Annotated in this window: 58 protein-coding genes (2 of these 58 only partly in view); 35 read left to right on the forward strand and 23 right to left on the reverse strand. The window is 68.6% G+C overall.

Annotation, left to right across the window (positions count from 1 at the left end; translation table 11 throughout):
* Both BLQ77_RS10790 and BLQ77_RS10795 read right to left on the reverse strand, forming a co-directional pair.
* On the reverse strand, window positions 1–52 hold the start of the coding sequence (locus BLQ77_RS10790; RefSeq protein ID WP_089958786.1) for a pseudouridine synthase. 488 nt of this gene lie to the left of the window's left edge; the window shows 52 of its 540 coding nt (coding positions 1–52); it begins with the start codon at window positions 50–52; its stop codon lies off the left edge, out of view.
* Window position 53: 1 nt separating this feature from the next.
* Complete coding sequence (locus tag BLQ77_RS10795; RefSeq protein WP_089958789.1) at window positions 54–503, reverse strand: nucleoside deaminase; 450 nt, start codon at window positions 501–503, stop codon at window positions 54–56.
* Window positions 504–580: 77 nt separating this feature from the next.
* On the opposite strand from BLQ77_RS10795, the gene BLQ77_RS10800 reads away from it, so the two are divergent.
* From BLQ77_RS10800 to BLQ77_RS10835, 8 genes are all read left to right on the forward strand, one after another.
* On the forward strand, window positions 581–1,531 hold the full coding sequence (locus BLQ77_RS10800; protein WP_089958793.1) for a pseudouridine synthase: 951 nt from the start codon (window positions 581–583) through the stop codon (window positions 1,529–1,531).
* An 88-nt stretch (window positions 1,532–1,619) separates the two neighbouring features.
* Window positions 1,620–1,817, forward strand: a complete 198-nt coding sequence (locus BLQ77_RS10805; RefSeq protein WP_242661684.1) for a hypothetical protein — start codon at window positions 1,620–1,622, stop codon at window positions 1,815–1,817.
* 25 nt (window positions 1,818–1,842) lie between these two features.
* Window positions 1,843–2,700, forward strand: coding sequence for a hypothetical protein (locus tag BLQ77_RS10810; protein WP_089958800.1), 858 nt, complete (start codon window positions 1,843–1,845; stop codon window positions 2,698–2,700).
* Window positions 2,701–2,872: 172 nt separating this feature from the next.
* Entirely contained in the window at window positions 2,873–3,778 is a 906-nt protein-coding gene (locus BLQ77_RS10815; RefSeq protein ID WP_089958803.1) for a 5-bromo-4-chloroindolyl phosphate hydrolysis family protein, read from the forward strand.
* 39 nt (window positions 3,779–3,817) lie between these two features.
* The gene (locus tag BLQ77_RS10820; RefSeq protein ID WP_089958806.1) at window positions 3,818–5,020 is read left to right on the forward strand and encodes a toxic anion resistance protein; all 1,203 of its coding nucleotides are present in this window, start codon (window positions 3,818–3,820) and stop codon (window positions 5,018–5,020) included.
* Between the two features lie 4 nt (window positions 5,021–5,024).
* Window positions 5,025–5,999, forward strand: coding sequence for a DUF2927 domain-containing protein (locus tag BLQ77_RS10825; protein ID WP_008883332.1), 975 nt, complete (start codon window positions 5,025–5,027; stop codon window positions 5,997–5,999).
* A gap of 72 nt (window positions 6,000–6,071) precedes the next feature.
* On the forward strand, window positions 6,072–6,506 hold the full coding sequence (locus BLQ77_RS10830; RefSeq protein WP_089958809.1) for a globin domain-containing protein: 435 nt from the start codon (window positions 6,072–6,074) through the stop codon (window positions 6,504–6,506).
* Between the two features lie 520 nt (window positions 6,507–7,026).
* Entirely contained in the window at window positions 7,027–8,148 is a 1,122-nt protein-coding gene (locus tag BLQ77_RS10835; RefSeq protein ID WP_089958813.1) for an SPFH domain-containing protein, read from the forward strand.
* Window positions 8,149–8,155: 7 nt separating this feature from the next.
* On the opposite strand, the gene BLQ77_RS10840 is transcribed toward BLQ77_RS10835, so the two are convergent.
* Both BLQ77_RS10840 and BLQ77_RS10845 read right to left on the reverse strand, forming a co-directional pair.
* Window positions 8,156–8,455 carry a cupin domain-containing protein gene (locus BLQ77_RS10840; RefSeq protein WP_008883088.1) on the reverse strand — a complete coding sequence of 100 codons (300 nt, stop codon included), beginning with the start codon at window positions 8,453–8,455 and terminating at the stop codon, window positions 8,156–8,158.
* Complete coding sequence (locus tag BLQ77_RS10845; protein WP_089958816.1) at window positions 8,433–9,038, reverse strand: hypothetical protein; 606 nt, start codon at window positions 9,036–9,038, stop codon at window positions 8,433–8,435. Before BLQ77_RS10845 ends, BLQ77_RS10840 begins: the two co-directional genes overlap by 23 nt.
* Window positions 9,039–9,224: 186 nt before the next feature.
* On the opposite strand from BLQ77_RS10845, the gene BLQ77_RS10850 reads away from it, so the two are divergent.
* Window positions 9,225–10,310, forward strand: coding sequence for a TFIIB-type zinc ribbon-containing protein (locus tag BLQ77_RS10850; RefSeq protein ID WP_089958819.1), 1,086 nt, complete (start codon window positions 9,225–9,227; stop codon window positions 10,308–10,310).
* Between the two features lie 53 nt (window positions 10,311–10,363).
* Here the strand turns inward: BLQ77_RS10850 and BLQ77_RS10855 are convergent, their stop codons facing one another.
* A complete protein-coding gene (locus BLQ77_RS10855) occupies window positions 10,364–10,684 on the reverse strand; it encodes a hypothetical protein (protein WP_131822007.1) in 321 nt (106 codons plus the stop codon).
* Between the two features lie 281 nt (window positions 10,685–10,965).
* On the opposite strand from BLQ77_RS10855, the gene BLQ77_RS10860 reads away from it, so the two are divergent.
* Together BLQ77_RS10860 and dtd are read left to right on the forward strand one after the other, a co-directional pair.
* Window positions 10,966–11,880, forward strand: coding sequence for a carbohydrate kinase family protein (locus BLQ77_RS10860; RefSeq protein ID WP_089958826.1), 915 nt, complete (start codon window positions 10,966–10,968; stop codon window positions 11,878–11,880).
* Window positions 11,877–12,317 carry a D-aminoacyl-tRNA deacylase gene (gene dtd, locus BLQ77_RS10865; RefSeq protein WP_089958829.1) on the forward strand — a complete coding sequence of 147 codons (441 nt, stop codon included), beginning with the start codon at window positions 11,877–11,879 and terminating at the stop codon, window positions 12,315–12,317. Before BLQ77_RS10860 ends, dtd begins: the two co-directional genes overlap by 4 nt.
* Before the next feature lie 63 nt (window positions 12,318–12,380).
* Here the strand turns inward: dtd and BLQ77_RS10870 are convergent, their stop codons facing one another.
* From BLQ77_RS10870 to BLQ77_RS10900, 7 genes are all read right to left on the reverse strand, one after another.
* The gene (locus BLQ77_RS10870; protein ID WP_089958832.1) at window positions 12,381–13,340 is read right to left on the reverse strand and encodes a 2-hydroxyacid dehydrogenase; all 960 of its coding nucleotides are present in this window, start codon (window positions 13,338–13,340) and stop codon (window positions 12,381–12,383) included.
* Window positions 13,337–13,675 carry a tRNA-binding protein gene (locus tag BLQ77_RS10875; protein WP_089958835.1) on the reverse strand — a complete coding sequence of 113 codons (339 nt, stop codon included), beginning with the start codon at window positions 13,673–13,675 and terminating at the stop codon, window positions 13,337–13,339. The genes BLQ77_RS10870 and BLQ77_RS10875 overlap by 4 nt, the downstream gene beginning before the upstream one ends.
* Window positions 13,668–14,483, reverse strand: coding sequence for a pyrroline-5-carboxylate reductase (gene proC / locus BLQ77_RS10880; protein ID WP_089958838.1), 816 nt, complete (start codon window positions 14,481–14,483; stop codon window positions 13,668–13,670). Before proC ends, BLQ77_RS10875 begins: the two co-directional genes overlap by 8 nt.
* Window positions 14,484–14,676: 193 nt before the next feature.
* Window positions 14,677–16,104, reverse strand: coding sequence for a tannase/feruloyl esterase family alpha/beta hydrolase (locus tag BLQ77_RS10885; protein ID WP_089958841.1), 1,428 nt, complete (start codon window positions 16,102–16,104; stop codon window positions 14,677–14,679).
* Window positions 16,105–16,206: 102 nt separating this feature from the next.
* Window positions 16,207–16,707 (reverse strand): type III secretion system chaperone family protein, encoded by a 501-nt coding sequence (locus tag BLQ77_RS10890; RefSeq protein WP_089958845.1) that lies wholly within the window; start codon window positions 16,705–16,707, stop codon window positions 16,207–16,209.
* A gap of 245 nt (window positions 16,708–16,952) precedes the next feature.
* Window positions 16,953–17,504 carry a DUF3859 domain-containing protein gene (locus BLQ77_RS10895; protein ID WP_242661685.1) on the reverse strand — a complete coding sequence of 184 codons (552 nt, stop codon included), beginning with the start codon at window positions 17,502–17,504 and terminating at the stop codon, window positions 16,953–16,955.
* A gap of 141 nt (window positions 17,505–17,645) precedes the next feature.
* A complete protein-coding gene (locus tag BLQ77_RS10900) occupies window positions 17,646–19,244 on the reverse strand; it encodes a phosphoenolpyruvate carboxykinase (RefSeq protein WP_089958849.1) in 1,599 nt (532 codons plus the stop codon).
* A 366-nt stretch (window positions 19,245–19,610) separates the two neighbouring features.
* Here BLQ77_RS10900 and BLQ77_RS10905 point away from each other — a divergent pair, with 366 nt between their 5' ends.
* Genes BLQ77_RS10905 through BLQ77_RS10930 form a run of 6 tightly spaced genes read left to right on the forward strand, consistent with a single transcriptional unit; the run spans window position 19,611 to window position 25,062 of the window.
* Window positions 19,611–20,312, forward strand: a complete 702-nt coding sequence (locus tag BLQ77_RS10905; protein WP_008883524.1) for a response regulator transcription factor — start codon at window positions 19,611–19,613, stop codon at window positions 20,310–20,312.
* Between the two features lie 3 nt (window positions 20,313–20,315).
* A complete protein-coding gene (locus BLQ77_RS10910; RefSeq protein WP_008883400.1) occupies window positions 20,316–22,046 on the forward strand; it encodes a sensor histidine kinase in 1,731 nt (576 codons plus the stop codon).
* 15 nt (window positions 22,047–22,061) lie between these two features.
* Window positions 22,062–23,423, forward strand: a complete 1,362-nt coding sequence (rapZ, locus tag BLQ77_RS10915; RefSeq protein ID WP_089958852.1) for an RNase adapter RapZ — start codon at window positions 22,062–22,064, stop codon at window positions 23,421–23,423.
* Window positions 23,420–23,818: a PTS sugar transporter subunit IIA gene (locus tag BLQ77_RS10920; RefSeq protein WP_008883132.1), complete on the forward strand. Its 399-nt coding sequence runs from the start codon at window positions 23,420–23,422 to the stop codon at window positions 23,816–23,818. Before rapZ ends, BLQ77_RS10920 begins: the two co-directional genes overlap by 4 nt.
* A gap of 30 nt (window positions 23,819–23,848) precedes the next feature.
* Entirely contained in the window at window positions 23,849–24,127 is a 279-nt protein-coding gene (locus BLQ77_RS10925; protein ID WP_008883355.1) for an HPr family phosphocarrier protein, read from the forward strand.
* A 47-nt stretch (window positions 24,128–24,174) separates the two neighbouring features.
* Window positions 24,175–25,062, forward strand: a complete 888-nt coding sequence (locus BLQ77_RS10930) for a lysophospholipid acyltransferase family protein (protein WP_089958856.1) — start codon at window positions 24,175–24,177, stop codon at window positions 25,060–25,062.
* A gap of 234 nt (window positions 25,063–25,296) precedes the next feature.
* Here BLQ77_RS10930 and BLQ77_RS10935 read toward each other — a convergent pair whose 3' ends face one another.
* A complete protein-coding gene (locus BLQ77_RS10935; RefSeq protein ID WP_089958860.1) occupies window positions 25,297–26,172 on the reverse strand; it encodes a 3-hydroxybutyryl-CoA dehydrogenase in 876 nt (291 codons plus the stop codon).
* 156 nt (window positions 26,173–26,328) lie between these two features.
* On the opposite strand from BLQ77_RS10935, the gene BLQ77_RS10940 reads away from it, so the two are divergent.
* The 6 genes from BLQ77_RS10940 (at window position 26,329) to scpC (ending at window position 34,052) form a co-directional block, all read left to right on the forward strand.
* Window positions 26,329–27,156: a DUF6473 family protein gene (locus BLQ77_RS10940; RefSeq protein ID WP_089958863.1), complete on the forward strand. Its 828-nt coding sequence runs from the start codon at window positions 26,329–26,331 to the stop codon at window positions 27,154–27,156.
* Window positions 27,157–27,339: 183 nt separating this feature from the next.
* On the forward strand, window positions 27,340–28,731 hold the full coding sequence (locus tag BLQ77_RS10945; protein ID WP_008883188.1) for a bifunctional enoyl-CoA hydratase/phosphate acetyltransferase: 1,392 nt from the start codon (window positions 27,340–27,342) through the stop codon (window positions 28,729–28,731).
* Between the two features lie 348 nt (window positions 28,732–29,079).
* Window positions 29,080–29,928, forward strand: a complete 849-nt coding sequence (locus BLQ77_RS10950; RefSeq protein WP_089958865.1) for an arsenate reductase/protein-tyrosine-phosphatase family protein — start codon at window positions 29,080–29,082, stop codon at window positions 29,926–29,928.
* Window positions 29,925–30,923: an ArsJ-associated glyceraldehyde-3-phosphate dehydrogenase gene (locus tag BLQ77_RS10955; RefSeq protein WP_089958868.1), complete on the forward strand. Its 999-nt coding sequence runs from the start codon at window positions 29,925–29,927 to the stop codon at window positions 30,921–30,923. Before BLQ77_RS10950 ends, BLQ77_RS10955 begins: the two co-directional genes overlap by 4 nt.
* Window positions 30,924–30,979: 56 nt before the next feature.
* Complete coding sequence (gene arsJ / locus BLQ77_RS10960) at window positions 30,980–32,257, forward strand: organoarsenical effux MFS transporter ArsJ (protein WP_089958871.1); 1,278 nt, start codon at window positions 30,980–30,982, stop codon at window positions 32,255–32,257.
* Window positions 32,258–32,537: 280 nt separating this feature from the next.
* Window positions 32,538–34,052, forward strand: coding sequence for a succinyl-CoA:acetate CoA-transferase ScpC (gene scpC, locus BLQ77_RS10965; RefSeq protein WP_207545835.1), 1,515 nt, complete (start codon window positions 32,538–32,540; stop codon window positions 34,050–34,052).
* A 641-nt stretch (window positions 34,053–34,693) separates the two neighbouring features.
* Here the strand turns inward: scpC and BLQ77_RS10970 are convergent.
* Window positions 34,694–35,734: an aldo/keto reductase gene (locus tag BLQ77_RS10970; RefSeq protein ID WP_089958872.1), complete on the reverse strand. Its 1,041-nt coding sequence runs from the start codon at window positions 35,732–35,734 to the stop codon at window positions 34,694–34,696.
* Window positions 35,735–35,870: 136 nt separating this feature from the next.
* Between BLQ77_RS10970 and metG the strand changes: the two genes are divergently transcribed.
* Entirely contained in the window at window positions 35,871–37,583 is a 1,713-nt protein-coding gene (gene metG, locus BLQ77_RS10975; RefSeq protein WP_089958874.1) for a methionine--tRNA ligase, read from the forward strand.
* A gap of 218 nt (window positions 37,584–37,801) precedes the next feature.
* A complete protein-coding gene (gene truB, locus BLQ77_RS10980; protein ID WP_089958877.1) occupies window positions 37,802–38,716 on the forward strand; it encodes a tRNA pseudouridine(55) synthase TruB in 915 nt (304 codons plus the stop codon).
* Between the two features lie 51 nt (window positions 38,717–38,767).
* On the opposite strand, the gene BLQ77_RS10985 is transcribed toward truB, so the two are convergent.
* Window positions 38,768–39,589 carry an alpha/beta fold hydrolase gene (locus BLQ77_RS10985; RefSeq protein ID WP_089958879.1) on the reverse strand — a complete coding sequence of 274 codons (822 nt, stop codon included), beginning with the start codon at window positions 39,587–39,589 and terminating at the stop codon, window positions 38,768–38,770.
* Window positions 39,589–40,266, reverse strand: a complete 678-nt coding sequence (locus BLQ77_RS10990) for a haloacid dehalogenase type II (protein WP_089958883.1) — start codon at window positions 40,264–40,266, stop codon at window positions 39,589–39,591. Before BLQ77_RS10990 ends, BLQ77_RS10985 begins: the two co-directional genes overlap by 1 nt.
* Window positions 40,267–40,469: 203 nt before the next feature.
* On the opposite strand from BLQ77_RS10990, the gene BLQ77_RS10995 reads away from it, so the two are divergent.
* From BLQ77_RS10995 to BLQ77_RS11015, 5 genes are all read left to right on the forward strand, one after another.
* Window positions 40,470–40,898, forward strand: a complete 429-nt coding sequence (locus BLQ77_RS10995) for an FKBP-type peptidyl-prolyl cis-trans isomerase (RefSeq protein WP_008883105.1) — start codon at window positions 40,470–40,472, stop codon at window positions 40,896–40,898.
* Between the two features lie 190 nt (window positions 40,899–41,088).
* Window positions 41,089–41,880: a 3-oxoadipate enol-lactonase gene (pcaD, locus tag BLQ77_RS11000; RefSeq protein WP_089958886.1), complete on the forward strand. Its 792-nt coding sequence runs from the start codon at window positions 41,089–41,091 to the stop codon at window positions 41,878–41,880.
* Window positions 41,880–42,581: an alpha/beta fold hydrolase gene (locus BLQ77_RS11005; RefSeq protein ID WP_089958889.1), complete on the forward strand. Its 702-nt coding sequence runs from the start codon at window positions 41,880–41,882 to the stop codon at window positions 42,579–42,581. Before pcaD ends, BLQ77_RS11005 begins: the two co-directional genes overlap by 1 nt.
* 78 nt (window positions 42,582–42,659) lie before the next feature.
* Window positions 42,660–43,604: a lyase family protein gene (locus tag BLQ77_RS11010; protein WP_089958893.1), complete on the forward strand. Its 945-nt coding sequence runs from the start codon at window positions 42,660–42,662 to the stop codon at window positions 43,602–43,604.
* A 286-nt stretch (window positions 43,605–43,890) separates the two neighbouring features.
* Window positions 43,891–44,172: an ArsR/SmtB family transcription factor gene (locus tag BLQ77_RS11015; RefSeq protein ID WP_050782236.1), complete on the forward strand. Its 282-nt coding sequence runs from the start codon at window positions 43,891–43,893 to the stop codon at window positions 44,170–44,172.
* A gap of 104 nt (window positions 44,173–44,276) precedes the next feature.
* Here BLQ77_RS11015 and BLQ77_RS11020 read toward each other — a convergent pair whose 3' ends face one another.
* The 5 genes from BLQ77_RS11020 to BLQ77_RS11040 form a co-directional block, all read right to left on the reverse strand.
* Window positions 44,277–46,181: an acyl-CoA synthetase gene (locus BLQ77_RS11020; protein WP_089958897.1), complete on the reverse strand. Its 1,905-nt coding sequence runs from the start codon at window positions 46,179–46,181 to the stop codon at window positions 44,277–44,279.
* Between the two features lie 142 nt (window positions 46,182–46,323).
* Window positions 46,324–47,538, reverse strand: coding sequence for a class I SAM-dependent methyltransferase (locus BLQ77_RS11025; protein WP_089958901.1), 1,215 nt, complete (start codon window positions 47,536–47,538; stop codon window positions 46,324–46,326).
* A 59-nt stretch (window positions 47,539–47,597) separates the two neighbouring features.
* Window positions 47,598–47,900 (reverse strand): DnaJ family domain-containing protein, encoded by a 303-nt coding sequence (locus BLQ77_RS11030; protein WP_089958904.1) that lies wholly within the window; start codon window positions 47,898–47,900, stop codon window positions 47,598–47,600.
* 4 nt (window positions 47,901–47,904) lie between these two features.
* Window positions 47,905–48,393, reverse strand: a complete 489-nt coding sequence (locus tag BLQ77_RS11035) for a GFA family protein (RefSeq protein WP_008883054.1) — start codon at window positions 48,391–48,393, stop codon at window positions 47,905–47,907.
* Window positions 48,394–48,563: 170 nt separating this feature from the next.
* Window positions 48,564–48,995 carry a MarR family winged helix-turn-helix transcriptional regulator gene (locus BLQ77_RS11040; protein ID WP_089958908.1) on the reverse strand — a complete coding sequence of 144 codons (432 nt, stop codon included), beginning with the start codon at window positions 48,993–48,995 and terminating at the stop codon, window positions 48,564–48,566.
* Window positions 48,996–49,070: 75 nt separating this feature from the next.
* Here BLQ77_RS11040 and BLQ77_RS11045 point away from each other — a divergent pair, with 75 nt between their 5' ends.
* Window positions 49,071–49,526, forward strand: a complete 456-nt coding sequence (locus BLQ77_RS11045) for a hypothetical protein (RefSeq protein ID WP_089958912.1) — start codon at window positions 49,071–49,073, stop codon at window positions 49,524–49,526.
* Window positions 49,527–49,651: 125 nt separating this feature from the next.
* On the opposite strand, the gene BLQ77_RS11050 is transcribed toward BLQ77_RS11045, so the two are convergent.
* Complete coding sequence (locus BLQ77_RS11050) at window positions 49,652–51,211, reverse strand: bifunctional metallophosphatase/5'-nucleotidase (protein ID WP_089958915.1); 1,560 nt, start codon at window positions 51,209–51,211, stop codon at window positions 49,652–49,654.
* Between the two features lie 150 nt (window positions 51,212–51,361).
* Window positions 51,362–51,934 (reverse strand): TetR/AcrR family transcriptional regulator, encoded by a 573-nt coding sequence (locus tag BLQ77_RS11055; protein ID WP_089958919.1) that lies wholly within the window; start codon window positions 51,932–51,934, stop codon window positions 51,362–51,364.
* Window positions 51,935–52,034: 100 nt separating this feature from the next.
* On the opposite strand from BLQ77_RS11055, the gene BLQ77_RS11060 reads away from it, so the two are divergent.
* The 4 genes in view from BLQ77_RS11060 to arsC are tightly spaced (at most 57 nt apart) and all read left to right on the forward strand, a layout consistent with a single transcriptional unit that may run on beyond the window.
* Window positions 52,035–52,253 carry a putative antibiotic biosynthesis monooxygenase gene (locus BLQ77_RS11060; RefSeq protein WP_089959123.1) on the forward strand — a complete coding sequence of 73 codons (219 nt, stop codon included), beginning with the start codon at window positions 52,035–52,037 and terminating at the stop codon, window positions 52,251–52,253.
* Between the two features lie 57 nt (window positions 52,254–52,310).
* The gene (locus BLQ77_RS11065) at window positions 52,311–52,649 is read left to right on the forward strand and encodes a DUF952 domain-containing protein (protein WP_008883452.1); all 339 of its coding nucleotides are present in this window, start codon (window positions 52,311–52,313) and stop codon (window positions 52,647–52,649) included.
* Window positions 52,646–53,704, forward strand: a complete 1,059-nt coding sequence (locus tag BLQ77_RS11070; RefSeq protein WP_089958923.1) for a quinone-dependent dihydroorotate dehydrogenase — start codon at window positions 52,646–52,648, stop codon at window positions 53,702–53,704. Before BLQ77_RS11065 ends, BLQ77_RS11070 begins: the two co-directional genes overlap by 4 nt.
* On the forward strand, window positions 53,701–54,009 hold the 5' portion of the coding sequence (gene arsC / locus BLQ77_RS11075; RefSeq protein WP_089958927.1) for an arsenate reductase (glutaredoxin). It continues 30 nt past the right edge of the window; the window shows 309 of its 339 coding nt (coding positions 1–309); the start codon lies at window positions 53,701–53,703; its stop codon lies off the right edge, out of view. Before BLQ77_RS11070 ends, arsC begins: the two co-directional genes overlap by 4 nt.

A 54,009-nucleotide genomic window follows, 5' to 3' on the forward strand; every position in this document is an offset into this window, starting at 1 on the left:
TGTCGGTGAATTGCGACAGCACCCCGTAGGGCTTGTTGAGCAGGATCAGCATGTCAGCGGCGCTCCGCGAAAAAACCGCGCAGGAGGGTCTCGGCCTCCGCCGCGGCGATGCCATCGTAGACCTCGGGCACGTGGTGGCACTGCGGGTGCGCGTAGACCCGCGCGCCCTGCGCGACACCGCCGGACTTGGGGTCGGCGGCACCGTAGTAGAGCCGGGCGACGCGGGCGAAGGAGATCGCCGCGGCGCACATCGGACAGGGCTCGAGCGTGACGTAGAGATCGTGCCCCGGCAGGCGCTCGGAGCCCGCATCGGCGCAGGCGGCGCGCAGGGCGAGGATCTCGGCATGGGCGGTCGGATCGTTGAGCTCGCGCGTGCGGTTGCCCGCCGCCGCCACGACGCGGCCGTCGGGGGCGACCACGACGGCCCCCACGGGCACCTCGCCGCGCGCGGCGGCGGCCCGCGCCTCGGTCAGCGCCTGTGCCATGTGACTGCGAAAGCTCATGGGGCAGGCTCATATCCGGTCGCCGCGGCTTTGGCGAGGCGCTTCCCCCGGGCGCGGTCCTGCTGTATGGCAGGCGCATGACAAAACCGCCCGCCCGCCGCAGCCCGGCACGCCCCTCTCCTGCCGCCGGTCCCAAGTCGGGACCGAAGACCGGCGCCAAGCCCGGAGCAAAAGCCGGTGCCAAGCCCGGCACCCCGTCCGGGGCGCCATCGGGCGCGCCCGCCGGCACGCCTGCCGGCGACCGCATCGCCAAGGTGCTTGCCCGCGCCGGCGTCGCCAGCCGTCGCGAGGCGGAGAAGATGATCGAGATGGGCCGCGTGGCGGTCAACGGCGAGATCATCACCCGCGCCGCGCTCAACGTGACCGACAAGGACAAGGTCACCGTCGACGGCAAGCCCGTCGACGCCCCCGAGGATCCGCGCATCTGGCTCTACCACAAGCCCGCCGGGCTGGTGACCACGACCAAGGACGAGCAGGGCCGCCCGACGATCTACGACGACCTTCCCGAGGAACTCCCCCGGGTGATGAGCGTTGGCCGGCTCGACCTCAATTCCGAGGGGCTGCTGCTGCTCACCAACGACGGCGGCATCAAGCGCAGGCTCGAGCTGCCCTCGACCGGCTGGCTGCGCAAGTACCGGGTGCGGGTGAACGGCAAGCCCAGCGACGACATGCTGGCCCCCCTGCGCGCCGGCATCGTCATCGATGGGCAGGCCTTCCAGCCGATGGAGGTCACGCTCGACCGCCAGCAGGGCGCCAACGCCTGGCTCACCATCGGCCTGCGCGAGGGCAAGAACCGCGAGATCCGCCGCGCCATGACCGACATCGGGCTCACGGTGAACCGGCTGATCCGTGTCTCCTACGGGCCCTTCCAGCTTGGCCAGCTCAAGCAGGGCGAGGTGCAGGAAGTGCGCAGCAGGGTCGTGCGCGACCAGCTGGGGCTCGAGGGCGCGAAATCCAACCGCCCGCAGCCGACGCGCCGCCGCAAGCCGGCGCCGGACGGCGCCAAGGAATCGCCAAAAAGGCGATAACCCCCTGTTAACCTTCGTGAAATAATCGTGGATTTTCCCGCGATATGCCGCTTTTTCGCCCGGTTTCGCCGTCATCTCAGGTTTCATGATGACGACGATCCTGGCCTTTGCGATTCTCCTGGTGACAACGCTGCTGGTTCTCGGGAACCTGCGCACGGTCGCGCATGACACGTTCGAAGCGCTGTCCTCGGCGGTGCTCCGGCTGCGCCACAGCGGCAACCCGGGCGCGAAGCTCGCCTTTGCGGCGCTCTGGGTCCTGATTTTCGCCCTCAGCTACCTTCTGTGACCGATGGAACCGGGGGGACATCGACATGGCCAAGACCACTGAGACACGCGGCGCGGACAACGGCATGGGCCCGCTCGACTCGGGTCTCGGGCTGCTGTTCCTCGCGGCCTTCCCGCTGATCCTGCTGCTGTTCCAGGGCCACGCGAGCTCGGCCTTTGCCGCGGTCTTACAGCTGGCAATGCTGCTGTCCGCGCTGCGGCTGATCCACCGCGGCCAGCAGATCCAGAACGCCTATGACGCCGCGACCACCGCCCGCGCGCCCCGCTTTCCGCGCAAGATCGCGGGCGCGTTGGTGATCGGGCTGATGGTGCTGATCCTTGCCGGGCATCACTTCGCCAACCTCCTCGTGCCGCTGGTCTTCGGCATCGTCGCCACCGGGCTCAGCCTCGCCGCCTTCGGCTTCGACCCGCTGACGCCCAAGGGCTGCATTTGCGGCACCGGGAACGCCTGCGAGGAAGACACGACCGGCCCCGATCCCCTGGCGCTCGAGGCGCTGGAGCGGATCAATGCCAAGCTCGACGAGATGGTCTACGAGGTCGCCAACCTCGGCGATACCGAGCTGACCCGCCAGGTCGAGGCGCTGAAGAACGGCATCATGGGGCTGATCCGCACGCTGGGCGAGGATCCGGGCGGGATCAGGCGCCTGCGCAGGCCCGTTGTCCGCTTCGTGGAACTGTTCCGCCGCGAGAACGACCAGCTCGTCGCGGCCTGGGATACGGTCGACCGCGTCCGGGCGCGCCGGCGCTACGTCGCCCGCGTCACCGCGCTGGGTGACACCTTCGAGGACCGCGCCCGCAAGGCCGGTGCAAGGACCGGGCGTGACGCCTTCGAACTGGAGGCCGACCTCCTGTGGAACCGCATGGCACACAACCGCGCTGCCTGAGCGAAACCGCGCCGACTCCCCTAGCAAGTTCCCGCCTTTGCCCCTAAGTTTTCCACGAACCGCGGAAATACTGGAGGCGGCATGTCTGGTTCTGCACTGCAGAGAACGGCTTATGTTCTTCTGATCGTGCTCCTTTTCGGGGTCACTTCGGGATGGCTCGGAGGGCTCTGACATGGCGCAGCGCTACGGCGGCAAGTACAGCCCCGACTCCCCCGAGGGCGACGCCCCCGAGGCGGTAGAACGCATCCGCCCCAGCCACTACAAGGGCGCGCGGGTCGATCCGGTCGGCGCCCGTTCCAACGTGCTCTTCGCGCCGCCCATCGTGCTGGCCGCAACCTCGCTCGGCGGCGGCGCGGCGCAGCTCGCCACCGGCCTGGCCGGCGCCGGTGTGCTGCTTCTGGGCGCGTGGCTCCTGCGCGAGGGGCTGCGGGCCGAGGCCGCCTTCGCGGAACGCCGCGTGGCGCGCCGTCCGGCGATTCCGCGCAAGATCTTCGCGGCCGGGCTCGCCGGGCTCGGCGTCGCCATCGCGGTCGTGAGCAAGACCGATTCCATGCAATTCGCCGCCCCCCTGCTCTACGGGCTCAGCGCCGCCGCGCTGCATCTTGCCGCCTTCGGCATCGACCCGCTCCGGAGCAAGGGCATGGAGGGCGTCGACACCTTCCAGCAGGACCGCGTCGCCCGCGCCGTGCAGGAGGCCGAGACCTACCTGACCGAGATGGAGGACGCCGTCCGCCGCGCCGGAGACCGCCAGGTCGAGGCACGGGTGGAGCGATTCCATGCCAAGGTGTCGGAACTGATCCGCACGGTCGAGGAAGACCCCCGCGACCTCACCGCCGCCCGCCGTTACCTCGGCGTCTACCTGATGGGCGCACGCGATGCTGCCGTCAAATTCGCCGACATCTACAGCCGGACGCAGGATCGTGGGGCAAAGAGCGATTTCATGATGCTTCTGACCGACCTCGAGGAGAGTTTCGGTCAAAAAACTGAGAAGCTTCTGCTGGACAACAATGCCGACCTCTCGGTCGAAATCGAAGTTCTCCGGGATCGGTTGCAACGCGAAGGCGTTCGACCGAGTTGAGCCCCGGGGCGGAACGCCACGCAAGTCAGGGAATGTCCGATGTCTGAAAAAGTGAAAGCAGAGGCCACGATGACCGAGGCCATGGTCGAGGAAGTGAACGCGGTGGTCCTGCCCGAGCCCGGTGACGCGCGGGCGGTGATCTCGCTTCAGGACGCCACGCCCGAGGTCAGCGAGGAGATCCGCTCTCGCATGGCCGAGATCGACATGGGCGACACCAATTCCATCGTCTCCTTCGGCGCCGGTGCCCAGACCGAGCTGCAGGAAATCAGCCAGGCGATGCTCGACGGCGTCCGCAACAAGGACGTGGGCCCCGCCGGCGACGGGCTGCGCGACATCGTCACCACCATCCGCGGCTTCTCGGTCTCCGAGCTCGACGTGCGCCGCGATCGCAGCTGGTGGGAAAAGCTGCTCGGCCGTACCGCACCCTTCGCCAAGTTCACCGCCCGCTACGAGGAAGTGCAGGGCCAGATCGACCGCATCACCGACAACCTGCTGAAGCACGAGCACGTGCTGCTGAAGGACATCAAGTCGCTCGACCTGCTCTACGACAAGACCCTGAACTTCTACGACGAGCTGGCACTCTACATCGCCGCCGGCGAGGAAAAGCTGCGGGAGCTCGACACCGTCACCATCCCCGCCAAGGAGGCCGAGGTTCAGGCCGCCGCCGAGAACGACCAGGTGATGAAGGCGCAGGAGCTGCGCGACCTGCGGGCTTCCCGCGACGATCTCGAGCGGCGGGTTCACGACCTCAAGCTCACCCGCCAGGTGACGATGCAATCCCTGCCCTCGATCCGCCTGGTGCAGGAGAACGACAAGTCGCTTGTCACCAAGATCAACTCGACCCTCGTGAACACCGTGCCGCTGTGGGAGACGCAGCTCGCGCAGGCGGTCACCATCCAGCGCTCGGCCGAAGCCGCGGGCGCCGTGCGCGAGGCGACGGACCTGACCAACGAGCTGCTCACCGCCAATGCCGCCAACCTGCGCGACAGCAACAAGGTCATCCGGCAGGAGATGGAGCGCGGCGTCTTCGACATCGAGGCCGTCAAGCAGGCCAATTCCGACCTGATCGCGACGATCCAGGAAAGCCTGCAGATCGCCGACGAGGGCAAGGCGCGCCGTGCCGCCGCCGAGGAGGAGCTCAAGAAGATGGAGCACGAATTGCGCGACACGCTGGCCTCGGCCAAGGCGCGCCGTGATGGGATCGGCGACAACGCGGGCACCTCTGTGCCGAAGGGCGCCTGACCGAATGCGTGCGGGCCTGCGCCGCATCGGCTTTGCCCTTGGAGTGCTCGCGGGCCTCGCGGCCTGCGAAACCTCGCAGCTTGCGCCCCGCGAGACCGGGGTACCGCCCCATGCCCGCCCCGACGGACTGAAGCCCGTCCCCTCCGCAGAGGCCCCGCCGCGTCGCCGGTCGCTGGCAAGCAAGGATCTCGAGACCTACTATTCCCGCGTGCAGGCCGACCTCCTCACGCAGGGGCTGCTGCGCACCGATGGCGGCGGCCCCGACACGCCCTTCACCGACACCATGCTGGTGCGCAACTTCGAACGCATCGCGCTGGCCGAGGAATACGAGCGCGGCGCCGGCCTGCGCCCCTCGCGCGGCGAGCTCAGCAGGGTAAAGAAGTGGCTCCAGCCGGTGCGCGTGACGATCGAGTTCGGCGCGCTCGTGCCCGAGGACCAGCGCGTTCCCGACACCAACATGGTGACCCAGTACGTCAACCGCCTGTCGCGGATCACCGGGCATCCGATGTCGATGAATGCCGACAACGCGAATTTCCACGTGCTGTTCATGTCCGAGGACGACAAGGCCGAGATCGCCCCCCGCATCCGCCAGCTCGTGCCAAACGTCAGCCCTTCGGCGCTCGAGCTCTTCGACCGGCTGCCACGCTCGATCCATTGCCTCGTGCTGGCCTTCTCCGAGGATCCCGGCGGCTATGCCTATGGCGAGGCGATCGCGGTGATCCGCTCCGAGCATCCCGATCTGCTGCGCCGCTCCTGTATCCACGAGGAGATGGCGCAGGGCATGGGGCTGGGCAACGACTCGCCCAGCGCCCGGCCGTCGATCTTCAACGACGACGACGAGTTCGCGCTGCTGACCACCCATGACGAGATGCTGCTGAAGATCCTCTACGACCCGCGCATCTCGCCCGGCATGGACGCCGACACCGTGCGCCCCGTCGTCACCCAGATCGCCGGCGCCCTGCTCGGGGGCGAGTCCTGAAGCCCTCCGCGGCTTAAGCGGATGTTCACCCGGAGCCTCTACTCCCGTCGCGACGGACGACGGGACGGGACGATGTTTGACGACAAGCTCAAGGATCAGGTTCTTTCAAGCGCCCTGCGGCTGCGCACCGCCAGCAGCGCGCTGACGCGTGATTTCTACGAGCGGCTCTTCGCTGCCTCCCCCGGCATCCGCATCATGTTCCCCGAGGACATGGGGGTGCAGGCGGACAAGCTCTTCGACATGGTGCTGGTGCTGGTGCAGTCGCTCGACCACCTGCAGATGCTGGTGACCGAGATCGAGGCGCTCGGCGCGCGCCACGTGGACTACGGCGTGACCGACGACCAGTACCCGCTGGTCGCCGAGATCCTGCTCGCGACGCTGGCCGATCACATCGCCGACTGGTCCGAGGCCGATCACGACGCCTGGGCGCAGCTCATCGACTACGTGAGCGACCTGATGATCACCGGCGCCCGCGCCGCCACGCCCAAGGCGCCGCCCGCCGCGTGACTGGCGGCGCCTGTTTCGGGGGGGCCTGTTTCGGGGGCGATAGGAGTTGGGCGGGGCCGGTCGGAGGCATCGGCGGCACATGCGCCCCCTCTGAGGCGCTTCGAGGTCGGAACGTGGCATGACATCGGGCTCGACGATGCAGGCGGTGGTACTCTGGCAAGGGTAGCGGCGCCCGACACCTGATCAACGCAGGCACACGTCTCGCTGTCAGCAGCAACGCTGCGGGGCCCACAGCCCCACCCCCAAAGAGCGCGGGCCGCCGCTGCCCAAGCGATCCCACCGGCTGCCCGGACAGCATCGACCGCTGTCCTGATGGAACCGCCCCTGCTCAAACGGCGCCGACCACCACGCCCTGCGCCCCTGACACCGAAAACCCGGATCAGGCACGCCCCACCGCCCGACCCGCATTCTCACGCCCACCGCGCCCGGGACCCTTCGGAACAAATGCCCCCTGCCCGCTTGTGTCGCGACCTTCCGGGGTTAAATTGCTCTCAGAAGCAGCAACGCGGGAGTAGCAGCCATGGGCATTCTGGATTTCCTCTCCGGCCAGTTCATCGACGTCATTCACTGGGTGGACAATACCCGCGACACCATGGTCTGGCGGTTCGAGCGCTACGGCCACGAGATCAAGTATGGCGCCAAGCTCACCGTGCGTGAGGGGCAGTCTGCGGTCTTTGTCCACGAGGGCCAGCTCGCCGACGTGTTCAGCCCCGGTCTCTACATGCTCGAGACCAACAACATGCCGATCATGACCTCGCTGCAGCACTGGGATCACGGCTTCCGCTCGCCCTTCAAGTCCGAGATCTACTTCGTCAACACGACGCGGTTCAACGGGCTCAAGTGGGGCACCAAGAACCCGATCATCTGCCGCGACCCAGAGTTCGGCCCGGTCCGCCTGCGCGCCTTCGGCACCTATTCCGTGCGGGTGAGCGACCCGGCGCGCTTCCTGACAGAGATCGTCGGCACCGACGGCGAGTTCACCTCGGACGAGATCAGCTTCCAGATCCGCAACATCATCGTGCAGGAGTTCTCGCGCCTGATCGCGGGCTCGGGGATCCCGGTGCTCGACATGGCGGCGAACACGCAGGAGCTGGGCAAGATGCTGGCGGACGGCATCACCTCCACCATTGCCGAGTACGGGCTGTCCCTGCCCGAGCTCTACATCGAGAACATCTCGCTGCCGCCGGCGGTCGAGAAGGCGCTCGACAAGCGCACCTCGATGGGGGTGATCGGCAACCTCGACGCCTACACCAAGTTCCAGGCAGCCGAGGCGCTGGGACAGGAGGGCTCAGCCGCCGGGCAGGCCATGGGCACGGGCTTCGGCGCCGGGCTCGGCATGTCGATGGGCGCGCAGATGAGCGCCGCGCAGGGTGGTGGCCAGGCCGGCCCGTGGGGCGCCCGCCCCGCCGCCTCGGCCCCGCCGCCTCCGCCGCCGGTCGAGCATGTCTGGCACCTCGCCGAGAACGGCGCCACCAGTGGCCCCTTCTCGAAGGCGCGGCTCGGGCGGATGGTCACCGAGGGAGGCCTGACCCGCGACACCTTTGTCTGGACGCAGGGTCAGGACGGCTGGAAGCGGGCCGAGGACGTGGCAGAGCTTGCGCAGCTCTTCACCGTGATGCCCCCGCCCCCGCCGGGCGCCTGAGCGGGGCTCAGGCCACGAATTCGATCTCGACGAAGCTCATCGGCGTGTCGCCGCCGTTGATGACGTTGTGCTCGGTGCCCGCGTCGCGGCGATAGGCCTGTCCTGCGGGCGTGGTCACGTCGCGCACCTCGCCGCCGGGAAGCTGCAGCCGCATGGTGAGATCGGTCAGCGCCACGATCACGTAGTCATATTCGTGCACGTGCCAGCCGGTCTCGGCGCCGGGCGCGAAGTCGAACCGCGTCACGCGGGTCTTGTCGTCCGAGATGAGGGTCGTGGCGGCGGCTTCATTGCAGGTGTCTTTGCACACGGGGGTCGTCCTTTGCGTTCAAGTTCCAGCCTGCCTGCCCGGACAACCCGCTCATCAGCATCGGCCCCATGCAGGCATCGGCGGGAAAAGTCATGGCATCGTCCCGCGTCACTGGGAAGCTCCTATCGGGCGCCACCTGCGAAAGCACCACCAGCCGGCCGTCGATGCACAGATCCTGCGCCGCGTTGCCGATGTTGAACCCGAAACCGCCCTCGCCGCAGTTGGTGCCGAAGCCGTCCATGTTCCACGCCTGCGGCATCGGCTGGTCGGGGCCCCAGACCGCGAAGGCCTGCTCCTGCGGCCGGAAGGTGAGAACCCAGCTGGTCTCTTCGTCGAGCATCGACAGCGCCCAGCGGCCCCCCGGCGCGCCATCGCGGCGGCCCTCGATGAAGAAGCAGCTGAGATCCTGCGCGCCGACCTCGCTGCGCCCGAGAAAGCCCGCGTCGAAGGACATGCCGCCGCGCATGGAATAGCCGCCCGCGCCCTGCCATTCGAACCGGTAGCTGACGTTCTCCGCCGTCGCCGCGCTGCCTGCCAGCGTCAGCCCGAAGGCCGCAACCCCTGCCCGCACCACGTTTTTCATGCGTCTCGCTCTCATTCGCACGACCTCGTGTCCCCCGCATTCGCCGACACCCTAACGGCTTTCGCCGGGACCCTGAATCGCTTTTCCGCGACCGCGCCCGCGGCATCCCACGGGGCTGGGCAAAACCGGGTTCCATCCCGCCCGCAACCGACCTAGGGTCGCGCTGCCGGAACCAAGGGGGCCCCGATGACCGAGGAACACCGCTTTCCCTGCGAACAGTGCGGTGCGGATTACCGCTACGATCCTGCCAGGGCCGAGCTCGTCTGCGATCACTGCGGCGACGTCCGGGCGATCACCGATCCCGGGCCATGGAAGGCGGACATCCGCGAGCTGGATTACCGCGCCGCCGTCGACAACCTCCTGCCGCTGCAGGAGATGGAAGAGCTGCAGGTCAGCAAGTGCCCCAACTGCGGCGCCGAGGTCGAGTTCGAGCCCGACACCCATGCCACCGAATGCCCGTTCTGCGCCACCCCGGTGGTCACCGGCACCGGCGCGCACCGGCAGATCAAGCCGCGCGGGCTGCTGCCCTTCGCGCTCGACGAGAAGGCCGCCCACGACGCCATGAACGGCTGGCTCGGGCGGCTCTGGTTCGCGCCGAACGGGCTGAAGGAATATGCCCGCAAGGGCCGCAAGATGCAGGGCATCTACGTGCCCTACTGGACCTTCGACGCCCGCACCCGCTCGGATTACAGCGGCGAGCGCGGCACGGTGTACTACGAGACGCGACAGGTGATGCGCGACGGCAAGATGCAGACCGTGCGGGTGGCCAAAGTGCGCTGGCGGGGCGTTTCGGGCCGGGTGGCGCGGTTCTTCGACGACGTGCTGGTGCTGGCCTCGCGCTCGCTGCCGAAGCGCTTCACCGACGCGCTCGAGCCCTGGGACCTGTCGCGGCTCGAGCCCTACCAGCCCGAGTTCCTCGCAGGGTTCCGGGCCGAGGGCTACCAGGTCGATCTGGCCGACGGGTTCGTCGAGGCGCGCCAGCTCATGGACCGCCAGATCGAGCGCGACGTGAAGTTCGACATCGGCGGCGACCGGCAGCGCATCCACCGGGTCGATACGCAAGTCTCGGAGGTCACCTTCAAGCACATCCTGCTGCCGGTGTGGCTTGCTGCTTACAAGTACCGGGGCGAGACCTACCGGTTCGTGGTCAACGGCACCACCGGCCGTGTGCAGGGCGAGCGGCCGTGGTCTACGTGGAAGATCGCGCTGGCGGTGATTGTCGGGCTGGTCGTGGCGGGCGCCATAGGCTACGTCATGGCACAGAGCCAGTAACAGCCTCGCGCGGCGGTATGAGAAATGGGGGCAGGCATCGCTGCCCACCCCCGTCACGGACGACAGGAACCAGACTCGGGGAGGACGGGACGGGGATCACCGTCCAGAATTGCCTGGCCCCTGCCGACCGTGAACCTCTGGCCGCGCAGGGCGTTTTCGGCCCGTCGCGGCGTGGTCCAAAGAACGCCGTCCTTCATTCGGGCGCTTGCCGACGTGGCATCGGTGACGGGCGGCAACCGGGATAACCCGCGGAATGCGCCGTCGTGCGTATCACTGGCGAGCCAAGTCTCACCCTGCGCCTTGCGGCACGTCTTGTCGCGGGTGGGCATGGTGACGCTCTCGGGCACACTGTGCGAGATCACCTCTTCCGGCATGCCCGGCATCACCACCGCGAATCGTCAGGTGCCGTCGTCCAAGGGGGCGTCCAATGCCGTCGCCAGCCGCCCGGGCAACCCGGCCCCGAGACCTCGAAGCGGGGCGCAGAGAGACGGTCAAGGCCCGGTCCGAGGCGCCTCGCCCATGCGAACGACCTCCTTCCTCTTGCCGGAAGTGTCGCATGAAACCGGGTCCTGCGCCATGATCCTGAACAAATCCCGCCCTTGTGCCCCGCCGCGTCCCGGGGCAACTTGCGGCGCTAACAGATGGGAGGACCGACATGATCCTGTGCTGCGGCGAATCGCTGATCGACATGCTGCCGAGAACCGCCTCGACCGGCGAACCCGCCTTTGCGCCCGTCGCGGGCGGTGCGGTCTTCAACACCGCCATCGCCCTCGGGCGGCTCGGCGCCCCGGCCGGGTATTTCGGCGGGCTGTCCACCGATCTCTTCGGCGCGGTGCTCGAGACGGCGCTGACCGCCTCGCGGGTGGACTTCACGCTCTCGGTCCGGTCGCAGCGGCCCACGACACTGGCCTTCGTGACGCTCACCGACGGGCACGCGCAATACGCGTTCTACGACGAGAACACCGCCGGGCGCAGCCTGACCGAGGCCGACCTGCCGCACCTCGGCGACGAGACCGAGGCGCTGTTCTTCGGCGGCATCAGCCTCGTGTCGGAACCGGCGGCCGACACCTATGCCGCGCTCTGCGCGCAGGCTGGCGAGCGGCTGGTGATGATGGATCCCAACATCCGCCCGAGCTTCATCACCGACCCCGAGCGTTACCGCGCCCGGCTGGCGCAGATGCTGGCGCGGGCCGACGTGGTCAAGATCTCGGACGAGGACATGGCCTGGCTCGGCACCACCCCCGCCGAGCTGATCGCCGGCGGCGCGGCACTGGTGCTCGAGACCCGCGGCGCCGCGGGCGTGCTCGCGGTGAGCGCCGGGGGCGAGCTTGCGGTGGCCGCCGGGAAGGCCACCGTGGTCGATACCGTGGGCGCCGGCGACACCTTCAACGCGGGCTTCCTTGCCGGGCTCTGGCGCGACGGAGTGCTGTCGCGCGCCTCGCTGCGTGCCGCTCCGCTCGAGGCGCTGCAACCGGCGATCGCGCTCGGGGCCAAGGCCGCCGCCGTCACCGTCAGCCGTGCCGGGGCCAACCCGCCGTGGGACACCGAGCTTGCCGAGGACGGCCAGTGAGGGCGCTGATCCAGCGCGTCACGGAGGCGCGGGTGTCGGTCGGCGGCGCGGTCCTGGGAGAGGTCGGGCCCGGGCTTCTGGTGCTGGTCTGCGCCATGCAGGGCGATGGCGACGCGCAGGCCGGGAAGCTGGCCGCCAAGGTCGCGAAGCTGCGCATCTTCAAGGACGACGAGGGCCGCATGAACCGCTCGGTGCGGGACGTGGACGGGGCCGCGCTGGTGGTGAGCCAGTTCACGCTGGCCGCCGAGACCCGCGGCAACCGCCCCGGCTTTTCGACCGCCGCCGCCCCCGACGAGGGCCGGCGTCTCTACGAGCTCTTCGCGGCGAAGCTGCAGGGCGAGGGCGTGCCCGTCGCCACCGGCCGCTTCGGCGCCGACATGCAGGTGGCGCTGGTCAACGACGGACCGGTGACGATCTGGCTCGACACAGACGCCTGAGCGCAGGACCTGTAGCCCGCCGCCGACCGCAGGGGCGGCGACAGGCAATTCCTTGGCGCGACGTCACACCGTGACGCGGTTCGGCACCTCTTCGCCCGCGAAGAAGGCACGCAGGTTCTCGACCGCCATGGCGCCCATGTCTTCGCGCACCTCAAGAGTCGCGGTGCCGAGATGCGGCAGCAGCACGGCATTCTCGAGCCGGCGCAACGCCTCGGGCAGCTCGGGCTCGAACTCGTAGACGTCGAGCCCCGCCCCCGCGATCTCGGCCTTCTCGAGCGCCGCGATCAGCGCCGCCTCGTCGACGATGTCGCCGCGCGCGATGTTCACGAGATGCGCCGTGGGCTTCATCGCCGCCAGCACGCCCGCGTTCACCATGTGGTGGGTCGCGGGGCTTGCAGGCAGCGCCACCACGAGAATGTCAACCTCGGCCGCAAGCGCCTCGGCTGTGGTGTAGCGCGTGGCGGGGAAGTCGAGTTCCTTCTCCGAGCGGCTGGCATAGGCCACGGACATGCCGAAGCCGAAATGGCAGCGCCGCGCGATGGCCTGCCCGATCCGCCCCATCCCGAGGATGCCGACCCGCTTGCCGCTGACGTGAAGCCCCAGCATCTGCACCGGGTGCCAGCCCTCCCACGCGCCGGAGCGCACCAGCCGCTCGCCCTCGCCGGCGCGGCGGCAGGTCATCAGCAGCAGCGTCATGGCGACATCGGCGGTGGCGTCGGTGACCGCGCCGGGGGTGTTGGTGACCACGAGCCCCGCGGCCTCGGCAGCGGCCACGTCGATGTGGTTGAAGCCCACCCCGAAGTTGGCAAGGATCTTCGCCCGGGGCGTGCCCGCGGCCTCGAAGACGCCGGCGTCGTAGCGGTCGCCCAGCGTCATCAGCACCCCATCGTAGTCCTGCAACGCCGTGACCATCTCGTCACGGCTCAGCGGATGGGGGCTGTCGCGGTAGCTGACGTCGAAGTGCCCGCGCGCGGTCTCGACCACGCTCTCCGGCAGGTTCCGCCCGATCAGGACCCGGCTCAATGCAACCGCGCCCCGACAGGGACCGGGCCACCGGGTTCCGCCAGCACGATGGCGCCATCCTCGTCCGCGAAGCCGAGCGTCAGGCATTCCGACATGAACGGCCCGATCTGGCGCGGCGGGAAGTTCACCACCGCCATCACCTTCCGCCCGACAATGGACTCGGGGTCGTAATGCACGGTGATCTGCGCCGAGGATTTCTTGGTGCCGATCTCGGGGCCGAAGTCGATCCAGAGCTTGATCGCGGGCTTGCGCGCCTCGGGGAAGGGTTCGGCGCGGATGACCTCGCCCACGCGGATGTCGACCTTGAGGAAGTCGTCGAAGGTGATCTCAGCCATTGGCAAGCTCCCGTGAGCGGTTGGTGGCGGCGGCGACGGTGGCGGCGACCAGCGGCGGCAGGCCGTTTTCGCTGTCCATCAGCACCTCGAGCCCCGCCTGCGTGGTGCCGTTGGGCGAGGTCACGTTGCGGCGCAGTTGGGCGGGATCCTCGGAGGCCTGCATCGCCAGCGCTCCGGCCCCGGCCACGGTGGCCTTGGCCAGCGTCATGGCGAGCGCCGGGTCGAGCCCCTGCGCCTCACCCGCGGCGGCGAGGCATTCGATCATGTGGAAGACATAGGCCGGGCCCGAGCCGCTGACCCCGGTCACCGCGTCCATCTGCGCCTCGGTCTCGAGTCGCACCACGCCGCCCACCGCAGAGAGCAGTTCTTCGGCCTGGTCGATCTGCGTCGCGCTGGCGTGGTCGTTGCCGACGATCGCGGTGATGCCCTGCCCCACGGCAGCGGGCGTGTTGGGCATGGCGCGCACCACCGGGGTGCGGTCGCCCAGCATCGCCTCGTAGGTGGCGATCAGCGTGCCCGCCGCCACCGAGACGAAGAGCGTGCTGCCGTTGCCATAGGTCACGAGGGTGGGCAGCGCCTCGGTCATCATCTGCGGCTTCACCGCCACCAGCACGATGGCGGGATCCTGCGGCAGCTCCTCGTTCAGGTGCACGCCCTGCGCCTGCAGCCAGTCCGAGGGGTGTGGGTCCATCACCCAGACCGATGTGCTGGGCAGCCCGCGCGCCAGCCAGCCCTCGAGCATTGCCGATCCCATCTTGCCGCAGCCGAGCAGCACCAGGCCGCGACGCGCGATTTCTCCGTTCTGCATAGTCGTCTCTCTCCAGCATTCGGGGCCAATCTGTCCCGGCGCCGGGCCGGTTGCAAGCCGGGGCGCGCCGCCGGGACCGCCAGTGGGGCGCCAGAGGGGGCGCTGCCCCCGTCGCGCCTTGCGCGACTCCCCCGGGATATTTCAGGCCACTGGAAGCCACGGGGCTTCGCCTGCGACCCGGGGGAGCGCCAGCCTATTCGGCCAGGATCGAGGCGGGCCGGGTGCCGTCGTTCAGCCACGCCTCCATCGGGGACATCGGGTCGAGCGAGGCGGCGCTGATGCCGCCCGGTCCGGGCAGGATGCCGCAGTGATCGAGCCCGGGCACCATGAAGAGCGCCACGTTCTCCTTGAGCGTGTCCTCGCCGCCGGCCAGTTCCGCCGCCTGGTCATACCATTCGATGGTCTTGTAGGGCGTAACGATGGCATCGGCCCAGCCGTGCCAGACGATCATCTTGCCGCCCGCGGCGCGGAACTCGGACAGGTCCGGATTGTCGCCGTTGTAGACCGTGGACATGGTCTCGAGTCGGGCCGGGTCGGTCTCGAAGTCGAAGTCGAGCGGGGTCCATTCCGGGCCGGGATCGGTGGCGAAGGCCATGTAGCGGCCGAAGTTCTCGACGAAGGCGGGGATGCTCCGCCCGGCGCCCTTGTCGTTGCCGGTGAGCCAGAGCCACCAGAACGGCTCGGAGCCCTCGGGGATGCCGCCCGGGTAGAGCTGCTCTCCGGCGGCGTTGTGCGGCCCCTCGCGCCACTTGGCGACGGTTGCAAGCTCGGCCTCGCCGAGGCAGCTGGCGCTGTCCTCGCCGGTGCAGGCCAGCGCGGCGAGATCGACGCTGCAGGCGCGCGGGTCAGCGATGAGGCCGTCCTCGGTGCCGTCGGCGCCGTCGCATTGCGTCATCACCTCGTCGCCGATCAGCGTGGCCTCGTCCGGGCCGATGATCTGGCTGCCGTCGGCGGCGGTGTTGGCCTGTACGAGCCACGCCATCTTGGTGGCCACGAGGCCGGTATAATCCATCGCCGGCGCGCCGGAGATGATGCCGTCGAACATCTCGGGGTAGCGCTGCGCGGCGACATGGGCCATGCGCCCGCCAGTGGAGCAGCCCTGGAAGATCGCCTGCTCGGAGGCGCCGTCGTAGAACGCCCCGATCAGCGCCTGCGCCACGCGGTGGGTCTCGCCGATCGAGCGCCAGCCCCAGTCGCGCTCGGCGTTGGGGTTGTTCATCGCCCAGCTGCCCTCGGTCACCGACAGCGCGTGGTGGCCGCTGTCGGACGTGGCGGTGGCGTAGCCGCGCTCGAGCCCCGGGCGCATGGCGTTGACCCAGCCGCCGCCGGCATCGGCCCGGCCGAGGATGCCGCAGAAGCCGCCGCAGCCCGACTGGTAGTACTTGCCGTTCCAATCCTGCATCGGCAGGCGCACCTCGATCGAGATCGCCGGGCGCGCGGTCACCCGCACCTCGCAGTAGGCGGGCAGCGTGTCGGCGGCGGGCATCACCCGCGCCGAGGTCACCAACGCGGCATCCATCACCGTGTCGCGGAGCGCCGTGCAGGCCCCGTCGGACTGCTGCGCATAGGCCGGAACGGCTGCGGCCATGGCGAGCGCCATGGCCGATACATGCTGTTTCATATATTCCTCCCTGAGTTGTCCCTGGAGGGGAGGATCGCGCCGTTTCCTCAGCCAGGCAAGTGCGGACTTGCCTGACCCGTGGTCACCCGGCGCGGAGGCCGCTCAGGCCCGGCCGTAGGCCTCGGCGATGGCGATCTGCAGCGCCTCCTTCGGGCTTTTCCCGGCCCATGCGATGAGCTGGAATGCCGGGTAGTAGCGCTCGGAGGCGGCGACGGCGGCGGAGATCATCGTGTCGATCTGCTCGGGGCTGGCGACCTGCCCGCCCGACAACACGAGGCCGTAGCGGTAGACCATGAGCTTGTGCTCTCCCCAGTAGCTGAACGCGCCCGCCCAGCACTGGTCGTTGACCGTGTTGATGCCCTCGTAGAGCTGGGGCATGGCGTCCTCGGGGGGCTCCATCTCGAAGGTGCAGATCAGGCGCAGGGTCTCGTCATAGGGCGACCATGCGAGGGTGATGGAATAGGTGCGCCACTGGCCCTCGACCGCCATGGCGATCTGGTCCTCGGCCACGCGGTCGAAATCCCACTCATGGTGTTCGGCCAGCCCTTCGACGATGTCGATGGGGTGAATTTCGTCGCTCAGAAACTCTTCGGACAGTGCCATGCGCCACCTCTTGTGCTCGTAGCGCCGGGGAAAAGGCAACGCCCCAAGCGCTAGCTGACTGCTCTAGGGGCTGGGAGTTGTTCCCCTCCCCTTACCATATATCGTGCCTGTGGGGGGCATCTTCTGTAAAGCGAAATATTTGTGGACAACGCAATAAGTTGTGGACTCCTGAGGGCTGCGCCCAAGATGACGCCTGTGGAGATGTGGACAGGCTGTGGACATGTGGAGAAGCCGCGGGCCGCGGCTCAGGACACGAAATCCTGCCCGTAGCAGACAGAGAGCACCGCCGGTGCCGCCAGTTCCGAGACCACTTCGAAGCGCTGCTCCATGAGCCGCTCGCCGCCCTCCTCGATCGCCATGATCCACTCGCCGGTGACCAGCTCGTAGGGGTATTCGAAGGTGAAGAGGTTGAGGCTGTTGCGCCCCTCGGCCAGCGGCGCGACCCAGGTCTCGCGGGTGATGCCCTCGGGGCCCATCGGCGGGTGGGTGACGATCACCGTCACGTCGCGGTCGCCCGCCCCCGGCAGCAGGGTGAACTTGACGCCGAAGCTGATGCCCGTCTTGGCCGGGACGACGCGGGTGGTGATGTCCATTTCGCGGTTCTGGCCGACGAGGTTGATCGCGCCCATGATCGTGTCGGGCGCCTCGCGCGAGCCCTCGGGCGTCACCTGGCAGATGATGCCGTGGTCGATCATCACCACCGGCTCGTGCGCATAGGATTGGGCCGGCGCCGCGACGGCGAGGCAGGGCCATGCGAGCAGGCAGGCGGCAAGGGCGGTCGGTCGCAGCACGGGCACGGCACTCTCCGAAAACGTGTGGATGCGCTGCCGGGATAGCCTGCGGGGCCGCGCAGGGAAACCCCTGCCCCCGCAAACACCCCCGCAAAGAAAGACGCCCGCCGGTTGGGCGGGCGTCGATCAGGCACTCCGGGGCGGGGCTCAGCCGATGGCGGCGGCCTTCACGTCCTCGTCGATGTAGGGCACGTACTGCTCGAAGTTGTCGGCGAACATCTTCACCAGCTTCTCGGCCTGTGCGTCGAAGGCGTCCTTGTCGGACCAGGTGCGGCGCGGATCCAGCAGCAGCTCGGGCACGCCCTCGACCGCGACCGGAACCTCGAAGCCGAAGTTCGGATCCTTGCGGAACTCGACCTTGTTCAGCGAACCGTTCAGGGCCGAGTGCAGCAGCGCACGAGTGGCCTTGATCGGCATACGGTGGCCGGTGCCGTAGGCGCCGCCGGTCCAGCCGGTGTTGACCAGCCAGCAGGTCGCGCCGTGCTTGGCGATCTTGTCGCGCAGCAGGTTGCCGTAGGCCTCGGGGCGCAGCGGCATGAAGGGGGCGCCGAAGCAGGTCGAGAAGGTCGGCTGCGGCTCGGTCACGCCACGCTCGGTGCCCGCCACCTTCGAGGTGAAGCCCGACAGGAAGTGGTACATCGCCTGCGCCGGGGTCAGCCGCGCGATCGGCGGCAGCACGCCGAAGGCGTCGCAGGTCAGCATGATGATGTTCTTCGGGTGTCCGCCGAGCGCGGTCGAAGACGCGTTCGAGATGTACTCGAGCGGGTAGGCGCAGCGCATGTTGGCGGTGAGCGAGTCGTCCTCGAAGTCGAGCTCGAAGGTCTCGGGATCGTAGATCATGTTCTCGATCACGGTGCCGAACTTGGAGGTCGTGGCGAAGATCTCGGGCTCTGCCTCGGGCGACAGCGAGATGGTCTTGGCGTAGCAGCCACCCTCGAAGTTGAAGGTGCCGCGGTCCGACCAGCCGTGCTCGTCGTCACCGATCAGGACGCGCTCGGGATCGGCCGAGAGCGTGGTCTTGCCGGTGCCCGAGAGGCCGAAGAAGACGGCGGTGTCGACCGGGTTGTTCGGCGCGTGGTTGGCCGAGCAGTGCATCGCCATGATGCCCTTGAGCGGCAGCATGTAGTTGAGCAGCGTGAAGACCGACTTCTTGTTCTCGCCGGCGTATTCGGTGCCGCCGATGAGGATGGTCTTCTTGTCGAAGTTCAGCGCGATCACCGTGTCGCTGCGGCAGTTGTGCTTGGCCGGATCGGCCTTGAAGCTCGGGCAGTTGATGACGGTGAAATCGGCGACGAACTCGTCGAGCGCGTCGCGGTCGGGGCGGCGCAGCATGTGGCGGATGAAGAGGCCGTGCCACGCGAGTTCGGTCACCATGCGGACCTTGATCGAGTAGGCCGGATCGGCGCCGCCGGTCAGGTCCTGCACGAAGTAGTCCTTACCCTTCATGTGCTCGAGCATGTCGGCGTGCAGCGCGTCGAAGCCCTCGGGCGTCATCGCGCGGTTGTTCTCCCACCAGATGTTGTCCTCGACCGACGGGGTCTTGACCACATGCTTGTCCTGCGGGGAACGGCCGGTGAACTTGCCGGTGGTGACGTAGAAGGAGCCGCCCTTGCCGAGCGTGCCCTCGCCGCGTTTCAGGGCGGCCTCGATCAGCGCCGGCTCCATAAGATTGTAATAGACATTGCCCAGCCCTTCGATCCCTTGATCTTCAAGCCGGAATTGCGGGTTCACCCGTCCAAATGTCATCTGCCAAGCTCCTGTAGCCGCTACGTGCCGCGGCGGTCGTCATTCAGGACGGAAACGACGGAAAGCCTCCCCCGTCCGCCGGAAGTTCCCACCCCCGGCATCAGTGCCTTAGCACGGTGAATTGGCACTGGAACAGGACGCAAATCAAAGTTAGCGCAACCAAGTTTGGTTTAGCGTTAGCACCGGCGCGACGCTGCCGAGACACCCGCCAAACGCTCGGACATTTTAGCCATTTCTTACAGAATTTCATCTGCAATGAACGCGCTCAACGACGTGATTCGCAGTTTGGCATTGTTGAAAAATGCGGTATCCCGCATACTGCTGAAAAAAGTCGCGTAAGAAGAGCAGATAACAAGGAACTTGCGTATGTCGAAGATCGCTCTTGTGGATGACGACAGGAACATCCTGACCTCCGTGGCGATGACACTCGAGGCAGAGGGGTTCGAGGTCGAAACTTACAACGACGGCCAGTCCGCCCTCGATGCGTTCAGCAAGAAGATGCCCGACATGGCCGTCTTCGACATCAAGATGCCCCGGATGGACGGCATGGACCTGCTGCAGCGCGTCCGCCAGAAGTCCAAGATGCCCGTGATCTTCCTGACCTCCAAGGACGACGAGATCGACGAGGTGCTCGGCCTGCGCATGGGCGCCGACGACTACGTCAAGAAACCCTTCTCGCAGCGCCTGCTGGTCGAGCGCATCCGCGCCCTGCTGCGCCGCCAGGAGGCCGTCGCCACCGACATGGTCGGCGACACCGAGGAAACGAAGCTGATGACCCGCGGCTCGCTTACTATGGACCCCCTGCGCCATTCGGTGACATGGAAGGGGCAGGACGTCTCGCTCACCGTGACCGAATTCCTGCTGCTGCAGGCGCTGGCCCAGCGCCCCGGCTTCGTGAAATCCCGCGACCAGCTCATGGACGTCGCCTACGACGACCAGGTCTATGTCGACGACCGCACCATCGACAGCCACATCAAGCGCCTGCGCAAGAAGATGCGGACGGTGGACCCGGACTTCTCCGCAATCGAAACCCTGTATGGCATCGGCTATCGGTACAACGAAGAGTAAGCGATGGCCTTCGCCGAAAGGATCCCGATGCGCGACGACCAATCGGGTGAGAGGCAGGATGCGGATGTCATGCTGGGCGACGATTTCATAGCTCCCGACAGCATCGTCGAGAAGGAGCTGCGCGACAGCCGCGCGCGCCGGAGCCTGTTCTCGCTCAACCGCTCACCGCTGACCCGCAAGATCATCACGTTCAACCTGATTGCGCTGAACGTGCTGGTGGCGGGCATCCTGTGGATGAACTCCTCGCGCGACACGCTGGTGCTGCAGCGTGGCAATTCGCTCGGCGCCGGCGCCGAGCTGATCGCCGACGTGTTCGAGGCAAGTCTGCCCGAGGCGCCCATCGTGGCGCTGGGGACCGATCCGGGCTTCGACCTCGGCCGTACCCTCGCGGCGCTCGACCTGCGGCAGGGGGTCGGGGTGATGATCTTCGACGCCGGCAACTTCCTCGTCGCCCAGACCGAGGGCACCCAGCCCCAGACCCTGCCCGCAGACCCGCGCGGCGAGTACCGCACCACGCTGATCTCGGATTTCCTCGACAGGGTCTGGCATCTCATCGCCGGGCTGTTCTCGTATTTCGAGGACGCGCCCGTGCTCGACGAAGAGGACCGGCTGCGCCGCACCATCGAGACCAGCGATCCGGCCCTGACCCGGGTGATGTCCGAGGTCGACGCCTCGGGCCGGACCGTGTTCACCGTGCTCAGCCCGATCCGGCAGGGCGACGCCATCATCGGCACCGTGGCACTGGTCTCGGCCGCCACCGAGATCGACGCCGCCGTCAGCGCCGAGCGCGAGCGCGTGCTGCAGATGTTCGTTATCGCGACGCTGGTCTCCATCGGGCTCAGCCTCGTGCTGGCCTCGACCATCGCCAACCCGATCTCCGACCTCGCCGACGCCGCCGAGATCGGCCTCGACCGCAGCAACCGCAACCGCGGCTCGTCGCGGCGCATCCGCATCCCCGACCTGACCGCCCGCCCCGACGAGATCGGGCGGCTCTCGGGCGCGCTGCGCGGCATGGTCGCGGCGCTCTACGACCGCATCGACAGCAACGAGCAATTCGCCGCCGACGTCGCGCACGAGATCAAGAACCCGCTGGCGAGCCTGCGCTCTGCCATCGGCTCGCTGCGCATCGTCCGCAAGGAAGAGCATCGCGACAAGCTGCTCAACGTCATCGAGCACGACGTGCGCCGCCTTGATCGTCTGGTCAGCGACATCTCCAACGCCTCGCGGCTCGATTCCGAGCTGGTCAAGGAAGAGGAGCAGGAATTCGACCTGCTCGAGATGCTCGGCAACCTGACCCAGTTCCTTGGCGAGGACGCGCGCCGCAAGGGGGTCGAGTTCATCACCGACCTGCCCGCCAACCCGATCCCGATCAACGGGCTCGAGCCGCGGCTGGCGCAGGTCTTCGTGAACCTCATCACCAACGCCGTGTCCTTCTGCGAGGATGGCGATGCCATCCGCGTCTGGGCCCGCCGCCGCGACAACCGCGTGCTGGTGGTGGTCGAGGACACCGGCCCCGGCATCCCCGAAGAGGCACTGACCAAGATCTTCAAGCGCTTCTACTCGCACCGTCCCGAGAACGACTTCGGCAACAACTCCGGCCTTGGCCTCGCGATCTCAAAGCAGATCGTCGAGGCGCATGGCGGCGTGATCTGGGCCGAGAACATCCGCCCGACCGAAGCCGACGTGACCTCGGAGCCGCTCGGCGCCCGGTTCGTCGTGGGCCTTCCGATCTGACCCGCTGACCCTGCCATGTCCCGCACCGACACCTCCGTCCTCCACGCCACCGCGGTGGCCGTGGCCGGCAACGGGCTGCTGATCCGGGGCGCCTCGGGCAGCGGCAAGTCGGGCCTTGCGCTCGAGATGATGGTCCGCGGCGCGGCGCTGGTGGCGGACGACCGGGTCATCGTCACCGCCCGCGACGGCGCGCTCTGGCTCTCGGCCCCCTCCCCCATCGCCGGACTGATCGAGGCGCGTGGGCTCGGGCTGCTGCGGGCCACGCCCGCGCGCGGCCCCGTCCGGCTGGTCGCGGTGCTCGATCTCGACGAACCCGAGACCGACCGCTTGCCGCAGTGCCGCGAAATCATGCTGCAGGGGCAAAGAATCCCCTTGCTTCACAACTCCGTGCATACCAGTTTCCCCGCAGCGCTCGTTCAATATCTAACGAGTGGCCGAAGGGATCACGGAGACATGCAGGATCAGCCGACGGGAAGCCAACGTGTTGTCCTCGTCACCGGGCCTTCGGGCGCCGGGCGGTCCACTGCGATCAACGTCCTGGAAGATATCGGCTTCGAGGCCATCGACAACATCCCGCTGAGCCTGATCCCGCGCCTGCTCGACGGCGGCGCGCTGGCCCGGCCGGTGGCGCTTGGCGTGGACATCCGCAACCGCGACTTCTCGGTCCAGGGTCTTCTGGACCTGCACCGCCGCCTCGGCAGCGAGGCGGGGATCGAGGCGCAGCTGCTGTTCCTCGACTGTTCGTCCGAGGTGCTGGCGCGGCGCTATTCCGAGACCCGCCGCCGCCATCCCATGGCCCCCGAAGAAAGCTACACGCAGGGCATCGCCCGCGAGACCGAGCTCCTGCGCGACGCGCGCGATGCGGCGGACGTGCTCATCGACACCTCCGAGTTGTCGCCGCACGACCTGCGCGCCCAGATCGAGCGCGGTTTCGGCGATGACAGCGGCCAGATGCTGGCGGTCTCGCTGCACAGCTTCTCCTACAAGCGCGGCCTGCCGCACGGGCTCGACTGGGCCTTCGACTGCCGCTTCCTCGACAACCCCCACTGGGAGCCGGCGCTGCGCGCGCTGACCGGGCTCGACGCGGCGGTGACCGAGCATGTGGCCAGGGACGCGCGCTTTGCCCCGTTCATCGAAAAGCTCGTGGATCTGGCGGAATTCGTGCTTCCCGCCTGCAAGGAAGAGGGCAAGGCCCATCTCACCTTCGGCTTCGGGTGTACCGGCGGGCAACACCGTTCGGTTACTGTGACGGAAACGGTGGCGCGTGCTCTTGCAGAGCGCGGCTGGCAGGTGTCAACTAGACACCGCGAGCTGGAGCGGCGGGGCATGTCTGTCCGCGCCGGACAAGGTGAAGCCAGCGGAGGACGGCAGGCGTGATCGGCATCGTGATCGTGGCCCATGGCGGATTGGCGCGGGAGTATCTCGCGGCGGTCGAGCATGTGGTGGGCGCACAGCCCGGCGTCGTCGCCGTGTCGATCGAAGCCGTGCACGACCGCCGCACGAAGCAGGCCGAGATCTGCACCGCCGCCGACGATGTCGACACCGGCGACGGCGTGGTGGTTGTCACCGATCTCTATGGCGGCTCGCCATCCAACCTCTCGCTGCTGGCCTGCCAGCCCGAGAACCGTCGCATTCTTTACGGCATGAACCTGCCGATGCTCATCAAGCTGGCCAAAAGCAGGCAGATGCCAGTGCCGGATGCGGTAAAAGGCGCCCTCGAGGCGGGTCGTAAATACATTGACAGTATCAACGTCAAACCCGATCCCCTCTAGGACAGGCCCCGCGCCCAAGGAAAAGACCGCATGAGCAAGACCGAGCACCGTGTGCTGAAGATCGTCAACGAGAAGGGCCTGCACGCCCGCGCCTCCGCCAAACTGGTCGAGGTGGTCGAGGGATTCGACGCGCGGGCCGAGGTCTCCAAGGACGGGATGAGCGCCGGGGGAGACAGCATCATGGGGCTTTTGATGTTGGCAGCTTCCAAAGGAAGCTCTATTGAAGTCGAGACTTCGGGACCGGACGCGTCTGCGCTGGCCGATGCGTTGGAAGCATTGGTCGCGAACCGCTTCGGCGAAGACAACTGACCCCGGGAAACACCCCCGGACGCTGCAAGACGGAACAGGGCGGGCACATGGTTGACAGCTATCAGGCCACGGCCGGTGCAACGGGCGGTTCCGTCACGCGCCCCGGGCACGCTCCGTACGACAAGCGCAGGCTGAGCTACGCCAACACTTTCACCAATCCCTGGAAGGCCAACACCATCCGCGCGCTGGAATGGATGACGGGCAAGCTGCCTCTGATCCGCCTCGTGCGCCGTGTCGAGCGCGCCGGTGTGCCCGACGGACAGGAATTCTGGCCCCACGCGCTGGCCCACATGGACATCCGGCTCGACACGCCCGAAGAGCAGATCCGCCGCATCCCCGAGAAGGGCCCGGTCGTGGTGGTCGCGAACCATCCGCACGGGCTGGTCGACGGCATGATCCTCGGCGAGCTGATCGGCCGCGTCCGCACCGACTACAAGATCCTCACCCGCGCCCTGCTGACCGGGGTGAAGGAGATCGAGGATTTCATGATCCCGGTCCCCTTCCCGCACGAGGAATCGGCGCGGGAACAAAGCCTCGAGATGCGCGCCCGCGCCATGGATCACCTCAAGAAGGGTGGCGTCGTGGCGCTGTTCCCGTCGGGCGTGGTGGCGGCGTCCCAGACGCTCTTCGGCCCGGCCATCGAGGCCGGCTGGAACCCCTTCACCGCGAAGATGATCCAGCGCTCCGGCGCCACCGTGGTGCCGATCTACTTCCCCGGCCAGAACAGCCGCGCCTACCAGATGGCCAACCGCATCTCGCCGACGCTGCGGCAGGGGCTGCTGATCCACGAGGTGATGCACGCCTGCGGCCGCCCGCAGCGCCCCGTCGTGGGCGAGCCGATCTCGCCCGACGAGGTCCGCAACTGGGGGGGCAAGCCGCGCGAATTCGTCGCCTGGCTGCGCGAGAAGACCCTCGGCCTACGCCACGACAGGTAAGCGGCTCCGCGTCCTTCAACCTATTGCCGACTTGGCTGCGAAACCGCCGCCTTTTCATGGCATTGGCGACGTGCCGGACATGATCTGAATCTGCCGCCCCACCGTCACGCGCAGCTCTCCGGACGTGCCCCGGGCACGTGCCACCCCAGCCGCACAAGCGGCTTTCCAGACATGCCCAAAAGAGCCCGCACTCCTACAGAGGCGGGTCCTGAACTGGCGCCCTGAAGGCACGCCTCAGCGGGTGGGTACCGGCTCGTCGCCGCGGTAGTCGTAGAATCCGCGCTTGGTCTTGCGCCCCAGCCAGCCGGCCTCGACATACTTGGTCAGCAGCGGGCACGGGCGGTACTTGGTGTCCGCAAGCCCGTCGTGCAGCACGTTCATGATCGCAAGGCAGGTGTCGAGCCCGATGAAATCCGCCAGCTCCAGCGGCCCCATCGGGTGGTTGGCGCCGAGCTTCATCGCCATGTCGATGGAGCGCACGTTCCCGACGCCCTCGTACAGCGTGTAGACCGCCTCGTTGATCATCGGCACCAGGATCCGGTTCACGATGAAGGCCGGGAAATCCTCGGCGCTGGCGGCAGTCTTGCCGAGCCGTTCCACCACCCCGAGACAGGTCTCGTAGGTTTCCTTGTCGGTGGCGATGCCCCGGATCAGCTCGACCAGCTGCATCAGCGGCACCGGGTTCATGAAGTGGAACCCGAGGAACTTCTCGGGCCGGTCGGTGCGCGAGGCAAGCCGGGTGATCGAGATCGACGAGGTATTCGAGGTCAGGATGGTGTTCGGCAGCAGGTGCGGCGCGAGGCTGTCGAAGATCTTCTGCTTGACGGTCTCCTGCTCGGTCGCGGCCTCGATCACCAGATCGGTCTGCCCCACCGCGGCGATGTCGAGCGTCACGCTGATTCTGCCCAGCGCCTGGTCGCGTTCGTCCTGGCTGATCTTCTCGCGGCTGACCTGGCGGTCCAGATTGCGACCAATAAGCGTGATCGCCTTGTCGAGCGCTTCCTGGCTCACGTCCGAAAGCCGAACCTCGTAGCCCGCCAGCGCCATCACATGGGCAATGCCATTGCCCATCTGCCCGGCGCCTACAACTCCGATCGTCCTGATATCCATCGCCCGCTTCCCTCGAATTTCGCGCCAACCATAGTCACGCGCCGGGACCCGCCGCAAGCCGGGTTCCCAAGATTTGTCACGCTTTTTCGCGTTAGCAAATTGGCAAGATGATTGACGGAGGTTGGGCACGGGTGAGTACGAACGAAGGTGGGTGTGATGACCTATGCTGCAACGGCGCAAGGTGCGCTGGATTATTTCGCGTGTCGCTACGGGCGCTCGCGGGTGCTGTTCCGCGGGCCGCGACGTCCGCTCGACGGTCCCTATGTCGGCTTCCTTGGCGGCACCGACACCTATGGCCGCTTCATCGAGACGCCCTTCCCCGCGCTCTGCGAAGCGGCGCTCGACATTCCCTGCGTCAATTTCGGGGTGATCAACGCGGGGCTCGACCTCTACCTCAACGACCCCGGCGCGCTGCACGTGGCCGAGCGCGCCTCGGTCACGGTGCTGCAGATCATGGGCGCGCAGAACATGTCGAACCGCTATTACAGCGTGCATCCGCGCCGCAACGACCGCTTCCTGCGCGCCTCCGACCGCCTGCAGGATCTCTACCCCGAGGTCGATTTCACCGAGTTCCACTTCAACCGCCACATGCTGGGCCGGCTGCACGACCTCTCGCCCGAGCGCTTCTCCGAAGTGACAGGCGAGCTGCGCCTCGCCTGGGTGGCGCGGATGAAGCACCTGCTGACGCTGCTGCGCGGCCGGGTGCTGCTGCTCTGGATCTCCGACCGGCTGCCGCCGGAAAAGCCCGTGGACACGATCGAGCACGAGCCGCTCTTCATCCACCGCGGCATGATCGAGACCCTGCGCCCCCGCGCCGCCGGCTATCTCGAGATGCCGGTCTCGGACAAGGCAAGGCAGCGCGGGGCGCCCGGCATGGTCTACAACGACTTCGAGGCCAGCGCCGCGGCCGAGCTGCTCGGTCCTATCGCGCATGAGGAAACCGCCGAGGCGCTGGTGCCGCAACTGCGCGACCTGCTCGGCTGACCAGACACTGCCCGGTTTTTGACCGCACCGCCCCGGGAAGGGCGCCGAATGACGGTGCCTGCTGCACTGCGGCAAGCGGACGCGGCGACGGGTCATGGAAACCTCTTCGAGGGGGCGTATAGCTGTGCGGGACGACGCCCGGCCGCGCCTTTCCGCGGTCCGGGCCGAAGACCGGAGAACCGCATGCATATCGAGAACCGCACCTTCGACGAACTCAAGGTGGGGGACAGCGCCGAGCTGCGCCGTCTCGTGACCGCCGACGACCTGCTGGCCTATGCCAACGTCTCGGGCAACCACAACCCGCTGCACCTCTACGATCAAGACGGCGATGGCGACGGCCGCCCCGAGGCCATGGCGCCCGGCTCCTACGTCTCGGCCCTGGTCGGCGCGGTGCTGGGCAACGTCCTGCCCGGCGCCGGCACGCTCTACCGCGCCCAGAGCTGGGTGTTCCACGCCCGCATCTTCGCCGACGACGAGATCGTCATGCGCGTCACCGTCACCGACAAGAACGAGCGCGACACCACGGTGACGCTCGCGACCGAGGTCCGGCGCATCGGCGACGACGCGCTGGTGCTTTCCGGCGTGGCCGAGGTGCTCGCCCCGCGGCGCAAGATCGAATACAACAGCCACGACCTGCCCGGGCTGATCGTGCAGCGCCACCGCCACTTCGAGAAGCTCCTGCGCAAGGCCGAGCCGCTGAAGGCACTGCGCACCGCCGTGGTCTGCCCCGAGGAGCCGAACTCGCTCGGCGGCGCGCTCAAGGCCCGTGCCCACACCCTGATCGACCCGATCCTGATCGGCTCCACCGCCAAGATCGTCGAGGTCGCGACGGCGATGGGCGTCACCCTCGACGGCATCGAGATCATCGAGGAACCGCTGCACCGCAACGCCGCACGCAAGGCGGTGGAGCTGGTACACGAGGGCCGCGCGCAGGCGATCATGAAGGGCCACCTGCACACCGACATGCTGCTGCGCCCGATCCTCGACAAGCAGACCGGCCTGCGCATGGGGCGGCGCTTCACCCATATCTTCGTGATGGACGTGCCGGGCCACCCGCAGCCGCTGCTGGTGACCGATGCCGCCATCAACATCGCACCGGACCTGAAGACCAAGGTCGACATCACCCAGAACGCCATCGACCTCGCCATTTCGATCGGCGTGGAACAGCCCAAGGTCGGCGTGCTCTCGGCCACCGAGACGGTGAACCCCGACATCCCCTCCTCGATCGACGCGGCGCTGCTGTCGAAGATGGCCGACCGCGGCCAGATCACCGGCGGGCTGGTGGACGGCCCGCTGGCCATGGACAACGCCGTCGACATCGCCGCCGCCCGCACCAAGGGCATCACCTCGGCGGTGGCCGGCCAGGCAGACATCCTCGTGGTGCCGAACCTCGACGCCGGCAACATGCTTGCGAAACAGCTCACCTACATCTCCCACGCCGAGGCCGCGGGTCTGGTGCTGGGCGCGCGGGTGCCGATCATCCTCAACAGTCGCGCCGACGACGACATGAGCCGCCTCGCCTCCTGCGCCGTCGCCGCCCTGCACCATGCAAGGGTCTCCGGCCACGCCGCCTGAGCCAAGGGCGCCGCGCCCAGTCACCCGCGCGGCGCCAGCGGCTCCATCCTGCCGAACGCCCCCGCCGGAGGCCCCCACTCCTTCCACCGCCCCCAATACAAACACTCCACCCACTCCACGCCCCGACAATCGCGCCGCGCCCTCCCTTCATCTTGCCAGGTAAACTCCCGCCGGAGGCTCCCACTCCCTCCACCGGCCTCCTCCCCCGAACAAGCGCGCCGCGGCCCTCCTTCATCTTGCCAGGTAAACTCCCGCCGGAGGCTCCCGCCCCCTCCATGTGCGCAGACCCAAGGCAAAGCCCCACATCCCCACTTGCGCTCATCCATATAATTCCATAATTCATGAAATATGGAATCAATAAGACTCGAACAGCTTGGCACCCTCAGCCACCCACAGCGGATGGACCTCTTCCGCCTGCTCATGCGGCGCTACCCGGACGCGGTTCCGGCGGGGGAGATCGTCGGCGCGCTGGGGCTCAAGCCCAGCACGGCCTCGGTCTACCTCGCGGCGCTGCGCGAGGCCGGGCTGATTACCCAGACGCGCGAGGGGCGCTCGCTGCTCTACCGCGCGGATGTGACGGCGGTTCAGGGGCTGATGGGGTTCCTGTTCAGCGACTGCTGCCGCGGACGGCCCGATCTTTGCCCGCCCACGGCGCCCGCTTCGGCGACAGGAGGACAGGCCATGGCCCGACGCAAGTACAACGTGCTCTTCATCTGCACCGGCAACTCCGCCCGGTCGATCATGGCGGAGTCGCTGCTCCGCGCCCTTGGCGGTGACCGGTTCGAGGCTTATTCCGCCGGCACCCGGCCCTACTCCGAGCTGAACCCGATCGCGGTCTCGATGCTCGAGGACAAGGGCCTCGACACCGCGCGGCTCCGGGCCAAGACCATCTCGGAGTTCCGGGGCCCGGACGCACCGCCGCTCGATTTCGTCTTCACCGTCTGCGACCGCGCCGCCAACGAGGACTGCCCGGCCTGGGCGGGCCAGCCGATCAGCGCCCACTGGGGCCTGCCCGACCCGGTCGCCGCCACCGGCACCGAGGCCGAGCGCCGGCTCGCCTTCCAGCAGGTCTACGGCATGCTGAAGCACCGGCTCTCCGCCTTCACGGCGCTGCCCCTCGGCACGCTCGACCGGATCTCCCTGCAATATGCCATCGACCGCATCGGCATGTCCGAAACCGAGGACCACACCGGATGACCACCTATGCCCTGAACGGGCTTGGCCGCATGGGCAAGCTCGCACTCCGTCCGCTGCTCGGGAAGGGCGCGAAGATCGCCTGGATCAACGACGCGGTCGGCGACCCGAAGATGCACGCCCATCTGCTCGAGTTCGACACGGTGCACGGCCGCTGGCCGGCGACGTTCTCGCATGACGCCGAGAGCCTCAGCATCGACGGCACGCGCCTGCCGGTGCATTGCGAGAAACGCATCGAGGACCTGCCGCTCGAGGGCGTGGACGTGGTCATCGACTGCACCGGCGTCTTCAAGACCGAGGCGAAGCTCGCCCCCTATTTCGCCGCCGGAGTAAAGAAGGTCGTGGTCTCGGCGCCGGTCAAGGACGGCCCCACGGTCAACATCGTCCACGGCGTCAACAACGACGCCTACGACCCCGCCGCCCACACCATCGTCACTGCCGCCAGCTGCACGACCAACTGCCTCGCGCCAGTCGTGAAGGTCATCCACGAAAACATCGGCATCCGGCATGGCATGATCACCACGATCCACGACGTGACCAACACCCAGACCATCGTGGACCGTCCCGCCAAGGACCTGCGTCGCGCCCGTTCGGCGCTCAATTCGCTGATCCCCACCACCACCGGCAGCGCCAGCGCGATTACGCTGATCTACCCCGAGCTCACCGGCAAGCTGAACGGCCACGCCGTGCGCGTGCCGCTGCTCAACGCCTCGCTCACCGATTGCGTCTTCGAGCTGGAGCGCGAGACCACGGCGGAAGAGGTCAACGCGCTCTTCAAGGCCGCCGCCGAAGGTCCGCTGCAGGGCATCCTCGGCTACGAGGAGCGCCCGCTGGTCAGCACCGACTACACCAACGACCCGCGCTCCTCGGTCATCGACGCACCCTCGACCATGGTCACCAACGGCACCCAGCTCAAGGTCTACGCCTGGTATGACAACGAATGGGGCTACGCCAACCGGCTCGCCGATGTGGCGCTGATGGTGGGCGCAAGCCTCTGATCCGTCATCCGTACGACACCGATCCCTGACAGGCTCCCGCACATGAGAGAGACCGCATGACCGCCGACCGCGAAAACGGCCTCGCCGCCTATGTCGCCGTGACCGCCGCCTACTGGGCCTTCATGCTCACCGACGGCGCGCTGCGGATGCTGGTGCTGCTGCACTTCCACAGCCTCGGCTTCTCGCCGGTGCAGCTGGCCTATCTGTTCGTGCTCTACGAGATCGCGGGCGTGGTCACCAACCTATCGGCGGGCTGGATCGCCGCGCGCTTCGGGCTGGCCTCGACGCTCTACGCGGGGCTCTCGCTGCAGGTCGTGGCGCTGCTGGCGCTGGCGCAGCTCGACCCGTCCTGGGCGGTCGGTGTCTCGGTGGCCTTCGTCATGCTGGTGCAAGGGGCGAGCGGCGTCGCCAAGGACCTTGCCAAGATGTCGTCTAAATCGGCGGTCAAGCTGCTCGCGCCCGAGGGCGAGGACGGGCTCTTCCGCTGGGTCGCCCTGCTCACCGGCTCGAAGAATGCGGTGAAGGGGCTGGGCTTCCTGCTCGGCGCGGCGCTGCTGGGGCTCGCGGGCTTCGTGCCCTCGGTGCTCGGAATGGCGGCGGTGCTGGCGGTGATCCTCGTGGCCATCGTGCTGCGCATGCCCGCGGGCCTGCCCGCAGGCCGCAAGGACGCCAGGTTCCGTGAGGTCTTTTCCAGGAACCGCAACGTGAACTGGCTGAGCTTCGCCCGCGTCTTCCTCTTCGGGGCGCGCGACGTGTGGTTCGTGGTCGGCATCCCGATCTACTTCTACGCCGTGCTCTCGGACGGCACCGAGGCCGGCAACCGCATGGCCTTCTTCGTCATCGGCAGCTTCATGGCGGTCTGGATCATCCTCTACGGCGCGGTTCAGGCCGCCGCGCCGCGGCTGCTGCGGGCGAAATCCCGGGGCGCCGCCGCCATGGTCCCCGCCGCCCGCGGCTGGGCGCTGGCGCTTTTCGTGGTGCCCGCGCTACTTGCCGCCACCGTGGCGATTGCCGGAGCGCCGTCGCCGTGGCTCACGACCGCGCTGGTCGCGGGGCTGCTGGTCTTCGGCGCCATCTTCGCGGTGAACTCATCGCTGCATTCCTACCTGATCCTCGCCTTCACCGAGGACAGCCGGGTGACCATGGACGTGGGGTTCTACTACATGGCCAATGCCGCCGGGCGGCTGCTCGGGACGGTGCTGTCGGGCGCGAGCTACCAGCTTGGCGGGCTGCCGCTCTGCCTCGGGACCGCCGCCGCCATGGTCGCGCTCAGCGCCTGGGGGGCCGGTCACCTGCGCGCGGACGCAAGCGCCCGCGAGGTCGCGCACCCCTGACCGCGCCGGGACATGCTGCAGCCGCGAAACACATGCGGGCGGCGCAAGCGACCGGTGCTCTTGCCCGGCAAGCGGCGCGACGTCCCCCAGGAAGCCATGCACACAGCGCAACGATTCAATAGATAGATATGCAATACAGGAATACCCGTTCTGCGGAGCATTTCTCCATCTGGTTCGGCCGGCCGTGGCCAGCATAGATATCGTGAAACATTAGAACGTGACGCTGGCCATCCGGGCACGGATATTTCCCGCCCGCCCCGGCCGCGCCGAGGAGACCCACGTGACCCTGCATCCCCGTATCGCCCACCCGAACCTGTCCTCCCGCATGATGAGCGCCGAGGACGCCGCCGCGCTGATCGAGGACGGCATGACCGTCGGCATGAGCGGCTTCACCGGGTCGGGCTATCCCAAAGCCGTGCCGATGGCGCTCGCCGCCCGCATCGAGGCCGAACACGCCGCCGGCAACCCGTTCCGGGTCAAGGTCTGGACCGGCGCCTCGACCGGGCCCGAGCTCGACGGGGCGCTCGCCAAGGCCGACGGCATCGAGTTGCGCCTGCCCTACAACTCCGACCCGATCGCGCGCGAGAAGATCAACACGGGCGAGATGAACTACTTCGACATGCACCTGAGCCAGGTCGCGCCGATGGCGTGGCAGGGCTTCCTCGGCAAGCTTGACGTGGCGGTGATCGAGATTTCCGGCATCACCGAGGACGGCGCGCTGATCCCCTCCTCGTCGATCGGCAACAACAAGACCTGGCTCGACGTGGCCGACAAGGTGATCCTCGAGCTGAACCGCTGGCAGAGCGACGCGCTGAACGGGATGCACGACATCTACTACGGCACCGCCCTGCCGCCCAACCGCGTGCCGATCCCGCTGGTGAAGCCTGACGACCGCATCGGCCAGCCGCATTTCCGCGTCGATCCCGCCAAGATCGTGGCCATCGTCGAGACCGACGCCCCCGACCGCAACCTGCCCTTCGCCAGGCCCGACGCCGTGGCCGAGGCGATCGCCGGGCACCTGCTCGAGTTCTTCGCCCACGAGGTCGGGCGCGGCCGCCTGCCCGCCAACCTGCTGCCCCTGCAATCCGGTGTCGGCAACGTCACCAACGCGGTTCTGTCGGGGCTGATGGAGGCGCCCTACACGGGCATGACCGCCTATACCGAGGTGATTCAGGACGGCATGCTCGACCTGCTCGACGCGGGTAAGCTGCGCATGGCCTCGGCCACCGCTTTCTCGCTCTCGCCCGATGCGGCCGAGCGCTTCAACACCGAGGCGGCGCGGTTCCGCGACAAGATGATCCTGCGCCCGCAGGAGATCTCGAACCACCCCGAGCTGGTGCGCCGTCTGGGCTGCATCGCGATGAACGGGCTGATCGAGGCGGATATCTACGGCAACGTGAACTCGACCCATGTCATGGGCTCGCGGATCCAGAACGGCATCGGCGGCTCGGGGGATTTCGCCCGCAACGCCTATGTCTCGATCTTCATGACGCCCTCGACCGCGAAGGGCGGCAAGATCTCGGCCATCGTGCCGATGGCGTCCCACGTGGATCACATCGCGCAGGACGTGCACGTGATCGTCACCGAGCAGGGCCTCGCCGACCTGCGCGGCCTCGCCCCCAAGCAACGCGCCGAGCTGATCATCGAAACCTGCGCCCACCCCGACTACCGGCCCGCCCTGCGCGACTACTACGCGCGGGCGATGGCCAGCTCCTACGGCCGCCACGCCCCCAACGTGCTGTCCGAGGCGCTGTCCTGGCACCAGCGCTTCGTGGAAACCGGCTCGATGACGTAAGGGCACAGCGGCAGCCGCGAAGGACCGGCCACGCGGCCGGCCCGCATCGCCGGTCGGCGGAGGCGCGAAGCCTCAGAGCGACAGAGCGACAGAGCGACAGAGCGACAGAGCGACAGAGCGACAGAGCTTCGATTTCCAGCCGCAGTCAAGCCAGTCCGAGGCTCGGGAGAGCCGCGCGTCGCCGGCCCGCGGGATGGCGGCCTGCCCTTCGAACCTCTCGATTTACCCCGGCCAAATCCGAAAGACCCCGACACGTCGCACCAAGCCCGGCCAGATCGCCAGCCCGGGGGGCGGGCCGGCGATGCGCGGCGGCCTTCGGCCTTGTTCCGCGCGGGGCAGGGTTCAGCCGGAGTATAGCTGAGGGTGAGGGAGGGTCAGGAGGCGCAAGGGCCATGCGGAGCAAGGTCTCGGGCGAACATAGCTTCGGCCAGAAGGGCGTCGCAGGTCACACCCCGGCTTGATCAACGCGTCGGCGCGGACAGTCGCACGGCAAGACCAATCTTTTGGGCCGGCTGTCCACGGAACCGGCAGCAGGGCAATGGCCCCACCGGCAAGCCTATTGGCAGACATCCGCAGGCCTGAACCCGGTCAAGGCCCCGCCCCCACCGTGCAAAGCCGGGCCCGGGGGCCCGGCCCTGTCTTCAGTAGGGCATCGGATGCGCCTTGTGGGCGTCGTCCAGCGCCTCGAGCAGCTCGGAAGAGAGCGTCAGCTCGGACGCCGCGAGCAGGTGCTCGAGCTGCGCCATGGTCGTCGCGCCGAAGATCGAGGAGGCCACGAAGGGCCGCTGCGCCGTCCACGCCAGCGCCATGTGCACCGGGTCGATCCCGAAGCGCTGCGCCACCTCGAGGTAGGCATCCACCGCCCCGAACACCCGCTCGGACTTGCGCCCGCCGAGATTGCCGTTCAGCGCCATGCGCGAGCCCTCGGGCACCGCGCCGCCCTGGTACTTGCCGGTCAGCAGCCCCGCGCCCAGCGGCGAGAAGGGCAACAGGCCCACGTCCTCGTTCACCATCAGCTCGGCCAGATCGGTGTCCGCCAGGCGGCAGAGCAGCGAGTACTCGTTCTGGATCGAGGCCACCCGCGGACCGCCCGCCTCCTCGGCGATGCGCAGCCACATGGCGGTGCCCCAGGCGCTCTCGTTCGACAGGCCGAAGGCGCGGATCGTGCCGCGCTCGACCTCGCGCTGCAGGGCCCCCAGCGCGTCGTGCATGTGCTGCACGGTCGACAGCCGGTCCTGAGAGGACGGATCGAAACGCCAGTTCTGGCGGAAGTGATAGCTGCCCCGGTTCGGCCAGTGGAACTGGTAGAGGTCGATCACGTCGGTCTTGAGCCGCTTGAGCGAGCCCTCGACGGCGCCCGGGATGGTGGCGCTGCTGATCGGCGCGCCGTCGCGCACCAGCTTCGAATCCCCGGTGTGCTTGGTGGCGAGGATCCAGTCGCTGCGCCGCCCGGTGCTGGCGAACCAGTCGCCGATGATCTCCTCGGTGCGGCCCACGGTCTCGGCCAGCACCGGGTTCACCGGGTACATCTCGGCGGTGTCCATGAAATTGATGCCGGCGTCGAAGGCCCGCTCGATCTGCGCGTGCCCGTCTTCCGGGGCGGTCTGGTTGCCGAAGGTCATCGTGCCGAGGCACAGCTCCGAGACCATCATGCCCGTGCGGCCCAGCGGATTCATCTTCATCGTTCGTCTCCTGCGTCTTGTCAGGCGCCAACCTACGCAGCGACACGCCAAAGCCAAGCCCGCAAACGCCGGATCTTTCCACCTCCGGCCACATCCGTTAAAGCAGCCCGAAACCGGACCAATAGACAGGCGATCCATGGCACGGCACCTCATCACCTCGGCGATCCCCTACATCAACGGGATCAAGCACCTCGGAAACCTCGTGGGCTCGCAGCTGCCGGCCGACCTCTACGCCCGCTACCAGCGCGCGCGCGGCAACGAGGTGCTGTTCCTCTGCGCCACCGACGAGCACGGCACCCCGGCCGAACTGGCCGCCGCCAAGGCGGGCAAGCCGGTGGCCGAATACTGCGCCGAGATGCACGAGGTGCAGGCGCGCATCGCCGAGGGCTTCCGTTTGTCCTTCGACCACTTCGGGCGCTCGTCCAGCCCGCAGAACCACGCGCTGACCCAGCATTTCGCCGGCGTGCTCGCCGAGCGCGGGCTGATCCGCGAGGTCTCGGAGCGGCAGATGTACTCGCCCACCGACGGCCGCTTCCTGCCCGACCGCTACATCGAGGGCACCTGCCCCAACTGCGGCTTCGAGGATGCCCGCGGCGACCAGTGCGACAACTGCACCAAGCAGCTCGACCCGGTGGACCTGATCAACCCGCGCTCGGTGATCTCGGGCGCGACCGACCTCGAGATGCGCGAGACCAAGCACCTCTTCCTGTGCCAGAGCCAGATCAAGACCGAGATCGAGGACTGGATCGACAGCAAGAGCGACTGGCCGGTGCTGACCACCTCGATCGCCAAGAAGTGGCTGCAGGACGGCGACGGCCTGCAGGACCGCGGCATCACCCGCGACCTCGACTGGGGCATCCCGGTGAAGAAGGGTGCCGAGGACTGGCCGGGCATGGAAGGCAAGGTCTTCTACGTCTGGTTCGACGCGCCGATCGAATACATCGCCTGCAGCCAGGAATGGGTCGATGCCGGCAAGGGTGACGACTGGGAACGCTGGTGGCGCACCGACAAGGGCGCGGAGGACGTGACCTATACCCAGTTCATGGGCAAGGACAACGTGCCCTTCCACACCCTCACCTTCCCGGCCACGATCCTGGGCTCCGGCGAGCCGTGGAAGCTCGTCGACTACATCAAGTCCTTCAACTACCTGAATTATGACGGCGGCCAGTTCTCGACCTCGCGCGGGCGCGGCGTGTTCATGGACCAAGCACTCGAGATCCTGCCGGCGGATTACTGGCGCTGGTGGCTGCTCAGCCACGCGCCCGAGAGCTCGGACGCCGAATTCACCTGGGAGAACTTCCAGACCTCGGTCAACAAGGACCTTGCCGACGTGCTCGGCAACTTCGCCAGCCGCGTCACCAAGTTCTGCCGCTCGAAGTTCGGCGAGGTCGTCCCCGACGGCGGCACGCCGGGGGCGCGCGAGGAACAGCTCATCGCCGACCTGACCGCGAAGGTGCGCGAGTACGAAGAGCACATGGCCCACGCCGAGGTGCGCAAGTCCGCCGCCGCGCTGCGGGCGGCCTGGGTGCTCGGCAACGAGTACCTGCAGGAAGCCGCGCCCTGGTCGACCTTCAAGACCGACCCCGAGGCCGCCGCCGCGCAGATCCGCCTCGCGCTCAACGTGATCCGGCTCTACGCGGTGATCTCGCAGCCCTTCATCCCCGATGCCTCGGCCCAGCTGCTGACCGCGCTCAATACCACCGACGACAGCTGGCCCGACGACGTGGCGGCGGCGCTCGCCACCCTGCCCGCGGGCCATGCCTTCGTGGTGCCCGAGGTGACCTTCCGCAAGATCACCGACGAGGAGCGCGAGGACTGGCAACAGCGCTTCGCCGGCAAGCGGGACTGATCCGACCCCGTCCCGGCCCCGTCGCGGGCGGGACGGCCGGATGCCTCCGGCGGGGATATTTGGGGCCACTGGATGACAGGGCATGTCGCCCGGGCGTTGTACGGCCAGCCCCATCCTCGGCGGAGACACGCGGCGGGGGCCGCGCCCCTGCCCTGCACGATTGACAAGCGATGCGCGGGCTTGCTACCTCGCGCGCCTCACCACACAGAGGGCAGACCATGGCACGCAAGAAGGGCCGCGATATTTCCGGCTGGCTGATCGTCGACAAGCCGGCAGGCATGACTTCGACCTCCGTGGTCAACAAGGTCCGCTGGGCGCTTGCGGCCAAGAAGGCCGGCCACGCGGGCACGCTCGACCCCGAGGCGACCGGCGTGCTTGCCGTGGCGCTGGGAGAGGCCACCAAGACCGTGCCCTTCATCACCGATGCGCTCAAGGCCTACCGCTTCACCGTGCGGCTGGGGCAGCGGACCAACACCGACGATGCCGAGGGCGAGGTCATCGCCTCGTCCGATGCGCGCCCCTCGGATGACGAGATCAAGGAAGCGCTGCATGGCTTCGTGGGCGAGATCCGGCAGGTGCCGCCGCAGTTTTCGGCGGTGAAGATCGACGGCGAACGCGCCTACAAGCGCGCCCGCGACGGCGAGACCATGGAGATCGAGGCCCGCCCGCTCTGGGTCGAGGAACTGGTGCTGACCGGACGCCCCGACGCCGACCACGTCGAGCTCGAAATGACCTGCGGCAAGGGCGGCTACGTGCGCGCCATCGCCCGCGACCTCGGCGAAACGCTGGGCTGCCACGGCCACGTGCAGAAGCTGCGCCGGATCTGGTCGGGGCCCTTCGATGCCGAGGACGGCATCACCGTGGAGCAGATCGACGCGCTCGCCAAGACGCCCGAACTCGACGCCAGGCTGCTGCCGCTGGAAGTCGGGCTTGCGGACCTGCCCGAGCTGCGCTGCACCCCCGAGGGCGCGGTGCGGCTGCGTAACGGCAACCCCGGCATGGTGATTCCCGGCGACGTCGAATACGGCGACGAGGCCTGGGCCTCGCTCGACGGTCGCGCCGTCGCGGTGGGCATCTTCAAGGCCGGCGAGCTGCACCCGAACCGGGTCTTCGTCGAGCCCGCGCCCGAGTAAGCCCGCGTCCGGCCCGGCGGGCGACGCCGGGCCATGCGACGTCGCGGGCGCTCAGCGCAGCATGCCGAGCCAGCGACGCAGCGCGTCGAGCGATTCGGGCTCGTCGAGGAAGGGCACGTGGCCGCGCCCCGGCACCTCGACCGCGACCATGTCCGGGCGGCGGGTGCACATCTCGGCATAGGTTTCGTCCGACAGCAGATCCGAGTTCTTGCCCCGGATGCAGCAGAGCGGCAGGCCCTTCAGCGCGTCGAAGAGCGGCCAGAGGTCGGCGGCGGGCTGGGCGCCGTCGCCCAGCACCGCATCGCGCAGCCGGGGGTCGTAGGTGATGACCAGCCCCTCCGGCGTCTCGCGGTAGAACTTCTCCACCTCCTCGCGCCAGCGGCTCTCGGGCACGTTCTCGAAGGCGGTCATGGCGGCGGCGCGCTTGGCGACCGCCTCGTCATGGGTCTTCCAGGCCGGGTTGCGACCGAGATAGCCCTTGATGACATCGAGCCCCGCCGGCGCGATCTCGGGGCCGATGTCGTTGAGCGCGACCCCCGTCAGCCGGTCCTTGACGGTGGCCGCCAGCACCATGGCGATGAGCCCCCCGCGCGAGGTCCCGAGGATGGCCGCCCGGTCGATGCCCAGATGGTCAAGCAGCTCGACCGCGTCGCGGCCCTCGACGGGGATGGTGTAGGTCGCGTGATCGCCCCAGTCCGACTGGCCGCGCCCGCGGTAGTCGAGGCGGATCAGCCGCACGCCCTTGAGATGGGGCGCGACGTAGTCGAAGTCGCGGCCGTCGCGGGTCAGCCCGGCGAGGCAGAGCAGCGGCAGCCCCTCGCCCTCGTCGGTGTAGTGCAGCGACAGGCCGTCGGAAGTGGTGAAACGTGGCATCAGAGAAGCTCCGGAATCGAGGAGAGGTCGGTGAGGACGTGCGTGGGCACGCCGGGCAGGCGGTCCTGCGGCAGGCCCGCGCGGTTCACCCAAGCGGTGGCGAACCCGTAGGCAGCGGCAGCGGCAGCGTCCCAGCCGTTGGAAGACACGAAGAGCACCTCGGCCGGGTCCGTGCCGAAATGCGTGCCCACGAGGTCATAGACCGCGCGGGCGGGCTTGAAGACGTGCACCTCCTCGACCGAGATCACCGCGTCGAGGCGGTCGCCGAGCCCGGCGCTGGCCACCGCACCCTCGAGCATGTCGGGTGAGCCGTTCGAGAGGATGGCGCAGGTCTTGCCCATTCCCTTGAGCCGGGTCAGGAGTTCGGGCACCTCGGGAAAGGCGGCGAGTTCCCAGTAAAGCGCCAGCAGCCGGGCACGGAGCGCGGGCTCGGAGAGGCCGTGGCGCGCCATCGCCCAGTCGAGCGCATCCTGCGTCACCTGCCAGAATCCCACGTGATCGCCGGTGATCGCCCGCAGCCAGGAATATTCCAGCTGCTTGCGCCGCCAGTCCTCGGCCAGTGCCTGCCAGACACCGGCCAGCGCATCCTGTCCCGGCTCGCGCGCGGCGTCTCGCGCAGCCGCCGCCACGTCGAAGAGCGTGCCATAAGCGTCGAAGATGCAGTGGGTTATCGTCATGGGCCGGGTCCTCCTGCGGCGGAGGGTGGCACGCACCGTGGCGGGGGAAAAGGCAAAAACAGGCGTCTGTTTGCAATCCGCGGGCAGGATCGCTAGCATTGGGGCAGCAATACGAGCACCCGCCCAGCGCGGCCTCGTCCATTCACCCGGGCCGCACACGCGCCCTCACCCTTCCCAACTTATCCAGAACGAACGGAGATCCCATGACGCAGGTCAAGACCGGCGACACCGTCCGCATCCATTACACCGGCACCCTTTCCGACGGCACCACCTTCGATTCCAGCGCGGGCCGCGATCCGCTGGAATTCACCGTGGGCTCGGGCCAGATCATCCCCGGCCTCGACCAGGCCATCCCCGGCATGACCGTGGGCGACCGCAAGACCGTGGAAATCGCCCCCGACGAAGCCTATGGCCCGGTCCACCCGGAAGCGCGCCAGCAGGTGCCCCGGACCGAGATTCCCGACCACATTCCGCTCGACCTCGGCACCCAGCTGCAGGTGCAGACGCCCACCGGCCAGACCGTGCAGGTCGTTGTGGCCGAGGTGACCGAAGAGGTCGTGACGCTCGACGCGAACCACCCGCTCGCCGGCAAGGACCTGACCTTCGCCATCGAGCTGGTCGAGATCGCCTGAGTCGGGACTCCCCGAGCGGAGCACCCGGCCGCGCGGTCGGGGCGCCTCCGGCGGGAGTTTATCTGGCAAGATGAAGGGAGGGGCGCCGTCGGGGCGCCCTTTCTGCTTGTGGCCCCCCGTGCGTGATTGCCGCTTCCGCGCGGCGGGGCAAACGCGCTAGAGCGGGCAGAGGACGCGGAGGGGATTTCCCATGCACATGGCCGATCTGGGCGACATCCGCCTGCACTACCGCATCGACGGGCCCGAGGACGGCGCGCCGGTGGTCTTCGCCCACGCGCTGGGCACCGACCTGCGGGTCTGGGACCGCGTGGTGGCGCTGCTGCCGCCGGGGCTGCGCATCCTGCGCCACGACATGCGCGGGCACGGGCTCTCGGACGCGCCCGCGGGGCCCTACTCGATGGGCACGCTGGTGCGTGACAGCGAGCGCCTGATGGACCGGCTGGGCTTTCGCGACGCGGTCTATGTCGGGCTGTCCATCGGCGGCATGATCGCGCAGGGGCTCGCGGCCAAGCGGCTCGATCTCGTGCGCGCGCTGGTGCTGTCGAACACCGCCTGCAAGATCGGCACCCGCGAGATCTGGGCCGAGCGCATCGCCGCGGTCGAGGCCGGCGGCGTCGAGGTGCTGGCCGAGGGCACCATGCAGCGCTGGTTCTCGCCCCGTTTCCGCGCGACGCCGGAGCTTGCCGCGTGGCGGCACATGCTCGAGCGCACCGACCGGGGCGGCTATGTCGGCTGCTGCCATGCCATCGCGGGCACCGATTTCATGACCCCCACCTCGGGCCTGAGGCTGGCCGCGCTCGGCATCGCGGGCAGCGAGGACGGCTCGACACCGCCGGATCTGGTGCGCGAGACCGTCGAGCTGATCCCCGGCGCGCAGTTCCGCCTGATCCGCGGCGCCGGCCACCTGCCCTGCGTCGAAGCCCCCGAAGCCTATGCCACGCTGCTGACCGAGTTCATCACCGCACAGGGGCACCTCGGCTGATGGCGCGGTTCCTGCTCGTGCATGGTGCCGCACATGGCGCGTGGTGCTGGCGGGCGCTGAGCGCGGAGCTCGCAGCGCTCGGGCACGAGGCCGTGGCCATCGACCTGCCCTCGCACGGCGGCGACCCGACGCCGGTCGGGGAGGTGACGCTCGACGCCTACGTGGCGGCGATCCTCGCGGCGCTGGAGGACGAGACCGTGCTGGTGGCGCATTCCATGGCCGGGGTGCCCGCCACCTGCGCCGCCGACCGCGCGCCCGGCCGCGTGGCGCGGCTGGTCTATCTCTGCGCCTACCTGCCCCGCGACGGCGACAGCGTCGCCTCGCTCCAGCGGCGGCAGGCCGAGCGCCCGCTGCGCCCGGCGGTGCGGGTGGCGCCGGACCGGCTGAGCTTCGGCTTCGACCCGGCGCTGGCCCCCGAGATCTTCTACCACGACTGCCCCGAAGCACGCGTCGCCGAAGCACTGGACCGGATGTCGCCGCAGCCCATCGCTCCCACCGAGGCGCCGGTGCGGCTCGAAGGCGGCATCGAGCGCGTGGCGCGCAGCTACATCCTCTGCACCGGGGACCGCGCCATTCCGCCCGCCGCGCAGCGCGAGATGGCCTCGGGCCTGCACGTCGTCGAGCGGCCGTGGGGGCATTCGCCCTTCTTCTCGGAGCCCCGGGCGCTGGCGGCGCTGCTGGACGGCCTCGCGCGCGGCTGACGCACTGACCCGCTGAGCCGCTGGCCAGCGCGATGGACTGCGCCTATAGAGGGGCGCCCATCGCAGCACGAGGACAGCATGACCGCCACCCCTTTCGACAGCGCCCATCTTCACAGGCTCTTTTCGCCCGGCGATCTGGGGCGGCTGTTCTCGGACAGCGCCGAGATCCGGGCTGGCATGATCGTGCTCGGCACCCTCGCCAAGGTGCAGGGCGCGGCGGGGCTCATCCCCGGGGTCTCGGCGCAGGCCATCCACCGCGCCTCGCTCGAGCTGCAGATCGACCCGGGCGGGCTTGCCGCCGCGACAGCGGTGGACGGCACGCCCGTGCCGGCGCTGGTGGCGGCCTTCCGCGACCTGATGCAGGCACCGGAGCACGCGCAGCACCTCTGCCACGGGGTGCCGCCCACCGACGTGGCGGATTGCGCGCTCATGCTGCGGCTGCGGCAGGCACTGAGCCTCTGCGAGACGGAGCTTGCCGGGCTGCTTCAGACGCTGGCAACGGCGGGCGATGCGGCGTCCATAGAGGCCTGTGGCTGGCCGCTTCTGGCGCTGCGCGACGAGCTGACAGAGCTGCGCGCCGCCGGGCTGCCGGTGGCGCTGCGCATGGAGGGCGCCCCGGAAAGTGCCGCGCCCCTGCGCGCGTCGCTGGCCGCGGCGCTGAACCTGCACCTGCCCGCTGACGGCTGGCCCGACACCCGCGCCCCGCTCGCCCGGATTGCAGGCTGGACCGCGCGGCTGATCGCCGTGCTGGCGGTGCCGGGGCGGGTCGCGGAGGCCGCGGATCAGGGCGTCTCCAAGGCGGCACTGGTGGCGCTCGACCGCCACGCTTCGGCGCTCGAGGGCGCCCTCGCGGAGACGCCCGATGGCGCGGCGGGCCGGTTCCAGGAATGGCTGGCGCTGCCCCAGATCATGCTCTCGGGCGGGGCCGCGCTGTGCCACGCACGGGCGCTGGCAGAGACGCTGTCACCGGGCGAGGCAACCGACGATGCGCGACGCTTTGCCAGTGCGGTGCAGGGCGGTTAACCCCCTGATTGGGCGCGGCGCTTTGCCGGTGCGGTGCGCGGGACCTTGCCCGGGCGAGGCTCCACGCTTTGCCAATGCGGTGAGCGGGACGCGCCCACGCCACCGGGTCAAGGCGATGATCCGGCGGAACCAAGCGGCCCGGAGGTTCGTTTTGCCTGTCGAGTCATGCCCGCGGAGGATGCACCCGCCAGCCGTCTCGCAATCCCTTGGGAAAGTGTTATATCAGCCGCGACTGCAAAGAGGTCCCAAAGTGAACGACCAGAAAATGTCCCCGCCGCCCGACGTGATGGCCTCCAACGCGCGCAACGCCGCGGCCTTCCTCAAGACGCTGGCCCACGAGGGCCGGCTGATGATCCTGTGCCATCTGGGATCGGGCGAGAGGTCGGTGGGCGAGCTGGAATCGCTGCTCGGGATCCGTCAGGCGGCGGTGAGCCAGATGCTGGCGCGCCTGCGCGAAGAGGGGCTGGTCAGCACCCGGCGCGAGGGCAAGACGATCTTCTACAGCCTCGCCACCGAGGACACGAGCCGGGTCATCAACCTGCTCTACGACATCTTCTGCGCCGAGTGAGCGCCCGACATTCAGCTCCCCTGAGCGCCTGAGAGCCCCCCCAGAGCCTCACGGCAAAGCCCCGCCCGGCGACATCCCATCGCCGGGCTGGCTGTTTCCGGCCCTCACTCCGCCGCGGTTTCCGGCACCGTCTCGGCCCAGTCCCACGGCCGCACGAAGCTGCCGAGGCAATGGCCCACGGCCTCGGCATCGGCGCCGTTGCGCTCGACCTTGGCCACCAGCCCGCGCTTGCGGTCGTCCACAACCGACACCACCCGTGCGGCCAGCTCCCCGGCCTCGAGCGCACCGTTGTAGACGCGGGTGATCGCCTGCATCCGCAGCGCCGGCTTGAAGACCTTGCCCACTGCCGTCTTGGGCAGCTCGGGCAGGATCGTCAGGTGCTTGGGATAGGCCGCGCGCTCGTGGATGTGCCGCCGGGCATGCGTCATCAGCTCGTCCTCGGTGACCTCGGCGCCCGAGACCAGCTCGACGAAGGCGCAGGGCAGCTCGCCGGAATGGGCGTCGGGCTGGCCGATGGCCCCGGCGAAGGCGACAGCCGGGTGCGCCAGCAGCGCCTCTTCGATCTCGGCGGGGTCGATGTTGTGGCCGCCGCGGATGATCAGGTCCTTGGCGCGCCCGGTGATCCAGAGGTAGCCATCCGCGTCCATGCGCCCGAGGTCGCCGGTGCGCAGGTAGATGCCCTCGTGGAAGAGGTCATGGTTCTTGTCGACCTCGGTATAGGTCGAGCCAGGGAAGACGCCGGGGTTGGCGACGCAGATCTCGCCCACCTCGTCAATGGCGCATTCGCGCGGACCCTCGGCGGTCTGCTGGATGATCTTCACATGGGTGTAGGGGAAGGGAATGCCGATGGAGCCCACCTTCTTCACCCCTGCAGGCGGGTTCACCGACACGAGGCAGGTGGCTTCGGTCAGGCCGTAGCCCTCGCAGATCGTCACGCCGCAGGCGGCCTCGAAACGCTTGAACAGCTCCAGCGGCATCGGCGCCGACCCCGAGAAGGCCGCGCGCACGGTCGAGATGTCCGAGTCCACCTTGCGCTGCATCAGCGCCGAGACCGCGGTCGGCACGGTGATGACGAAGCTGATCTTCCAGCGCTCGCACAGCTTCCAGAAGTTGTCGAAGACCCCCTCGCCCCGGTAGCCCGCAGGCGTCGGGAAGACCACGTGCGCGCCCGAGCAGATCGCCGACATCAGGATCACGTGCACCGCGAAGACGTGGAACAGCGGCAGGGGACACATGATGTTGTCCTCTTCGGTGAAGAGCAGCTCGCTCCCCAGCCAGCCGTTGTAGAGCATCCCCGAGTAGAGATGCTGCGCCACCTTCGGCATGCCCGTCGTGCCACCGGTATGGAAATAGGCCGCGACCCGGTCGGTCTGGCTGTCGCGGAAGGTCAGAGTCTTCGGCTGCTTGCGCATCTCGCGGTTGAAGCAGAGCACGTCCGCATGCGGGTTCACGGTGACCTTGGGCCGCAGGAAGGGGACGATCCACGACTTGGGCGGGCTCAGATAGCGGTTCAGGTCGACCTCGAGCACGGTGGTCACGTGCGGCGCGTGGCGGCAGGCCTCGGCCACCTTCTGGGCGATGTCGGTCTTGGGGAACGGCTTCAGCGTCACCACGATCCTGGCGTCGGTCTCGCGCAGGATGGCGGCGATCTGCTCGGGCTCGAGCAGCGGGTTGATCGGGTTGACGATCCCCGCCACCGCGCCGCCGAGCAGCGCGCAGACGGCCTCGGTGCAGTTGGGCAGCACGTAGGCCACCACGTCGTTCTCGCCGATGCCGAGGCTGCGGAACAGGTTCGCCGCCTGCGTGCTGCGCTCGAACAGCTCGCGCCAGCTCAGGGTCTCGGCGGGATCGCCCGGCCCCGACAGCAGCTGGTAGCTGACCGCAGGGCGGTCGGGATGGGCCTTGGCGGTCTTCTCGAGCTGGCCATAGAGCGTCGTGGGCACGCCACGCGCCTCCCACGGCATTTCGGCTTCGATGGCATCTCTTTCGGCCACGGACGCAAAGGTCATGGACGGTGCTCCTCCCTCATCTCCCGCGCATCGCAGGGATCTGTGTTCCTCGCCGGATAGTCTGGAAAGGAACCCGCGCCCGCGCAAGGGGACGGGACGCTACGGCAATCTCCTCGCGACGCAACGTCCCGGCGCGGGGGACTCAGCGCCCTGCCCGGCCGGCCTTGCGAAGGAGGCCACTATAGAGCAGCAGGCCCCACGGCGCGAGGGTCTCCTGCACCCGGGTCCAGAGCAGTCCGAAGCCCAGCGCATCCAGCCTTGCGGCGCGGGCGATCTCGTCCAGCGTGCGCTGCCCGTCGATGGCAGCGATGACCGGCGCCGCCTCGCGCGGGAGCGACAGCTCGGCCGAGAGCTGCCCCAGCCGCAGCGGCAGCGGCTTGCCATGGGCCACGGCGCGGGCGAGCGTCTGGCGCTGCACGCCGCGCAGGTGCGGCACGAGGCTGCGGTTGCTGCCGGTGGCCACGGTCGCGGCGCTGTCGTCGGGAACGGCATAGGCCACGTGCATGCGGATGGTGCCGCGCAGCTTCTCGGCCACCGCCATCTGCTCCTCGGGCGCCATGCCCTCGGGCACATTGGTGATGCGGGACAGGTCATAGATCGCGGGCGTGGTGAAGCTGGCCAGCCGCCAGCCGGTGGCGCCCAGCGTGCCCAGCAGGTCGGCCACCGAATAGGCGCGGTCCTGCCCGTGCAGCAACAGGTCGTAGAAGCCCGCGTCGCTGGCGTGGTGATCGCCGAGGTTGCGGTTCGCGAGGAACGGATGCCCCTCGGGCAGCGCCGCCACGACGCGCCTGGCGCGGTCGAGCCGCTCGGCCGGGGCGAGCCCGTCGAAGAGCGCGCCGAAGGCCTCCTGCAGCGGGTAGACGCCGCTGCGGCCGTAGGGGGCGTAGACCATGAAGCCCATGCCGCCGCCCGGCGCCAGCGCCGCACGCAACGCCCGGAAGCCGGCCTCGGGCTCGGGCAGGTGGTGCAGCACGCCGCAGCAGTCGATGTAGTCGAAGGGCCCCAGCGCCGCGGCATCGAGCAGGCTGCCCGTGCGGAAGGTGATGGTGGTCAGGCCACGCGCCGCGGCGCGGGCCTCGGCGATCTCGCGCGAGGCGGTGGAGAGATCGAGATAGGTGATCTCGGCCGGCGCGCCGGCCTTGTCCATCAGCGTGGCGAGCTGGATCACCCCGTCGCCGGTACCGCCACCCGCCACCAGCACCCGCAGCGGCCGCGACCAGTCGCGCTGCCCGGACCACAGGAAGTGGTCCATCTCGAGCGGATGCGACGGCGAGCCCGTGATCAGCCTGTCCTTCTCCTCGGCCGGATCGCGCTCCGGGTAGGGATAAGCCTCGTATTGTTCCTTGACCGTTACCATGTGCCTGCTCTCTTCGCGCCGCGCGGACCCTCGCACGGGCGGCGTGGAATGTCCAAGCCTCAGCGGGCCTTGCGGGCAAGCTCGATGCGCGCCTCGAGCAGCGAAACCTCCTGCATGATGCGCCGTCGCTCGCTGCGGTCGGCGGTCTCGAGCAGCGTCTCGCGCAGCCTGGCCAGCTCGCTCGAGAGCGACACGAACTCGGGCACCGCGCCGTTGTCCTTGAGGATGCGGTTGAAGACCGCGTTCTCGGGATCGTCGCAGGGCGGCAGCGGCTTGCCCGCACCGGGGAGGTTGTCGAAGGCGCCCTCCTCCTCGGCCTTGCGGATGCGCGCGTTGATGAGGTCGATCAGCGGATGGTCCATGGGCTCACTGCTGCTGTTGCTGCTCCTGCGCGAGGCGTTCGAGCTCGGCCTCGCGCCGGGCCAGCGCCTCGGGGCGCCAGGTGGTGGAGCGGCGGTAATACTCGGGGAAGACCTGCGCGCCCTCGGGGAAGGTGATCCACGGGTGCGCGGTGGTGGTGTAGATGTGCACATCGGGGGTGATGCGGGCGGCGTCGACGAGAGTGCCGGCGCGGACGAAGGCGAAGCCCCGCCCGGCGCCGGAATAATGCGACCAGAGCGTGCAGCCGCAGGTCGCGCAGCCGACCATGGTCTGCCCTTTGCCGCTGGCCGAGGGCACCAGCCGCTCGCCCGGGCGCCCGGAGAGCAGCTTGATGTGGCGGGTCTCGATCAGCGCGTTGAGCGCGAATGCCGAGCCGGTCTCGCGCTGGCACCACGTGCAGTGGCAGCAGTGCACGACGAGCGGCGCCTCGGCGAGACGGTAGGCGATTTCTCCACAGGTGCAGTGGCCTTGCATGGGTGACTCCCAGGATTCCCGGCGCAGGATGCCCGTCCGCGCGCGGTTTGGCCAGCGGCGGATGCGTCGGGGACGTGGCCCGGCGTTGCGCCAAGCGACGCGGAAGCCGGGGGCGCTGCCCCCGTCCGCTGGCGCGGACTCCCCCGGAGTTTATCCGGCAAGATGAAGGGTCAGGGCTTCAAGGAGTCGATGGCGTGGGTCATGAGGCGGATGAAGTCGCTACGCTCGGCGCCGCTCATGCCGCGCATGGCCTGAGCGTTGACCGCGTTGGCGGCGGCCTCGGCGGGGCCCTGCAGGGCGCGGGCGTGCTCGGTCAGGTGGATGGTGCGGGCGCGGGAATCGCTGTCATGGGCGCGGCGGGCGATCAGCCCGTCGCGTTCCATCCGCTTCAGCGTGTTGGCCATGGTGGCCTGTTCAACGTCGAGCCGGGCCACGAGGTCGCGCTGGGTGAGCCCGTCCTCGCGCCAGAGCTCGATCAGGGTCATGAACTGCCCCGGCGCCAGCCCGAGCGGGCGGATGCGCTCGGCCAGGGCGTGGGCGAAGACCCGCGCCATGTGGTTGGCCAGATAGCCGGCGGACCGGTGCTTGTCGAAATCGCTCATGGGGCTTGCCTATACTTACATAGCGCGCTATGCAATCAGCATATACATAGCTCGCTATTCAAAAGGAGAGTCGCAATGTCCCGTTCCCGTCTCGTCACGCTGCATGGGGTTTCCGGCGCCGCGGCGCTTGGCCTCGTCGCCTGTTTCTGGTCGCTCGCGCTCTGGTGCGAGCTGGGCGCGTCTGCGGCCACCGTCGTGGTGCTGCGGCAGGGCATCCTCTACGCGCTGCCGCTTCTGGTGCTGGCGCTGGCCACCGCCGGGGCGAGCGGCGCCCGGCTGGCGGGGCGCGTGCCCGGCCCCGCCGCGCGGGCCAAGCTGCGGCGGATGCGGCTGGCCGCGGTCAACGGGCTGCTGGTGATGATCCCGGCGGCGGTGTTCCTCGGGCTGCGGGCGCGGGCGGGGGATCTTTCGGGGCCCTACGCCACGGTGCAGGCGGTGGAGCTCTGTGCCGGGGCGGTGAACATCGTGCTGCTGGGGCGCAACCTTGCCGCGGGTCTGGCGATGCGCGCCCGCGCGCCGCGTCGCGCGTGAGGTCCGGCTGGGTACAGGCCCCCGGATGCAGGCCGCCGGATGAAGGCCCCCGGGATGCAGAAAGGGCGCGCAGACCCCGGTCCGCGCGCCCTTCCCCTGTCCTGCAGCCGTTCAGGCGGCGGGGATCACTCCTTCACGGTGATCCGGCCATCGGTGTAGGGCGTGTAGGGGGCGTTGGCGGCGAGGTATTCCGCCGTCACGTCGGCAAGGTCGGGTCCGAAGTCGTAGGCGTTCTCGGCGTCCACGAACATCTTGTAGCCGTCGCCGCCGTTGCGCACGTAGTTGTTGGACACCACGCCGTAGACCTTCTCGGGGTCGATGTCGGAGCCGCCGACCTTGACGTCGGAGATCCGGCTGCCCGGCTCGGCCGAGGGATCGATGGTGAAGGACATGCCCGAGACCTGCGGGAAGCGGCCGGCGCCCTCTTCCATCTGGCTGGCGCCGTTCTCGAGCGCCTCGACGAGGGTGCTGCCCTTGACCTGGAAGGTCGAGAGCGTGTTCTGGAACGGCAGCACCGTCAGCACCTCGCCCATGGTCACCTCGCCCGCGTCGATCGAGGCGCGCAGACCGCCGCCGTTCGAGATGGCGACGTCGATGCCCTGGTCCTTGACCCGGTCGAGCATGGCGTCGGCCACGAGGTTGCCCATCGGGCATTCCTCGGCGCGGCACATCTCGCGCGAGCCGACGATCTCGTCCGAGGTCTCGGCCACCACCTTGTTGCGGATCTCGTCCAGCGGCGCGGCGGCCTCGGCGATGCGGTCGACGGTGGCCGCGTCCTCGGCCACGGAGGCGTCCATGATCAGCTGCGCGCCCTCGGCCGAGACGACGTTGCCGTCATCGTCGAAGGTCACGTTGAGCTCGCCCAGGAACTTGCCATAGGCATAGGCCGAGACGATGGCGGTGTCGCCCACCATGGTCGGATAGGGCCCCTCGGCGCCGTCCATCTCGCCCAGGAGGGTGTTGGTGTGGCCGCCGACGATCACGTCGACGCCGGTGGTGTTCTCGGCCACCGAGATGTCGACCTTGTAGCCCGAGTGCGACAGCACGATGATCTTGTTGACGCCCTCTTCGGCCAGCTTGTCGACCTCGCCCTGCACCGCGTCGGCGGGGGCCGTGAAGACAATGTTCGGACCCGGCGAGGCGAGCTCGTCGGTGTCCTGCGGGGTGAGGCCGATGAGGCCGATCTTCTCGCCGTTCTTCTCGATGATCGTGGATTTCATGATCGCATCGGAGAGCAGCGGCTCGCCCGAGATGTCGGCGTTCGACATCAGCACCGGGAAATCGACCGAATCGACGAAACCGCGCAGCACCTCGGGGCCGTCGTCGAATTCGTGGTTGCCCACGGTCATCGCGTCGTAGCCCATCTTGTTCATCATCTCGGCGGCGAGCTTGCCCTTGTAGTAGGTGTAGAACAGCGTGCCCTGGAACTGGTCGCCGCCGTCGACGAGCAGGTAGTTGTCGAGCCGCGCCTTCGCCTCTTCGAGCGCCGTCACCAGGCGGGCGGAGCCGCCAAAGCACTCGCCCGCGGTGTTGTCCTCGCCCGAGCAGGTCGAATCGTACTTGCTGATCGGCTCGAAGCGCGAGTGGAAGTCATTGGTGTGGAGGATGGTGAGCGAGTAATCGGCGCTTGCCGCGCCAGCGGTGATCGCAAGCGCCGCGGCACTGCTCAGCAGACGAAAAGTCATCGGGAGAACCTCTCTGTAGGCGTTTATGTCAAGGATGTTGCAACGCTTCTGCGGCGCTGTCAAAGCGCCGCTGCCCCTGCCCTGCCCCGGCTCGGCGACACTGCCTTGACGCGGCGCGCCGATGCCCGGAAAACGCCTGCCCGGATCGGGTTATGGCCGGGTCCAGCCGCGCACCAGGGTCCGCGCGATGCCGCCGGTGTCGGCGTCGAGCCGGTCGACGAGCAGGTGCAGCCAGGCCATCGCCATCATCGCCTGCGCCATGCTCCGCGGCGGCACCTCGTCCGAGAGCTCGTCGCGCTGCACCGCCCGTTCGAACAGCACCGACAGGCTGTCCAGCCGGTCCTGCCGGTAGGCCTCGAGCGCCTCGCGCACATCGTCGTCGCCCTGCGAGGCCGCGACGATGTGGCGGAAGATGCCGCCTTCAGGGCGGCTCCAGTGGGCGAAGAGCGTGTCCAGAAAGGCCTTCACGTCACCCTCGAGCGTGCCGGTGTCGGGGTAGCTCGTGATCGTCTTCTGGCGCTGGTAGACCGCCAGCAGCAGCGCCCCGCGGGTCGGCCACCAGCGGTAGAGCGTCGCCTTGCCCGCCCGCGCGCGCCGGGCCACCGCCTCCATGGTGAGCGCGCCGATGCCCTGCTCCTCGACGATTTCCACCGCCGCATCCAGCACGGCGGATTCGGTCGCGGGGTTGCGTCGGGCGCCGATGGATGCGCGTTTTTCGGTCATTGCTGGCGATCGTCCAAGGTTTTTTCCCTCATACGGCTTTACAGCGCCGGAGGCCAGCCTCTATAGGAACGATACGTTCCGTTCCATTATGGAGACGCACATGTCCCGCACCGCCCGCGCCCCCTCCCGCCCCCGCTTCGCCGTCCTGGTCTTTTTCATGGTCTATCCGCTTGTCACCGGGCTGATCTACGCGCTCACGCCGCTGACCGGCGACTGGCAGATATGGCAGCGCAATCTCGTGCTGGTGCCGATCATCGTGATCTCGATGATCTGGGTGATCATCCCCCGCATCCACCGGCATTTCGCCCGCTGGCTGTGAGGCGAAGGCGCCTCGCCGGGGATTGACCGGAGGGGCGTTCCCCGGCATCTGGATGCCATGCTTATTTACAAGATCCTCAGATCCGAAGAATGGGCCGCGCTGCAGGCCGAAAACGAGACCGCAGGCGCCCCCATCGACGTGGCCGACGGCTATGTGCATTTCTCGACCCTCGAACAGGTGCGCGAGACCGCGTCCAAGCATTTCGACGGCATAGAGGGTCTCTACCTGCTGGCGCTCGAGGCCGACACTCTCGGCCCCGAGCTGAAGTGGGAGCCCTCGCGCGGCGGTGCGCTCTTCCCCCATCTCTACGGCCCGCTGCGGCTGGCGGACGTGCGCTGGTCGCGCCCGCTGCCGCTGGAAGTCGGCGGCCACCTGTTCCCGGATGACATGACATGAGCCTGTTCGAACGCGCAGGTCTCGCGCTGCTGCACCGGATGGATCCCGAAAGCGCCCACGGCCTCGCCCTCGCGGCGCTGCGCAAGGGTCTGGCGCCTTCGGCCGGCACGCTGACCTCGGAGCGGCTGGCATGCACGGTCGCGGGGCTGGAGCTGTCCAACCCGGTGGGTCTTGCCGCGGGCTTCGACAAGAACGCCGAGGCTCTGCAGGCGCTGTCGCAATCGGGCTTCGGCTTCGTCGAGGTCGGCGCCGTGACGCCCCGGCCGCAGCCGGGCAACCCCAAGCCGCGGCTCTTCCGGCTGACCGAGGACCGCGCCGCGATCAATCGTTTCGGCTTCAACAACGACGGCATGGAGGCGGTCGCGGGCCGCCTGATGCGCCGCCCCAGGGACATGGTGCTGGGGCTCAACCTCGGCGCCAACAAGGACAGCAGCGACCGCGCCGCCGATTTCGCGCAGGTTCTGAGCCGCTGCGGCGAGGAGCTCGATTTCGCCACCGTCAACGTGAGCTCGCCCAACACCGAGAGGCTGCGCGACCTGCAGGGCAAGGACGCGCTGGCGGGCCTGCTGGCGGGGGTCATGCAGGCGCGCGCGGCGCTGGCGCACCCGATTCCGGTTTTCCTCAAGATCGCGCCGGATCTCGACGAGGCGGGCCTTGCGGACGTGGCCGAGGTGGCGCTGTCCTCGGGCGTCTCGGGCGTGATCGCCACCAACACCACCCTCTCGCGCGAAGGGCTCGTGTCGCCGCTGCGCGATCAGGCCGGCGGGGTCTCCGGCGCCCCGCTCTTCGAGAAATCCACCCGCGTGCTGGCGCGGCTCTCGGTGCTGACCGAGGGCAAGCTGCCGCTGATCGGCGTGGGCGGGGTCTCGAACGCCGAACAGGCCTATGCCAAGATCCGCGCGGGTGCCTCGGCGGTGCAGGTCTACACTGCGCTGGTCTACGGCGGCATGAGCCTCGTGCCCGAGATCGTCACCGGGCTCGACGCCCTGCTCGCCCGCGACGGCTTTGCCAACGTGGCCGAGGCGGTGGGCACCGGCCGGGAGGACTGGCTGTGATCCTCTGGCACAATCCGCGCTGCTCGAAATCCCGCGCAGCACTGGCGCTGCTGCAGGAGCACGGCGTGGCCCCCGAGATCCGCAAGTATCTCGAGGACGCGCCCTCGCTCGACGAGCTGCGCGCCGCGCAAGCCGCGCTCGGGCTGCCCGCCATCGAGATGATGCGCCGCAGCGAGCCCGCGTTCCGCGCACTGGGGCTTGCGCCTGACAGCGACGACGAGACCCTTCTGCGCGCCATGTCCGAAGAGCCCAAGCTGATCGAGCGCCCGCTCGCAATAGACGGCGACCGCGCGGTGATCGGGCGG

Source organism: Salipiger thiooxidans (assembly GCF_900102075.1).
In the GTDB taxonomy this organism is placed as follows: Bacteria; Pseudomonadota; Alphaproteobacteria; order Rhodobacterales; family Rhodobacteraceae; genus Salipiger; species Salipiger thiooxidans.

Excerpts from the sequence above, each read along its gene's own strand:
- BLQ77_RS11060 (WP_089959123.1), top strand. The coding sequence starts at position 52,035 with ATGTCCCGCACCGCCCGCGCCCCCTCCCGCCCCCGCTTCGCCGTCCTG.
- BLQ77_RS11040 (WP_089958908.1), bottom strand. The coding sequence starts at position 48,995 with ATGAGCGATTTCGACAAGCACCGGTCCGCCGGCTATCTGGCCAACCAC.
- BLQ77_RS10875 (WP_089958835.1), bottom strand. The coding sequence starts at position 13,675 with ATGGCTGAGATCACCTTCGACGACTTCCTCAAGGTCGACATCCGCGTG.
- BLQ77_RS10945 (WP_008883188.1), top strand. The coding sequence starts at position 27,340 with ATGCATATCGAGAACCGCACCTTCGACGAACTCAAGGTGGGGGACAGC.
- BLQ77_RS10940 (WP_089958863.1), top strand. The coding sequence starts at position 26,329 with ATGACCTATGCTGCAACGGCGCAAGGTGCGCTGGATTATTTCGCGTGT.
- BLQ77_RS11020 (WP_089958897.1), bottom strand. The coding sequence starts at position 46,181 with ATGACCTTTGCGTCCGTGGCCGAAAGAGATGCCATCGAAGCCGAAATG.
- BLQ77_RS10805 (WP_242661684.1), top strand. The coding sequence starts at position 1,620 with ATGACGACGATCCTGGCCTTTGCGATTCTCCTGGTGACAACGCTGCTG.
- BLQ77_RS10990 (WP_089958883.1), bottom strand. The coding sequence starts at position 40,266 with ATGACGATAACCCACTGCATCTTCGACGCTTATGGCACGCTCTTCGAC.
- BLQ77_RS10835 (WP_089958813.1), top strand. The coding sequence starts at position 7,027 with ATGGGCATTCTGGATTTCCTCTCCGGCCAGTTCATCGACGTCATTCAC.
- BLQ77_RS10905 (WP_008883524.1), top strand. The coding sequence starts at position 19,611 with ATGTCGAAGATCGCTCTTGTGGATGACGACAGGAACATCCTGACCTCC.
- BLQ77_RS10830 (WP_089958809.1), top strand. The coding sequence starts at position 6,072 with ATGTTTGACGACAAGCTCAAGGATCAGGTTCTTTCAAGCGCCCTGCGG.
- BLQ77_RS11025 (WP_089958901.1), bottom strand. The coding sequence starts at position 47,538 with ATGGTAACGGTCAAGGAACAATACGAGGCTTATCCCTACCCGGAGCGC.
- BLQ77_RS10890 (WP_089958845.1), bottom strand. The coding sequence starts at position 16,707 with ATGGCACTGTCCGAAGAGTTTCTGAGCGACGAAATTCACCCCATCGAC.
- BLQ77_RS10930 (WP_089958856.1), top strand. The coding sequence starts at position 24,175 with ATGGTTGACAGCTATCAGGCCACGGCCGGTGCAACGGGCGGTTCCGTC.
- BLQ77_RS10955 (WP_089958868.1), top strand. The coding sequence starts at position 29,925 with ATGACCACCTATGCCCTGAACGGGCTTGGCCGCATGGGCAAGCTCGCA.
- BLQ77_RS10935 (WP_089958860.1), bottom strand. The coding sequence starts at position 26,172 with ATGGATATCAGGACGATCGGAGTTGTAGGCGCCGGGCAGATGGGCAAT.
- BLQ77_RS10815 (WP_089958803.1), top strand. The coding sequence starts at position 2,873 with ATGGCGCAGCGCTACGGCGGCAAGTACAGCCCCGACTCCCCCGAGGGC.
- BLQ77_RS11030 (WP_089958904.1), bottom strand. The coding sequence starts at position 47,900 with ATGGACCATCCGCTGATCGACCTCATCAACGCGCGCATCCGCAAGGCC.
- BLQ77_RS10925 (WP_008883355.1), top strand. The coding sequence starts at position 23,849 with ATGAGCAAGACCGAGCACCGTGTGCTGAAGATCGTCAACGAGAAGGGC.
- BLQ77_RS11010 (WP_089958893.1), top strand. The coding sequence starts at position 42,660 with ATGACCGCCACCCCTTTCGACAGCGCCCATCTTCACAGGCTCTTTTCG.
- BLQ77_RS10855 (WP_131822007.1), bottom strand. The coding sequence starts at position 10,684 with ATGCCGGAAGAGGTGATCTCGCACAGTGTGCCCGAGAGCGTCACCATG.
- BLQ77_RS10850 (WP_089958819.1), top strand. The coding sequence starts at position 9,225 with ATGACCGAGGAACACCGCTTTCCCTGCGAACAGTGCGGTGCGGATTAC.
- BLQ77_RS11045 (WP_089958912.1), top strand. The coding sequence starts at position 49,071 with ATGTCCCGTTCCCGTCTCGTCACGCTGCATGGGGTTTCCGGCGCCGCG.
- BLQ77_RS10985 (WP_089958879.1), bottom strand. The coding sequence starts at position 39,589 with ATGCCACGTTTCACCACTTCCGACGGCCTGTCGCTGCACTACACCGAC.
- BLQ77_RS11005 (WP_089958889.1), top strand. The coding sequence starts at position 41,880 with ATGGCGCGGTTCCTGCTCGTGCATGGTGCCGCACATGGCGCGTGGTGC.
- BLQ77_RS10820 (WP_089958806.1), top strand. The coding sequence starts at position 3,818 with ATGTCTGAAAAAGTGAAAGCAGAGGCCACGATGACCGAGGCCATGGTC.
- pcaD (WP_089958886.1), top strand. The coding sequence starts at position 41,089 with ATGCACATGGCCGATCTGGGCGACATCCGCCTGCACTACCGCATCGAC.
- BLQ77_RS10860 (WP_089958826.1), top strand. The coding sequence starts at position 10,966 with ATGATCCTGTGCTGCGGCGAATCGCTGATCGACATGCTGCCGAGAACC.
- BLQ77_RS10885 (WP_089958841.1), bottom strand. The coding sequence starts at position 16,104 with ATGAAACAGCATGTATCGGCCATGGCGCTCGCCATGGCCGCAGCCGTT.
- BLQ77_RS10845 (WP_089958816.1), bottom strand. The coding sequence starts at position 9,038 with ATGAAAAACGTGGTGCGGGCAGGGGTTGCGGCCTTCGGGCTGACGCTG.
- BLQ77_RS10825 (WP_008883332.1), top strand. The coding sequence starts at position 5,025 with ATGCGTGCGGGCCTGCGCCGCATCGGCTTTGCCCTTGGAGTGCTCGCG.
- BLQ77_RS10800 (WP_089958793.1), top strand. The coding sequence starts at position 581 with ATGACAAAACCGCCCGCCCGCCGCAGCCCGGCACGCCCCTCTCCTGCC.
- BLQ77_RS10995 (WP_008883105.1), top strand. The coding sequence starts at position 40,470 with ATGACGCAGGTCAAGACCGGCGACACCGTCCGCATCCATTACACCGGC.
- BLQ77_RS11070 (WP_089958923.1), top strand. The coding sequence starts at position 52,646 with ATGAGCCTGTTCGAACGCGCAGGTCTCGCGCTGCTGCACCGGATGGAT.
- BLQ77_RS10910 (WP_008883400.1), top strand. The coding sequence starts at position 20,316 with ATGGCCTTCGCCGAAAGGATCCCGATGCGCGACGACCAATCGGGTGAG.
- BLQ77_RS11015 (WP_050782236.1), top strand. The coding sequence starts at position 43,891 with ATGGCCTCCAACGCGCGCAACGCCGCGGCCTTCCTCAAGACGCTGGCC.
- BLQ77_RS11065 (WP_008883452.1), top strand. The coding sequence starts at position 52,311 with ATGCTTATTTACAAGATCCTCAGATCCGAAGAATGGGCCGCGCTGCAG.
- metG (WP_089958874.1), top strand. The coding sequence starts at position 35,871 with ATGGCACGGCACCTCATCACCTCGGCGATCCCCTACATCAACGGGATC.
- BLQ77_RS10795 (WP_089958789.1), bottom strand. The coding sequence starts at position 503 with ATGAGCTTTCGCAGTCACATGGCACAGGCGCTGACCGAGGCGCGGGCC.
- rapZ (WP_089958852.1), top strand. The coding sequence starts at position 22,062 with ATGTCCCGCACCGACACCTCCGTCCTCCACGCCACCGCGGTGGCCGTG.
- truB (WP_089958877.1), top strand. The coding sequence starts at position 37,802 with ATGGCACGCAAGAAGGGCCGCGATATTTCCGGCTGGCTGATCGTCGAC.
- proC (WP_089958838.1), bottom strand. The coding sequence starts at position 14,483 with ATGCAGAACGGAGAAATCGCGCGTCGCGGCCTGGTGCTGCTCGGCTGC.
- BLQ77_RS10900 (WP_089958849.1), bottom strand. The coding sequence starts at position 19,244 with ATGACATTTGGACGGGTGAACCCGCAATTCCGGCTTGAAGATCAAGGG.
- BLQ77_RS10810 (WP_089958800.1), top strand. The coding sequence starts at position 1,843 with ATGGCCAAGACCACTGAGACACGCGGCGCGGACAACGGCATGGGCCCG.
- BLQ77_RS10950 (WP_089958865.1), top strand. The coding sequence starts at position 29,080 with ATGGAATCAATAAGACTCGAACAGCTTGGCACCCTCAGCCACCCACAG.
- BLQ77_RS11035 (WP_008883054.1), bottom strand. The coding sequence starts at position 48,393 with ATGCAAGGCCACTGCACCTGTGGAGAAATCGCCTACCGTCTCGCCGAG.
- BLQ77_RS10970 (WP_089958872.1), bottom strand. The coding sequence starts at position 35,734 with ATGAAGATGAATCCGCTGGGCCGCACGGGCATGATGGTCTCGGAGCTG.
- BLQ77_RS11055 (WP_089958919.1), bottom strand. The coding sequence starts at position 51,934 with ATGACCGAAAAACGCGCATCCATCGGCGCCCGACGCAACCCCGCGACC.
- BLQ77_RS11050 (WP_089958915.1), bottom strand. The coding sequence starts at position 51,211 with ATGACTTTTCGTCTGCTGAGCAGTGCCGCGGCGCTTGCGATCACCGCT.
- arsJ (WP_089958871.1), top strand. The coding sequence starts at position 30,980 with ATGACCGCCGACCGCGAAAACGGCCTCGCCGCCTATGTCGCCGTGACC.